Below are 55,813 nucleotides of genomic sequence, written 5' to 3' on the forward strand. Positions count from 1 at the left end.
GCCGGTGTTCGGCCCCTGGTCGCCATCGAAGACGCGCTTGTGGTCCTGGGCGGTGCCGACGGGGAGGGCGCTGGTGCCATCGGTCAGGATGAAGAAAGAGGCCTCTTCGCCCCCCATGAACTCCTCGATGACGACTTCCGCCCCTGCCGCGCCGAGGGAGCCGCCGAACATGTCGTCGATGGCGGCCAGGGCTTCGCCCAAGGTCATGGCCACGACGACACCCTTGCCCGCCGCCAGCCCATCGGCCTTGATCACGATGGGCGCGCCCTGCGCCGTGACATAGGCGCGGGCCGGGGCGGCCTCGGTGAAGCGGGCCCAGGCGGCGGTGGGCGCGCCGCAGGCGTCGCAGACCTCCTTGGTGAAGGCCTTGGAGGCCTCGAGCTGGGCCGCGGCCTGCGAGGGGCCGAAGGTCAGGATGCCAGCGGCCCTTGCCGCATCGGCGACGCCAGCGGCCAGGGGCGCCTCGGGGCCGATCACCAGGAAGTCGATGGCATTGCCCTCGCAGAACTCCACGACCGAAGCGCCATCGAGGATGTCGATATCGGCGACCTCGGCCAGGCCCGCGATCCCCGCATTGCCCGGAGCCACGATGAGCCGGTCGGTCTTGGGGTTCTGCTTGATGGCCCAGGCCAGCGCATGTTCCCGCCCGCCGCTGCCGAGGATGAGGATGTTCATGGGGGATTTCCTCTGTTCAATGGGGTTGGGGCCTCTTAGGCTGGCGGGGCGGTTTGGGCAAGGGGATTGGGCATGGGTCCTGCCGACTGCCAGGCCTGCGACGGACCCCGGGCCTGGGCCCCGCCGACTGGGGGCTTCGGGGCGGCGGAGGGCGGGGACAGGGACGGGGGATCGGATGCAGAGGTTCAAGAGATTTCGGCTCTGGCTGATCATAGGCCTTGGGGTCATCCCCTTCACCGGCCTGCCCATGGCGGTGCAGGTGGGCCTGGCCGTGGGGGTGGTGGTGCTTTTGATGGCGCTCTCCGCCTGGGCGCGGAACCCCGGGACCTTGGGCGAGGACGGCGATGGCTTTCCGACCGGGTCGGGCTTCTTGCCAGCCGGGCCCTGGAGCGGGTCGGGGGAGGATGCGGCTTCGGGTGCGCAGTCCGGAGATCATGCGACCGGTCCTGGCGGCCACCATCACGGCGGATATGGCGGCGGAGCGGCCGACTCGGGCCAGGCGGCGGCTGCGGCGGATGGTGGTGGCGGGGGAGACGGAGGGGGTGGGGGAGGAGGCGGCGGTGACTGACCCCGATCTCTGGGCCCGCATCGAAGCCCAGCCCCTGCGGACCGCCGAGGGCCAGGACCTCGCCGCCGCCCTGGCCGTCGAAAGCTCCCTCCTGCCGGACCAGATTGCGCCCACCCTCGCAGAGTACCGGCGCTGGCGTTACCTGCGCAGCCTGGACCCAGGCCTCGTGTCGCCACCGATCATGCCCTGGATCTAGGCCTGGGCCGAAGAGGCCAGCCCCTCGCCCTGGGTCAAACCGGCTCTCCCCTGGCCCCAAGGCACCGGGCCCTCCTTGGGCAGCGGTCACCCTGGCGAAGCGCGGTGGAGGCGTTGGACGGACTCGGGTCGGCTTGACGAGGTGAAAGCCCGGGTCCTCGATGCGGGACGCCGCGACAATGCCGCCACCCTGGCGGCCTACCGCGCCGAATTCGGGACGGAGCCGCCTCCCTGGCTCTGGCCCTCCACGGCGGAGCTTGCCGAGGAGGACGGGTTCCGGCTTCGCCTTGTGGGGCTGGGCTTCGCCTGTTTCGGTGCCATTTGGCTTTTCGCGGAATTTCTCCCCCCTCTCTTGGCCTTCGGCCTTGCCAGCTTCGGCTTGTTCGGCCCCCTCGTGATCTGGCTGCACGGCCACGCGGACATCTGGACCTGCAACCTGAAGCTGCCGGACTGAACGCCGAATTGACCCCGACTCCTGGTCCCGCATCACGACGCAGCCCTCGGCCATGCAGGATGTCACCCGCTGGAACGGGTCCCAAGTATCGCGACCGCGCCCCGTTGCCTTTCCCCTTGCCCCGAGGCACAAATCCCCCATGCTCTTCGAAGACGACCCCCCCCCGCGCCCCGGCAACAGCCCCGAATACACCGTCTCGGAGCTTTCCGGCGCGGTCAAACGCGTGATCGAGGGGGAGTTCGGCCTGATCCGGGTGCGCGGAGAGATCGGGCGCGTCTCGCGGCCCGCCTCGGGGCATCTGTATTTCGACCTCAAGGATGACCGCAATGTCATCGCGGCCATCTCCTGGAAGGGCCAGGTCGCCCGCATGGCCATCCGCCCCGAAGAGGGGATGGAGGTCGTGGCAACCGGCAAGATGACCACCTTCCCGGGGCAGTCCAAGTATCAGCTGATCGTCGACGACATGGTTCCGGCAGGCGCGGGCGCGCTCATGGCCATGCTGGAGAAGCGCAAGGCGCAACTGGCCTCGGAGGGCCTCTTCGACCCCGCCCGCAAGAAGCCCATCCCCTATTTGCCCAGGGTCATCGGCGTGGTCACCTCGCCCTCGGGCGCCGTGATCCGCGACATCCTGCACAGGCTCTCGGACCGCTTCCCCCGCCATGTCCTGGTCTGGCCCGTCGCTGTCCAGGGCGAGAAATGCCCCGCCGAGGTCGCAGCCGCCATCCGTGGCTTCAACGCGCTGGAGCCCGGGGGCAAGATCCCCCGCCCCGACCTGATCATCGTGGCGCGCGGCGGCGGCTCGATGGAGGACCTCTGGGGCTTCAACGAGGAAGTGGTGGTCCGCGCCGCCGCCGCCTCGAATATCCCACTGATCTCGGCCGTGGGCCATGAGACCGATACGACGCTGATTGACCATGCCTCCGACCGCCGGGCGCCCACGCCCACCGCCGCCGCCGAGATGGCTGTGCCGGTCCGCGCCGATCTGCTGGCGGGCTTGGCCGATCTGAACGCAAGGCTCGCGCGGAGCCAGCGCAGCCTGATGGACCGCCGCAGCCAGCGCCTCAGCGACCTCTCCCGCGCGCTGCCCCGTCTCGATGCGCTCCTGGCGACCCCGCGCCAGAGGCTGGATGCCGCGACCCAGCGCCTTGGAAGCGCCCTGTCGCTCGCCGCCCAGAAGAAGCGGGGGCTCTTTGCGGCGCTGGCCAGCCGCCACCGCCCGCTGGCGCTTCTGACCCTGACCGCCCGCAAGGCCGAGACGCTGAAGGCCCGCGCCGCCACGCTGGACGACCGCGCGACCCGCCGCCTGGAACGCGCCACCGCCCGGCTCGAGCTTTTCGCGAGCCGCCTCGCCCCGGCCCTGACCCGGCTGAAGGGCGCCGCCAGCCGCGACATTGCCCGCGACCGCGCTCGCCTGGCCCAGGCCGCCGACCGGCTCGAGGCCTTCCCCAAGACCCTGGCCAGCCTGACCCTGAAGCTCGAGGCCCTGGACCGCACCCGCCAGACGCTCGGACATGCCGAGACCCTGGCCCGCGGCTTCGCCATCCTGCGGGCGGATGGCCAGGTCGTCACCTCGGCCAAAGAGGCCGCCAAGGCGCAAAGCCTGGAGATCGAGCTGCACGATGGCAGTTTCACCGCCATCCCCTCTGCCGCCCCCGCCAAGAAGCCCAGGCCCGCGAAACCGGCGGACAAACCCGGCCAGGGCTCGCTTTTCTGAGATCCAAACCCGGCGCCTCCACAACCCTGAACCATGGGGAAGCCTGCGCCCGGAAACGGCTGCGGCAGCCCTTATGGGCGCTCCGAAAACCCAGGCCACATGCCCCTGTCAGGCAGCCCGCGCTCAAGGGCAAAGCGCCGCCCTCTTTCCCTTTCATACTTGGCACAAATATCCTCGGGGAGGTCTGGAGGGGCAGACAGCCCCTCCAGCGCTGTCCGAAAGAGCCACCCTCAGGCGCCGACCATCGGCCCCGGGCACTGCATCGGCTGATCCGTCTGCGCCAGCTCCGACAAGGGCGCGCCGCCCTCCATGAATTGCGCCACCAACCCTTCCGCCCCCCGGAAGAACTGCCAGCAATTCATGTCGCCCGGCTCGTCCTCGTAGGTGAAGCACAGCATCGGCCCGGCGCCGGGCAGTTGCACCTCGGTCCAAGAGCCATATTGGCAAGGCGCATCCTTGAAGGCCCAGATCACCTGGTGGCCCGGCAGGTATTGCTCTTGCCCCCAAAGCGCCCCGCCGTCGGAATAGGTCAGGGTCTTTCCGGTGGCATAGGCCTCGAACTCGGCCCCCGTCAGGGGCGCTCCAAGATCGGCAGGACGCGACAAGGGCGGCGGATCGGCCAGGGCCGAAAGGGGAAGGCTGATCAGGGCAAGGGTCAAGAGGCGCATGGGCCCATAGTGCCAAGAGCCCGGATCAAAAGCCAGTCACGCCTTGGTCAACGCCAGGGCCTGTGCCATCCGTCGCCGCCACAGCGGCGGATAAAGCGCCACGACACAGGCCAAGGGCAGGGGCCAGGGCAGGATCGGCGCTCCCTCGGGCAGGCGCAAGGCGGAATAGGGTCTCGAGGGATGGGCATGGTGATCGGAATGGCGCGGCGCATTCAGCATCAGGGCCGAAGAGAACCATTGCGGCGCGTTCCAGCTGTGCCCCGTGGCCACGGGGGTGCCGGGGGCACGCCGCAGCCCATAGTGCTGGACGTAATCCGACAGCAGCACCTGGGCCCCGAAGTGCAGACCGATCCCGGCCCAGATGGCCAGACCCGTCCCCCCGCCCAAGGCAAAGCCGCAGGCCAGCCCCGCCAGCGCGCCCAGGCCATAGACCCAGTAGGGCCCCGCATGGCCGCGCAAGCGCCGCTCTGCCGCCAGGCCCGCCCGGATCGACCCCGGCCAGGCCCGCAAGAGGAAACGGTAATAGCCCTCTCCGGCGCGGGCGGAATTGGGGTCATCGCCGGTGGCGACATGCCGGTGATGCACCAGCCGATGCGCCGAGGCATGATGGCCGAAGAGCAAGACCGCATAGACCGCGACCCCCAGGCGGAACAGTCCGCCGCCGCGGTGGATCAGCTCATGCGCCGCCGGATGGCCGACCTGGCCGAACCAGAGCCCCGCCGCCAGCGCCAGCCCGAGGCCCTGGGGCCAGCCCTGCACCACGGCCGCCCGCACGACCAGCGGCAAGGCCACCAGCACCCCGACGCCCAGGGCCATCAGCAAGAGATCGGAGCCCGGGAACTCTGCCTCGCTCTCGCCCGCGGCCCAGGGCAGGACAAGGTCGATGGCCACGGCCGAAAGCGCCATCCACCCCAGCGCGATCCAGACCCAGGGCCCGCCCCAGAGGCAGGCAAGCAGGATCAGTCCAAGCGGGCTCAGCGCGGCAAGGGCAAAGGCGATCAGCGGCAGGGCAGGTCTCATGGGCCAAACCTACACAAGCCCCGCACTGCGCAAAAGCCCCTCCCGGTTGCAACCCGGCGCAATCCAGCCTTGGACGGCGGGCAGCCGTGATCGGGCCAGTCAGGCTTCGGGCAGCGCACGGATGGGCAGGGCACGGATGGGGGGGGCGCCCCGATCCGGTTTGGGCAGGGTCTCTCGCATGGCCCCCGCCGACCTCGGGCGCCAAAGGCCGCCCGAGGTCGGCGGGGGCCGAGGTCTCTCATTGCAAAGCTTGGGCGCGGCCCGGCTCGGTCCTGGCCAAGAGCCTGATTCGAAACGTCCATGTCAGCGCCAACGTCGCCCATGCGGCCCAGTGGCCCTGCCACATCCGCCTCATCGTGGCGCTCCGGCAGGTCTCGGCCGCCATGGCGCCGGGAACTCCGCCCGACGCCACGACATGTCCGCCAAACCGATCCGGCCCGGAATTTGGGGCGAGGAATGGAGCTCCTTCAGCCAAGGGCCTCCGCAAACGAACGCTGGACGGTCCGGCCGATCTGCCAAGGATACCAGGGCGCCTGAACCGCGGCGCCCCTGCGCTTCGCCAACCGCCCGTGTGGCGTCCCGCCCGGGCTGTCGCCGAAAGCCGGGCCAAGACCTGCTGGCCCGGGAAGAGCTCCCGCAGGTCTTGGCCCATCGCCCCAAGGGGCCGGTTTTCGGCCTCGATGACGGCAAGACCCAGCGCCCGGGCAGCCGTCTCTTGCAATGGAACTCCATGAGGCTTGAGGCGCCGCACCCTTGGCATGGTGCCACAGAGATCGAAGCCCCGGGACGCCTGCGCGGGCACATGAGACGGGTGACGAGAACCCTGGAGGTTCAAGCCATCCCGGCCCTGCGCAGGCTGTCGCCCTTGGTCGGCCTGAAATTCCCAGCGCCCAACATGCGCCAAAGTGGACCCAGAGGTCCAGGTTCATGGGTGATCAAGGGAAATGGCGGACAGAGAGGGATTCGAACCCTCGAGACGGTTCCCCGCCTACACACTTTCCAGGCGTGCGCCTTCGACCACTCGGCCACCTGTCCGTTGGCGGCGGTTTACACGCAGCCGGGACGAAGTTGCAAGGGGTCCCGAAGCGGCGCGCGTGAAAAACTCGGGCCCCCGGGGGAAGCGACCAGCCCGGCAGTCGGCAGAGCGACGGTGGCGGATGGGGCGATCCCGGCGCAGTCGGCAGGGCTACTTCGTCAGGATCAGCTTGCCCATCCGCGTGATGCGCAAAGTGTAGACCTGGCCCTCGAGGTCGATTTCGGCCAGGTTCCCCCCAGCCGTCAAGGCGCTGGCCAGGTGGCGGGGCGGCCTTGTCTCGGTCATCTTTGGGCTGTGTTCGCTCGCTTTGTCCATCATGGGCCTGCATCATCCTGTTCGCATCCCTTATTTCCGACAAAAACACTCAACTGTAAAGCCTCTTTCCGCCAGGCCCGCAATCGCGGTTAATGGAACGCCCAAGCCGGAGCTGCACGTGACCGAGATCGAACCCAGACCGAAAAGCGACCGGGGCACCGCCCCTCCCCAGCCTCGGGCGCCCGGGGCGGTCTTGCCGGAGGCCGCCAGTCCCAACCGCCAGAACCTCGCGCTCCTGGTGCGGTTGCGCTGGGCGGCCATCGGGGGGCAGGCGGTGACGATCCTCGTGGCCGAGACCGTTCTGGGCATCGTTCTGCCGCTGGTCGCCATGCTGGCGGTGATCCTCGCGCTGATCCTGGTCAACCTGGCAGCGGGCTGGCGCAGCCGCCGGCCGGGCGAGGTCACGGTCCGCCGCCTCGTGGCCGAGGTCTGGGCCGATGTCCTGGCCCTGGCCTTGCTGCTTTACCTCTCGGGCGGGGCGGCCAATCCTTTTCTCGGGCTCTTCGTCCTGCAAGACATCGTGGCGCTTTTGATCCTGCCGGTCCGGGCGGCGGCGGCGACCTTTGTCCTGACCCTTGTCGCGGGGGTCGTCCTTCTGGGCTTTGGCGAGCCCCTGGCCCTGCCGGGCTGGGCCGAGGGCGTGCCGGGCTATGGCAATCCCTATCTCGTGGCCAGTTACCTGTCGTTTGCCATCTCGGGGGGGCTGACGCTCTGGTTCATGCTGGGGGTGCGGCGCAACCTCGCGCGGCGCGATGCCCAGCTCGCCGCCGCCCGCCAGCAGATCGACGAGGAGACGCTGCTGATCCGCATGGGTCTCATGGCCTCGACCGCCGCCCATGATCTTGGGACGCCGCTCACCAACCTGGCCGTGATCCTCGACGATTGGGAGGACCTGGGCCTGCCGGAAGAGGAAGAGCTCTCGCGCCAGGTCAACCTGATGCAAGAGGCGGTGGCGACCTGCCGCGAGACGATCTCGGGGCTTTTGCGCCAGGCGGGCCAAGCGCGGCTGGAGGAGGGGCGGGGCGAGGATGCCCTGGCCTTCGTCACCGAGGTGGCGCGGGGATGGGAGCGGCGCAACCGGGGCTGCGTGATCTCTCTCGAGGACAAGCGGACCAGGGCGAGCCGGCTTCTGGCCGATGTGCTTTTGGCGCGGGCCCTGGTGAACCTGATGGACAATGCGGCCGAGGCGGGGGCGGGTCAGATCACCCTGACCGTGTCAGGCCATCCGGCGCGGGTGGTGCTGGTGATCAGCGACGACGGGCCGGGCTTTCCCGAGGCGCTCTTGGCCGGGGGGCCGGTGGCGGGGCAGTCGGGCAACCCGGAGCCCGGGCGGGGCCTGGGGCTGATCCTGGTGCAATCGGTGGTGCGGCGCCTGGGCGGGACCGTGCGCTTCGGCCGGGCCGAGGGCGGCGGGGCGCGGGTGGAGATCGACCTTCCGGCCTTGATCCGGGGGTAAGGGGGATGGTGGGTTGACACCCACCCTACGCTTCGGCGACGGCCGCGCCCGGGTGGTGGCGACCTGTCCGCAAGGGTAGGGTGGGTGCCAACCCACCGCTTCTATTTCATCGGCTGCTTCACCAGCTTGCGCGCCAGGGTCCGGCGGTGCATGCCCAGCCGCCTTGCCGCCTCGGAGATGTTGAACTCGGTATCGGCCAGGGTCCGCTGGATCGTCTCCCATTCCTGGGTGCGCAAGGCGCTGACGCGGGGGGCGGCGATGTCGGGCATCTCGCGGCCCGCCTCATGGTCGAAGGCCGCCTCGATCTCGCGCGCCGAGGCGGGTTTGGCCAGGTATTGCGTGGCGCCGAGCTTGATCGCCTCGACCGTCGTGGCGATGGAGGCGAAGCCCGTCAGGACCACGATGCGCGGGGCGGGCTCCAGCGCGGCCAAAAGCGCCACGACCTCCAGCCCCGAGCCCTCGGCCAGTTTCAGGTCGACGATGGCGCGGGCGGGGGTAAAACCCGTGATGGCCTCGCGCGCGGCCTCGACGCTGGCGGCGCGGGTCACGGCATAGCCCCGCGCGGTGAAGGACCGCGCCAGGGTCTCGGCCAGGCGCGGGTCGTCCTCGACGATCAAGAGGCTGATGCCGCCCGGGGGGGCGGTAGGCGCGGGATCGGGGGGCAAGGCTGGGGGCATGGGGTCTCTCCTGCCCCTCAACCTAGTCCGTTTCGGCCCGGGGTCCAAGGTTCCACCAGGCGCCGCCCGCCAAAAGCAGGGCCAGCGCGAACCAGGTCACGGCATAGATCAGGTGGCTGTTGCGGAACTCGACCACGGTGAGGCCGGGAACGGGCAGGGGGCCGCCGGTCTCGGCATCGAGGAACCAGCCCACCGCCTGCACGCCCGAGGCCGCGCTCATCGCCGCCACATCGCGGGAGAACCAGCGGTCAGCCGTGGGGTCATTGGCGCGCAGGAAACCGCCGCCGGGCTGGCTGTCGCGGGCGAGCCCCGTGACCTCGGCCTGCGCCGGGGGCGGGGGCAGGGTCTCTCCATCGGGGAGGAAGCCGCGGTTGACCCACAGCGTCCAGCCCTGGTCGGTGGTCAGGGGCGTCATGACCCAGTCGCCCTGGCCCTCTTCGGTCACCGCCTTGACCAGGATCTGCCGCGCCAGGTAGCGGCCCTTGACCGTCAGCCTTGTATATTCCGGCGCCCCCGCCTCGGTGGCGGGGACGGCGGCACTGGCGAGCCGCATATCGACCTCGGCAATGAGCGCGGTCTTCCAGGCCAGCCTTTGCACCTGCCAGACCCCAAGCGCGAGGAAGAGCGCCACCCCCAGGACCGAAAGCACGACCAGGAAGCGGCGCATGGGCTTACTCCATCTGCATCTGGGGCATCATGTTGGCATTCATGTGATACATGACCCAGAGCGAGCCGGCCAGCATGATGACCACGACGACGACGGTGAAGATGGTGGCCAGAAGCGTCCAGCCCGCCTCGGACTTGGCCGTCATGTGCAGGAAATAGACCATGTGGACCAGGATCTGCACGACGGCAAAGCCCAGGACGACCAGGGCCGTGACGACCGGAGAGCCAAGCCCCCCCTGCATGACGATGGCAAAGGGGATGGCGGTCAGGATGACCGAGAGGACGAAGCCCGTGACATAGGAGCGGACCGAGCCGTGATCCTGGTGGGAGTGATGTTCCATGCTGATGCCCCTCAGATCATCTTGATGAGATAGACGAAGGTGAAGACGCCGATCCAGACGACATCCAGGAAGTGCCAGAACATCGACAGGCAGGTCATCCGCCGCAGGTTGGCCGGGATCAGCCCCTTCTGCGCGATCTGCACCGCCAGCACGATCAGCCAGAGCGAGCCGAAGGCCACGTGCAGGCCGTGCGTGCCAACGAGCGCGAAGAAGGAGGACAGGAAGGCCGACCGCCAGGGCCCGGCGCCCAGCTCGATCAGGTGGTGGAACTCGTAGAGCTCGACCGCGAGGAAGGCGAGGCCAAAGCCCAGCGTCACCCAAAGCCAGCGCAAAGTTCCCGCCTTGTTGCCCTTCTGCGCCGCCAGCATGGCAAAGCCGAAGGTGATCGAGGAGAAGAGCAGAAGCCCAGTGTTGATCGCGACAAGCTCGAGGTCGAAGAGGTCCTTCGGCCCCGGACCCGCCGCATAGGAATTGCCCAAAACGCCATAGACGGCGAAGAGGACGGCGAACATCAGGCAGTCGCTCATCAGGTAGATCCAGAAGCCGAGGCCGGTGGAGGCCCCCTCTGGGTGATGATGCGGCTCAAGGTCGTAGTATTTCGCGGTAAGGCTCGTCATCTCACGCCTCCAGCTGACGGGTGCGGGCGTCTTCCACGCGGGTGACCTCTTCGGCCGGGATGTGGTAATCGCGGTTGTAGTTGAAGGTATGGGCTATGGCCGCGCCGATCAGGGCGAGGAAGGAGGCCGCAGCCAGCCACCAGACATACCAGATCAGCGCCATCCCCACGATCGTGGCCAGCCCCGCCAGCACGACCCCCGCCCCGGTGTTCTTCGGCATATGGATGGGCAGGAAGCCCGAGGTGGGACGCGGCACGGCCTTCTCCTTCATCTCGGTCCAGGGGTCGAGGTCGTGGATCACAGGCGTGAAGGCGAAGTTATAGGCGGGGGGCGGCGAAGAGGTCGCCCATTCCAGCGTCCGCCCGTCCCAGGGGTCGCCCGTGACATCGCGGTTCTCGTTGCGCTTCCAGATCGAGACGGCGAACTGGATGAACATGGCCAGGATCCCGCCCGCGATCAGCACGGCGCCAAAGGCCGCGATGGCGAACCAGATTTGCAGGTCGGGGTCATCGAAGACCCGCATCCGCCGCGTGACGCCCATCAGGCCCAGGACGTAAAGCGGCGCAAAGGCCACCCAGAAGCCCACGACCCAAAGCCAGAAGGACACTTTCCCCCAGAAGACATCCAGCGTGAAGCCGAAGGCCTTGGGCCACCAGTAGGTGATGGCGGCGAAGGTGCCGAAGACCACGCCTCCGATGATCACGTTGTGGAAGTGGGCGATCAGGAAGAGCGAGTTGTGCAGCACGAAGTCGGCAGGCGGCACGGCAAGAAGGACGCCCGTCATGCCACCGATGACGAAGGTCAGCATGAAGGCCAGGGTCCACATCATGGGCAGGTCGAACCGCACTCTTCCGCGATACATGGTGAAGAGCCAGTTGAAGATCTTGGCCCCGGTCGGGATCGAGATGACCATGGTGGTGATGCCGAAGAAGGCGTTCACCGAGGCGCCCGAGCCCATGGTGAAGAAGTGGTGCAGCCAGACGACATAGGACAGGACGGTGATGCAGACCGTGGCATAGACCATCGAGGAATAGCCGAAGAGCCTCTTGCCCGAGAAGGTTGCCGTGATCTCGGAATAGACGCCGAAGAGCGGCAGGATCAGGATATAGACCTCCGGGTGGCCCCAGATCCAGATCAGGTTCACATACATCATGGCATTGCCGCCAAGATCGGCCGTGAAGAAGTTGGTGCCGACATAGCGATCGAGCGTCAGCAGGATCAGCGTCATGGTCAGGACCGGGAAAGAGGCCACGATCAGGACGTTGGTGCAAAGCGCGGTCCAGGTGAAGACCGGCATCTTCATGATCGTCATGCCCGGCGCGCGCATCTTGATGATCGTGACCAAAAGGTTGATCCCCGAGAGCGTCGTGCCCACACCCGCGACCTGAAGCCCCCAGATGTAGTAATCCACCCCGACATAGGGGCTTTCCGTGATGCCCGAGAGCGGCGGGAAGGCCAGCCAGCCGGTCTGCGCGAACTCCCCAAGGAAGAGCGAGGCCATGATGATGACCGCGCCACCCACCGTCATCCAGAAGGAGAAGTTGTTCAGGAAGGGGAAGGAGACGTCGCGCGCCCCGATCTGAAGGGGGACGATATAATTCATCAACCCGGTGACGAAGGGCATGGCCACGAAGAAGATCATGATCACGCCATGGGCGGTGAAGACCTGGTCATAGTGATGCGAATTCAGGTAACCCTCGGAGCCGCCGAAGGCCAGGACCTGTTGCAGCCGCATCATCACCGCATCGGCAAAGCCGCGCACGAACATGACAAGGCCAAGGATCATGTACATGATCCCGATCTTCTTGTGGTCGACGGAGGTAAACCACTCGGTCCACAGATAGCCCCAGAGCCGGTACCAGGTCAAAAGCGCGAAGAGAGCGCCACCGCCGAGCGCCACGACGGCAAAGGTCGCCAGCACGATCGGGTCGGTCGGGATCGCATCCCAGGTCAGCCTTCCGAACAGAAGGCTGGTCTCGATTGGGCCAGTCACAGCCATGATTGCCTCACAGGTCGGAAGGAGAAAGGGGAAGCGTCGCCAAGGGGTTGGGCGCGCCGGGCAGGGTCAGGCCGTGGCCCAGCAGGGGCTCGGTCCTTGGGATCGGCGCCCGTTCCGGGAGGCTCGCGGCCAAAAGCTCCTCGACCGTGCAGACCCCGGTGACGAAGCCCGCCTGGGCCAGGGCCGGGTTCCGCCCGGGCAAGCTGGCCAGGGGCGTCGCCACCCCGGTCCCGCCCTTCATGTCCAAGGCCATCATCTCGGCCTGGCACATCTTGCCCTCGATGACGCAAAGGTTGACCGCGCGGGCGAAGAGCCCCTCTTCGACCTGGCCGTAATAAGCGACCGGGTTCTTCTCGGACTTCTCGGCCAGGGCCAGGTAGGTGGCGCTGTCCAGGACCGCGCCCTGCTTGGCCTTGGCGACCCAATCGGCAAAGCCCTTGTCATCCAGCGCATGGACCTTGAACTTCATCCCCGAAAAGCCCGCGCCCGAGTAATGCGAGGCCGTGCCCTGGAAGGTGCCTGCGTGGTCAAAAAGCCCGTTGAGCTCGGTCTGCATGCCGGGCATGGCATAGATCATCCCCGCCATGGCCGGGATGTAAAACGCATTCATCACGCTGTCCGAGGTCAGGTGGAACTCGACCGGGCGACCCACGGGCACGGCCAGCTCGTTGACCGAGGCCACACCCTCTTCGGGCAGGATGAAGAGCCATTTCCAGTCCAGCGCCACGACCTGGACATTCAGGGGCTCGACCCCTTCCAGGCTTTGGCCCTTGCCATCCTCGGCGAGCGGCCGGTAGGGGTCGGTCATATGGGTGCCGACCCAGGTCAGGGCGCCGAGAGAGATGATGATGAAGAGGGGCGCGGCCCAGATCACCAGTTCCAGCTTGGTGGAGTGGTCCCAGTTGGGCCGGTAGTCGGCTGCCTTGTTGCCCGCCCGGTAGACCCATGCGAACCAGACCGTCAGCACCATCACCGGGATGATGATGATCAGCATCAGCAGGGTGGAAGAGATCAAGAGGTCCCGCTGCTCGAGGGCAACGGGGCCTGCGGGATCCAGCACTTCGGACTTGCAGCCCATCAGCACCAGCGTCAGGGCGGATAGCCCCAACCACCTCAATTTGAATGGCATTTTCGGTTCCTGGTCAGTCGGTTCGTTCGCGGAGTATGCTAGGACATAGAGGTGAACGCTTTCCCCCGGCATTGGACAATTTGCCCAATCCCGCTGCGCTGCGGCAAAGGGCAAAACCGGGCGGCGAACAGGTGAAGGACGGGAAGATGACCGATATTGCCCCTCATGCGGCCGCCCATGACGTGCGGCCCTCGGATATCGCGGTGGGGGTGATCCTTGGCCGCTCTTCCGAATTCTTCGACTTTTTCGTCTTTGCCATCGCCTCGGTCATCGTCTTTCCGGGGCTTCTGTTCCCCTATATGACGCCGCTCGACGGCACGCTGTGGAGTTTCGCGATCTTCGCCCTGGCCTTCGTGGCGCGGCCCTTCGGCACGGTGATCTTCACCGAGATCGACCGCGCCTTCGGCAAGAACGTCAAGCTGGTCGTCGCGCTCTTCCTCCTGGGGTCCTCCACCGTGGCCATGGGGCTTCTGCCTGGATACCAGGAGATCGGCCACTGGGCGGCGGTGCTTCTGTGCATCCTGCGGATCGGGCAGGGGATCGCGCTGGGCGGGTCCTGGGACGGGCTGCCCTCGCTCTTGAACATCCATGCGCCCGAGGGTCGCAAGGGCTTTTACGCCATGGTGCCGCAGCTCGGCGCTCCGGTGGGGCTGATCGTCGCGGCGCTGCTCTTTGCCTATCTCATCGCGGCCCTGCCTGCGGCGGATTTCCTGGACTGGGGCTGGCGTTACCCCTTCTTCGTGGCCTTTGCCATCAACGTCGTGGCGCTTTTTGCGCGGCTGCGCATCGTGGTCTCGCCGGAATACCAGGCCATGTATGAAAGCCGCGACCTGGAGCCGACGCCCGTCGTGGCCACCCTGCGCTCCGAGGGGCGGGGGATCGTGCTGGGCGCCTTCGCGCCGCTCGCAAGCTTTGCGCTGTTCCACATCGTCACGGTCTTCCCGCTGTCCTGGGTCTTCCTTTACACCAGCGAAAGCCCGGTCCGCTTCCTGATGCTGGAGGCCCTGGGCGCGGTCGTGGGCCTGGGCGCCATCGTGGCCTCGGCCTGGCTGGCCGACCGCTTCGGGCGCCGCAGCCTGTTGTTCTGGGGCGGGGCGGGGATCGCGGTCTTCTCTCTGCTGGCGCCGGTGCTGCTGAACGCGGGTGCGGTGGGCGAGACGATCTTCCTCCTTTACGGCTTTGCGCTTTTGGGCCTGAACTTCGGGCAGAGCTCGGGCGCCATCGCCTCGCTCTTCGCTCCCGGCCGGCGCTATACGGCCTCGGCCCTGGTCTCGGACCTGGCCTGGCTCTTCGGCGCGGGCTTTGCGCCCCTGGCCGCGCTGATGCTCTCGGCCGCCTTCGGGCTGTTCGCCTCGGGCTTCTACCTCTTGTCGGGCGCGGTCTGCACCATGCTGGCCCTGCACTTCGCCCGCCTGCTGGAGGCGCGGCGCGACTGACCGCCCCACTCTCCCTGCGGTAATCCAAGTTCGGACTCGATTCGCGCTAAAGGCTAGGCTAGACTTCAAGGGTAAACCTTGAAGTTTTCAGATGATAAATCGCTGGCCCCCGTCTGCGGATGCAAGGCCCTCCCCGCCCCGCCGGGTCGAGGATGGGACGGTTTGGGTTCTGCATGCGGTCACGGGGCAAGAGCCTAGCCTGGCCATCGGCTCGGCCGAGGCGCTTCCCTTGCCTGACAGCCTGGACTGGTGGTCGCCGGACGAGCGACCGCAGGCCGAAGCCTGGTTCCGCGGGCTCTTGCTCCCTCCGCCCGAGCGGGTCCCGGGGCACGATCCCCCCCTGCGGGTCCCCGTCCTGATGCTGCGCGCCGTCCGGGGCCCGCTTGCGGGGTCCTACCTGCGGTTCGAGGCCGATCCCCCCCTGGGCAAGACGGGTGAGGCCCGTGGCAGTTGCTCGGATTTCATGAGCCATCTTGGGCCTTTGCGCCGCGCACTTGATTTCATCGACTATTCTCACCTGGGCACCTGGATGCTGGATGTTCCCAGCGGAGCGCTGGATATCGACGCCACCTGGGCCCGGGCCCTGGGCTACAGCCTGGCAGATCTGTCGCCATTCAACCACAGCGACTGGGCCGCCATGACCCATCCCGACGATGTCGCGGGCTTCGAGGCGCAAGAGATCCGCGACCGCCTCGCCCGGGGCGAGGTCGTGCATTTCGTCTCGCGCACGCGTCATGCCAAGGGGCATTGGGTCTGGCTCTTGACCTGCTGCCGGGCGGCGCTGTGGGACGGGCAGGGCGCGGTCCTGCGGGTCATCGGCTATGACATCGACATCACCGAACACCGCAGCCTCCTGGCCAAGGCCGAGGATCAGCGACAGTTGATGATGCGAATCCTCGACGTCATCCCCTCCGGTCAGCTGGTGGTCGATGACGAGGGGCTGATCACCTTCTGCAACCCGGTGGCGGCCGAACTGATCGGCACCGCGCCCGAGCGCGCCGTGGGCCAGGCGCTGACGGCTGTCCTGCCGCTGGAGGAGGGCCCGGACCGCCTGCGCCAGGTGCTGGCAGAGCAGGGCGACCAGCGCGGCATGACGCTGGTCCTGCGCCCCTCGCCCGAACGCGACCTGGACGAGGCCATCCGCGAGCAGCTTTTCGACAGCGACACCGCCGAGGCCCCCGCCCAGGCCAGGCGCTATCTCTCGGCCGAATTCACCCGCGTGTCCGAAGTGGGGCGGACCTTCGTCACCCTCTCGGACAACACCGCCCAAGAGGCGCAGCGCCGCAGCCTGGAACGCGCCGTCGAACAGGCGCGCTTCATCGCCACCCATGACCTGATGACGGGCCTGCCCGACCGTTATGACTTTCTGCATCGCCTGACCGAGACCCTGGGCCAGTCCGGCCCCCTGGGGACTCCGGTCGCGGTGATGCTGATCGACCTGGACAACTTCAAGATGGTCAACGACGGGATGGGGCATGAGAAGGGCGACCAGGTGATCAAGGCCGCCGCCGCCCGGCTGGAGCGCGGCCTTCCCGACCGCGCGCGGCTTGCCCGCTTTGGCGGTGACGAATTCGTGGTGATGATCCCCGATTGCCCCCCGGCCGAGGCGGCGCTTCTGGCCGAGGACCTGCGCGACCGCTTTGCCGTCCCGCTGACCTTCTCGCTGCGCCATGTCCTGATCTCGTGTTCGATCGGCATCGGGGTCTTTCCCCAGGATGCCGGGACGGCCGACGAGCTGATCCGCTGCGCCGACCTGGCGATGTACGAGGCCAAGGCGCTGGGGCGCGGCCAGATCCGCCGCTTTACCCCTGACCTGCGGCGGCGCAACGAAAGGCGCAGCGCCGTGCTTCAGGCCGTCCAGCGCGCCCTGTCGGAAAGCAGCTTCCACATCGTCCTGCAACCGAAGTTCCGCCTGTCGCGTCTGGGCCAGCCGATCGGGGCCGAGGTCCTCTTGCGGCTGCGCGACACCGAGATCGGGCAGCTCTCTCCGGCCGAGTTCATCCCCATCGCCGAGGCCCAGGGCCTGATCCCCGCCATCGACCGCGAGGTCGTGCGGCTGGTGGGCGAGTTGCGGGCCCGTGGCTTCGCGCTGCCCCTGTCGATCAACCTGTCGGCCCTGACCCTGTCGGGGCCCGGTTTCGGTGACCTGCTCGAGGCGCTGCCGGCCCTGGCCCGCAAGGGCGGGCTGATGGTCGAGGTGACGGAGACCTCTTTCATGGGCCGCCTTGGTGCCGTGCGTGACACGTTGCACATGCTGCGCCGGTCGGGCGTCGGCGTGGCGGTGGATGATTTCGGCATCGGCCATTCTTCGCTGGCCTATCTGCAATCCCTGCCCGTGCAAGAGCTCAAGATCGACCGGTCCTTCGTCGCAAGCCTCGGCCACGAGCCTGGCCCCTCCCATGCCATCGTCCGCGCCATCCTGGCCATGGCCGAGGCGCTGGGCCTGACCACGGTGGCCGAGGGGGTCGAGACGCCCGAACAGGCGGATTGGCTGATGGCGCACGGCTGCGAGCTCGCCCAGGGCTTCCTTTTGGGCCGCCCCGTCGATCCGCAGGAGTTCCAGCGCTTCTACCTGTCCCCGCAAGAGGAAAACCTCCCCTCTGACCTCGGAGCGAGCCGATGAACCCCCCGACACCGACGCATCACCCCGACAGTCTCGAAGCCCGCGTGATCTGGCTGCACGATGTCGGCGGCCTGGCCGCGCGCGAGATCGCCTGGCGCCTCGGCGTGCCCGAAGTGCGGGTCGAAAAGATCCTGGCCGCGCCTCGCATCGGCCTGGCCGCCTCTGTCGCCCCGGAAAGCGAGACGCGCAACCTGGCCGAGGTCTCGCGCCGCCTGGCCGCGCGCCATGGCCTGGCCGCCGTCCATCTTGGCGCCCGTCTCCTGCCCTCGGAAAGCGCGATGGAAACCGTGTCGCGCGCCGGGGCCGCCTTCCTGGCCGAAGAGCTGCGCCAGGCCGGGGCAGGGCCCGGGGGGCGCCTGATCGCGCTCAGCCACGGCCGCACCATCGCGGGCGCCGCCGCCGCCTTGCCGCGGGTGCGGGCCAGCCATGTCCGCTTCGTCTCGCTCTTGGGCGACCTGACCGCGCGGCGCTCGGCCTATCCGCACGAAGTCATGTATACGCTCGCCCGCCGCCTTGGGGCCGAGGCCTTCATCATGCCTGCCCCCCTTTACCTCTCTTCCCCCGCCGAATGCCTGGCGCTGGAGCAGATCTCGTTCATCCGCGATATCCTGCGGCTTCAGGCCGAGGCGGATACGCTGATCCTGGGGATCGGTCAGGCCGATACCGAAAGCCAGCTTCTGTCGATGGGCATGATGGAGCGGGTGGCGCTGGAGATGCTGATGGAAGCGGGCGCCGCGGGCGAGATCATGGGGCGCTTCATCGACAAGGAGGGGCGCGAGATCCCCTCCGACCTCGCCCGCCGCACCGTCTCTCCCCCGATCGAGTCGTTGCGCGGGCGGCGTGTCGTGGGCATCGCGGGGGGCATGTCCAAGGTCCGGGCGATCCGGGCCGTGCTGGCCTCGGGCATCCTGGTCGAGCTGATCACCGACCTGGCCACGGCCGAGGCGCTCTTGATTTGAGATCGGCGCTGTTGCATCCTTGTTCAACAAGGGGGCCGCAATGATCGTCGAAGAGCCTGTCTTCATCACCCTGCGGGATGGCACGCTTCTGGCGGCCAAGCTCTGGCGGCCCGATGGCCCCCCGGTGCCAGCGGTCCTGGAATACCTGCCCTACCGCTTCCGCGACGGCACACGGGGGCGCGATCAGGCGATGCATGGCTGGATCGCGGAGCAGGGTTATGCCTGCCTGCGGGTCGATATCCGGGGGATGGGCGAAAGCCAGGGGCTTTTGCACGACGAATATTCGGCGCAAGAGCTGGCCGATGGCGTCGAGGTGATAGCCTGGATCGCAGCCCAGGACTGGTGCGATGGCCAGGTGGCGATGATGGGGATTTCCTGGTCGGGCTTCAACGCCTTGCAGATCGCGGCGCTGCGGCCCCCGGCCTTGAAGACCGTGATCCCGGTGGGTTTCACCGATGACCGCTATGCCACCGATGTGCATTACATCGGCGGCTTGATCTCCAAGGACAATTTCGACTGGTCGGCCACGATGCTGGCGCAAAACGACCTGCCGCCCGACCCCGCGACCTTCGGCCCGGGCTGGCGGGCGGAATGGCTGAAGCGCGCCGAGGCCAATGTCCCCTGGGCGCATCACTGGTTCGCCCATCAGCGCCGCGATGCCTATTGGCAGCACGGCTCGGTCTGCCAGGATTACGCTGCCATCCAGGTCCCGGTCTATGCCGTCTCGGGCTGGGCCGACAATTACGCCGAGGCCGTGCCGCGATTGCTTGCGGGCCTCAAGGTCCCCGCGCGGGGCCTGATCGGCCCCTGGGCGCATTCCTATCCCCATGACGTGACGGTGGGCCCCGCCATCGGCTGGCTGCAAGAGGTCATCCGCTGGCTGGACCACTGGCTGAAAGGCCGCGACACCGGGATCATGGAGGAGCCCTTCCTGCGGGTCTGGATGCAAGAGCCCCTGCCGCCCGCGACCTGCTACACCCATCGCCCGGGCCGATGGGTGGGCGAGGACCACTGGCCCTCCCCGCATATCCGCGACCTGACCTTCGCGCTGGAGGGCGAAAGCCTCCGCCCCCTGCCTGCCGAAGAGACAGCGCCGCCCCTGGCCGGGGGCGCCGCCGCCCCCCTCTCTCCCCCCGCCGCCCCTGCGAATGCGGGGGCCTCGACCCCCGGCCCGACCGGGTCGGCCCCTTCTTCCCCCTCTGCAGCCCAACCCCGCTCCATCCTCTCCCCCCTCTGGGTCGGCCTCACCGCCGGAGAGATCGGCCGCTACGGCGAGGATGCCGATTGGCCGCCCGATCAGCGCATGGATGACGGAGGCTCGCTGGTCTGGCTCTCGCCGCCGCTGACGGAACGGCTGGAGATCATGGGCGCGCCGAAGGTCACCCTGCACCTCTCCGCCGACAAGCCCCAGGCCCAGGTCTGCCTCCGGCTCAACGACGTCTCCCCGGATGGCCCAAGGGCGCGGGTGACGGTCGGCCTTCTGAACCTGACCCACCGCAACAGCCACGAGACCCCCGAACCCCTCACCCCCGGCCAGGTCTACGCGGTGACCGTCGAGCTCGACGACATCGCCCAGGCCTTCCCGGAAGGCCACCGGATCGGCCTTTCGCTCTCGACCTCTTACTACCCCATCGCCCATCCCGGCCCCGAGCCTGCCCGCGTCACGATCCATGGCGGCACCCTGCACCTGCCAGAGCGCCCCCCTCGCCCCCAGACCCTGCGCGACTTCGACGCCCCCGTCTCTGCCCCCCGCACCCCCGAGCGCCACGAAGAGGTCCCCACCGTGCCGCGCCGCGTCACCCTGGACCTGCTCTCGGGCCGCTATGCCGTCGACTTCCCGCGCTGGACCTACCGGCTGGTGATGGAGGATATCGCCACCACCGTCACCTCCGAAGGCCATGTCCGCCACGAGATCACCGAGGGCGATCCGCTCTCGGCCCTGACCACGACCGAATACCGCGTCACCATCGACCGCCATGGCATCCTGGCGGGCCATCACTCCAAGGGGCGGCTTTCCTGCGACGCCACCCATTTCCGGCTGGAAACGCAATTGACCGTGACGGAAAACGGGCAGACGATCTTCGAACGCCAATGGGACGAGAGGTTCGCGCGTGACTTCCAGTAGCGAGATCATCGAGCTGCCCGCCGACAGTCCCGGGCGTCGCTTGCATGTGATGCTGCACCGCTTCGGCACTGCGAAATCCCGCCCGAAGGTCTATCTGCAAGCCGGCCTCCATGCCGACGAGATGCCGGGGCCCCTGATCCTGCACCACCTGAAGAGCCTTCTGGAAGATGCGGAGATAATTGGCGAAATCCTGATCGTCCCCCTGGCCAACCCCATCGGTTTCGCTGAATGGCTGCACGACAAGCCCCAGGGGCGCCGCCACCTGGCCTCGGGGCAGAACTTCAACCGTGGCTTCCCCGATGCCCCAACCGACACACCGGACGAAAACGCCGCCCTGCGCAGCCTGCTGCTGAGCCTTTCGCAGGATGCCGACCATGTCCTTGACCTGCATTGCGACCATTTCGCCGTGCCGCATCTTTACACGACGCCAAGACACCCCGAGCGGACCGACCTCCTGGCCTCTTGCATGGGCGCGCGGCTGGCGCTGATCGCCGAGGTCTCGGGCGGCCATGCCTTCGACGAGGCCAATCCCGGCGGCTTTGCGGCAACCTTGGAATATCGCGGGCAGTTCGACGTCAGCGACGCCCTCGCGCAGGCTGATGCCTTGGGCCTGATGACCTATCTCGGCGCCGTCGGCGCCATCGCCCCGCAGGGCGCCCCCCTGCACGCCCCCGCCCCCCATCTTCCCCTTGCCGGTGCGCTCGAAGCCCTTGCCCCCCAGGGCGGCATCGTCACCTGGGAGGCCGCTCCGGGCGACGAGGTCCACAAGGGCCAGCCCATCGCCCAAGTGACCGATCCCATGACCGGGCTGCGGCTGCCCGTGCCCGCCCCCTGCGACGGGCTCCTCTTCCGGCAAGAGCTGTGGCGCCTGTGCCTGCGCGGCCAAAGCCTCGCCCATGTCGCGGGGCGCGAGCCTGCCCGCAGCGGCGACCTTCTGTCCGATTGAAACCAAAAGACCAGGGAGACCAAGATGCGCCTTTCGACATGCCTGACCGCCCTCGCGCTGTGCCTTGCCTTGCCCGCCTTTGCCGATGATGTGCTGGACCGGGGCGTGGGGTCGGAATGGTCCTCGCTGGACCCGCAGGTCAATTTCGACGCGGCGGCGGGCTGGATCCAGATGGATGCCTATGAGGGGCTGGTGACCTTCGGCACCGATGGCAGCTTGCGGCCGGGCGCGGCGGAGCGCTGGGATGTCTCGCCCGACGGTCTGACCTATACCTTCCACCTGCGGCCCGGGCTGAAATGGTCGAATGGCGAACCCCTGGTCGCGCAGGACTTCGTCAACGGGGTCCTCAGGACTCTGAACCCCGAGACCGCCTCGGACAAGGGCTATTACTTCTACTCGGTCGTCAAGGTGAAGGGCGCCGAGGCGCTCGCCAATGGTGAGACCAAGGATGCCGCGACCCTGGGCGTCACCGCCCCCGATCCGCAGACCGTGGTCTTTCAGCTTTTGACCCCCGCGCCGCATCTCTTGCAGATCATGGGCGGCTTCCAGATGGCGCCCTTGTATTCCCCCACCTTCGCCGAGAAGGGCGCGGCCTCTTTCATCGACGCGGGCAACGTGGTCTCGAACGGGGCCTATACGATCACCGAGATCGTGCCGCAGTCCCATGTTCTCCTGACGAAAAACCCCAATTACTGGGATGCCGCCAATGTCGCCATCCCCCAGGTGAAATACCACGTGACCGAGGATTCCTCGACCGAGCTCAAGCGCTACCAGGCGGGCGAGTTGGACATCACCTATGACATCCCGCTCGCCCAGATGGAGACGCTGAAGGCCGAGATCCCCGACCAGGTGAAAATCGCGCCCTCGACCGAGGTGGTCTATTACTCCTTCAACCTGACCAAGGAGGCGACCGCCAACCCCGACCTGCGCCGCGCCCTGTCGCTGGCCATCGACCGCGAGACGCTGGAGGGCAAGATCGTGAAGTCCGGCGCCATCCCGGACTATTCCTATGCCGGCGGCTTCGACCCGGCCTATCAGGGACCCCAGATCGCCGAGGCCGCGATGTCCCAAGCCGAACGCGAGGCGCTGGCGAAAGAGCTTTTCGCCAAGGCGGGCTACGGGCCGGACAAGCCCCTCAAGCTCACCATCGTCTGCACGGTCGCCGAGGAAAGCAAGAAGCGCGCCCAGGGCGTGGCGCTCATGTGGAAAAAGACGCTGGGCATCGAGGTCGAGGTCCAGGCCATGGAGCGCAAGGCCTGGCTCGACGCTTTCTACGCCATGGGCTGGGATGTCTTTGCCGACAACCTGGTGGGCGATTTCGCGGGGCCCGAGACCTTCCTCGCCTATATGCGCCCCTCGGCCGAGCCCGGCTATCAATGGGTGAAGCCCGAATATGACGCGGCCATGGATGCGGCGGCGGCCCTGGCCGACCCGGCCCAGCGGTATGAGGCGCTGGCCAAGGCCGAGAAGATCCTGCTCGACGACGCCATCTTCGCCCCCATGGCGATCACGCCGACGCGGATGCTGGTCTCTCCGGCGGTCAAAGGTTGGGGAGAAAGCCCGGCCGGTTACTGGAACAGCCAGTTCCTGACGCTGGAGTAAGGCCTGGTGGGCAGGGGCAATCAGCGACCCGCAGCAGGAGAACGGAGGGCATGATCTCCTTCGTGGCCAAAAGGCTCTGGTCGGGGCTCTGGACCCTTGCGGCGCTGATCACGCTGACCTTTTTCGTGATGCGGCTGGTGCCGGGAGGGCCGTTTTCGAAGAACCGCAAGATCTCCCCCGAGGTTCAGGCCAATATCGAGGCGGCCTTTCACCTCGATGAGCCCGTCTGGCGCCAGTTCCTGCGCTACCTGGGGGGGCTCGTGCAGGGCGACCTTGGGCCCTCCTTGCGGTTTCGCGATTACTCGGTGAATGACCTGATCGGCTCGGGCCTGCCCTATTCGCTGACCTTGGGCTTCTGGGCGATCCTGGTGGCGGCCGCCCTCGGGATCAGCCTCGGCATGGCCGGGGCCCTGCGCCGAAATGGCCCGGTGGACTGGGCGACCGGGGCCTTCGGCGTCATGGGGATCGCGGTGCCGATCTTTATCCTCGGGCCGCTCGCGCAACTGTATTTCTCCTTGCACCTCGGGCTTCTCCCGGTCTCGGGCTGGAACGACGGCATCCGGTCGCTGATCCTGCCGGTCCTGATCCTGGCCCTGCCAAACGTCGCCTATATCTCGCGCCTGACGCGGTCCTCGCTGATCGAATCCCTGCGCGAGCCCCATATCCGCACCGCGCGCGCCAAGGGCATCGGACCATGGCGCGTGTTGCGGGCCCATGCGCTGAACGGAGCGCTTTTGCCCGTGGTCGCCTATCTCGGCCCGGCCACGGCGGGGCTGATCACCGGGTCGATCCTGATCGAGACGATCTTCGCGCTGCCGGGCGTGGGGCGGCATTTCGTCGATGCGGCGCTCAACCGCGATTACCCGCTGGTCATGGGCATCACGCTCCTTTACGGCGGTTTCCTCATCCTGTTCAACATCCTGACCGACATCACCCGCGCCTGGATGGACCCGAGGCTGCGTCATGGCTAGGTCCCCCTTCCGCCTCGCCCTCGCGCGCTTCCTGAAGAACCGCATGGCCGTGGCCTGCACCCTCCTTCTGGCCCTGATCGTGGCGCTCTGTTTCCTCGGCCCGCTCTTCTTCCCCTTCACCGGAGAGGACAGCGATTTCGACAATATCTCCGCCCCGATCGACCTGTTCTCCGCCCACCCTTTCGGCACCGACGACTTCGGCCGCGACCTGCTGGTCCGGGTGATGGAGGGCGGCCAGGTCTCCTTGACCATCGGCTTCCTCGGCGCGCTGGCCGCAGGCGTCATCGGCACGCTTTACGGCGCGGTGGCGGGCTTTGCGGGCGGCAGGCTTGACCGGCTGATGATGGCCGCGGTCGAGGTGCTTTACGGCTTTCCTTACGTCATCCTCGTGGTCCTTCTGTCGATGCTCCTCGGCGGCGGCAATATCGCGCTCTTTGCCGCCATCGTCTTCACCCTCTGGCTCACCCCCGCCACCATCGTCCGCGCCCAGGCGCAATCCCTCGCCCGCCGCGAGTTCATCGAGGCCGCGCGGGCCGGCGGCATGACCAACACCGCCATCGTCCTGCAACATATCGTCCCCAACACCATGGTTCTGGTCCTGGTCTATGGCTCGCTTCTGGTCCCCGAAGTGATCCTCTCGGAAAGCTTCCTCTCCTTCCTCGGCATCGGCATCAAGGAGCCCCAGGCCTCCTGGGGCAACCTGATCGAGGCGGGGACCGCGCAGATGGAGACCGACCTGCGCCTCCTTGCCCTGCCGGGAGGGCTTTTGGCCCTGGTGCTCTTCAGCCTGAACTTCATCGCCGATGGGCTGCGAGATGCCTTCGACCCCAAGGAGCGGCTTTAGATGCTGGAGATCAAGGGCTTGACGGTCGATTTCCGGGTCGAGGGCCGCATGGTCCGGGCGGTGGATGGGGTCAGCCTGTCTATCGCCAAGGGGCAGGTCATGGGGCTGGTGGGCGAAAGCGGCTCGGGGAAATCCCAGGTGCTTTACGCGCTGATGGGGCTCTTGGCCGAGAACGGGCGGGCAGGGGGGCAGGCTTTGTTCCAGGGGCAGGACCTGTTGACGATGGCGCCGCGCGCTTTGGACCTGCTGCGCGGCAAGCGGATCGCGATGATCTTCCAGGACCCGATGACCGCCCTCAACCCCTATCAGCGCGTCGGCGACCAGTTGGCCGAGGTCCTGTTCCACCTGCCGAAGGCGCAGGCCTGGGAGCGCGCGGTGGCCATGCTTGAGCGGGTGAAAATCCCCGATGCCGCCGCCCGGGCGCGCCGCTATCCGCATGAATTCTCGGGCGGGATGCGCCAAAGGGTGATGATCGCCATGGCGCTTTTGGCCGAACCCGACCTCCTCCTAGCCGATGAGCCCACGACCGCGCTGGATGTCACGATCCAGGCGCAGATCCTTGATCTCCTGGGCGAACTCGCCGCCGAGACCCAGACCGCCATCCTGATCGTCACCCATGACCTCGGCGTCGTGGCCCGCCTTTGCGACCGCGTCACCGTCCTTTACGGAGGCCGGGTGATGGAGGAAGCCGGGGCCGAGGCGCTCTTCGAAGCCCCCCGCCATCCCTATTCCCAAGGCCTCCTCGCGGCCACGCCCCGGATGGAGGCCCCCCTCGCCCCCCGCATGACCACGATCCCCGGCACCCCCCGCGCGGGCGCCGCAAGCCTGCCCGGCTGCCCCTTCGCCCCGCGCTGCGCCCTTGTCACCGACCGCTGCCGCAAGGAAACCCCGCAACTCATCGAGGGCATCGCCTGCCGCGAGGTGACCCGATGATCCTCGAGGCGCGCAACCTCTCCGTGGCCTATCCCCTCCCGCGCGGGTTGATCTCGCGGCCCGCGCCCCTGACCGTGGTGCATGACGTCTCCTTCCGGCTGGAACGCGGCAAGACGCTGGGTATCGTCGGCGAAAGTGGTTGCGGGAAATCGACCCTGGGGCGGGCGCTGTTGCACCTTCTCCCCGCCGCCAAGGGAGAGGTCCTTTGGGCGGGCGAGAACCCGGCGCAGATGGCGCCCGAGACGCTGCGGAAGGCCCGTGCGAAACGGCAGATCATCTTCCAGGACCCGATCGCGGCCTTGGACCCCCGGATGACGGTGCTGAAAAGCCTGACCCGTCCCCTGGCGACCTTTGAACCGGGCATCACCCGCGCCGAGTCCCGCGACCGCGCCGCCGAGGTCCTGCAACGCACTGGCCTCTCAGCCGATTACCTGGCCCGCTATCCGCACGAACTCTCCGGCGGCCAGGCGCAACGGGTGGGCATCGCCCGGGCGCTCATTGCCAGGCCCGAGGTGATCATCTGCGACGAACCGGTCAGCGCGCTCGATGTCTCGATCCAGGCCCAGGTGGTGAACCTGCTTCTGGACCTGCAAGAGGACCTGGGCCTGGCGCTGGTCTTCATCAGCCACAACCTCGCCGTGGTGCGGCAGATGGCCGATGAGGTCATGGTCATGTGCCTGGGCCGCGTCGTCGAACAGGCCCCGGCGGAGGCCTTCCACCTCTCCCCCCAGCACCCCTATTCGCAGGCCCTGCGCCAGGCCGTGCCAGAGCCCGACCCCTTGGCCGAAAGATCAAGGCGTGGCAAGGCTTTGCAGGGCGAACTTCCCTCGGTCCATGCCCCGCCGCCGGGCTGCGTCTTCGCCAGCCGCTGCGACCGCGCAAGGCCCGAGTGCCGGACCACCCGTCCGGAACTCGCCCCGCGCGGAGCGGCCCTCGTGGCCTGCCCTTACTAGAGCTTTTCCCCGCACGTTCTTTGCGCAAAACCGGTTCCCCGTTTTGCGCGACCTGCTTCAGGCCTTGTACTTCGCGTCGATGGCGTTCATCGCCGCGACATTGCCCGCCGACTTGCCCGCCTTGTCGAAGTTCAGCGTCTCGGCCAGCCAGGCTTCGGCGATGGCTTTGGCGAGTTCCGACCCGATGACCCGCGCCCCCATGGTAATGATCTGCGCGTCGTTGGAAAGCGCCGCGCGGGTGGCCGAATAAGTGTCATGTGTCAGCGCGGCGCGGATGCCCGGAACCTTGTTGGCGCTGATGCAGACGCCGATCCCCGTGCCGCAAACGAGGATCGCGCGGTCATAGGTCCCGTCCAGCACGCCCGAGGCCACCCGCTCCGAGAGATTGGCATAGAAGGGATCGGCCTGGCCCTCCTGGCGCGAAATCTCATGGACCTCATGCGCGCCCTTCAGGTGATCGGCCAGGAGTTTCGCCAGACCCTCTCCGGCGCTGTCGCCTGCGATGGCAAGTTTCATGGGGTATCCTTTCCAAGTTGGTCCGAGACGCGGGCCAGGATGTCGAGGTAACCCGCGACATCCCAGGCCGAGCGCCCGATGAAGAGCCCGTCCACATGGGGGCAGGCGATGAGTTCCGCGCAATTGCCGGGGTTGACCGAGCCGCCATAAAGGCAGGGAATGCGCCGCCCGGTGACCTCATGGGCCACCGCGATGATCTCGGCCTGGCGGGCATCGGCGTAACCGGCCGAGGCGGGGATGCCGCCCGCGCCGATGGCCCAGACCGGCTCATAGGCCAGAAGCACCGGGGCCGCGCCCACATCCGCCAGGGCCATGCGGGTCTGATGGGCCAGGACCTCCGCCGCCCGGCCCGCCTCGCGCTCCTCCAGCGTCTCGCCGATGCAGATCAGCGGGATCAGCCCGTGACGCACGGCGGCGGCGGCTTTCAGGCCCACCGCCTCATCCGTCTCGCCGAAATGCGCGCGGCGTTCGGAATGGCCAAGCTCCACGAGGTCGAGCCCGCAATCCTTCAGCATCAAAGGGCTGATTTCCCCGGTCCAGGCGCCCTGATCCTCCCAATGCATGTTCTGCGCACCGACCTTGACGGAGGTCGCCGCCAGCATCGCCTTGACCTCGCGGACGGCGGTAAAGGGCGGGATGACGAAGCGCTGCAGGCGGGGGTCGCGGCTGGCCTCGGTGGCCAGAAGCCCCTCGGCGAAGGCCCGCGCCTCGGCCAGGGTCTTGTTCATCTTCCAGCTGGTGCCGATCCAGAATGTCATGTTCGTCTTCCAGAGAGTGGGGGTCCTGAGAAACAGGTCATGTCGGGGGCGCCAGAAGGGCGCGGGCCGTGGTCTCGTCGGTGATCAGCCCCATGAGCCGCCCGCTGGAGAGGATCGCCCTCAGCGCCCCCGTCTTGCCGGGGCCGCCGGCGATGGCGACGATGCGGCTTTGGCGCGGGGCATCGAGCGTGGTGGCGAGCGTGCGCCGGGTAAGGGCCGTGGTCAGCACATGGCCGTGCTCGTCGAAGAAATGGCCCAGCATCTCGGCCACGCCGCCCTCGGCCCGGATCGCAGCCAGCTCTCCGGCGCCGATCATCCCCGAGGTCACCAGCTGCGCATCGCGTTCCACCGTGCCCACGCCCACCAGTTTCAGGCTCGCTTCCTCGGTCAGGGCGAAGAGGTCGGCGACCCCGGGTTGGCTCAGGAGGACCGCGCGGTCCTCGACCGAATTGGCATAGAAGGGCACGGGCAGGATATGGGCCTGGGCGCCGCAGGTCTCGGCGATCCGGTACATGACGTCATGCGGGTTGGCGGCATAGGACCGCGTGAGCCCGCCCAGCAGCGAGACGAAGCGCAGCCCCGGCGCCTCGGTGCGCGGCAGTTGGCGGACAGCGGCCAGGAGCGTGCGGCCGTGGGAGAGGCCGATGACCTGGTGGGCGCCCGATTCGATGGCGCGGCGCAGGTAATCCGCCCCGGCCTGGCCCAAAGCCCGCAGCGGCAGGTCGGTTTCGCCAAGGTCGGGGGCCACTTCGCAGGTCGTCAGGCCAAAGCGGGCGCAAAGCGCCGCCTCCAGGCTCGCGCAATCCGCAGCCTTGCCGGTGATCGAGACCCGGACCACGCCCTCGGCCACGGCGCGGGCGATCAGGCGATGGGCCTTGACCGAGGGCACTTGCAGGCGCCTTGCGACCTCGGCCTGGGTCAGGCCGCCGACGTAATGCAGCCAGGCGGCGCGGATCGAGAGGTCCTGTTCGGGGTCGGGACGCTGGGCCATCAGCGCGCGCCCTCCATCAGGGCAAGCAGGTCCTCACGCGACAGCGCCACGGGGTTGGCCTTCATCGAGGAGGAGGTCGCGGCCATCTCCGCCGCCATCTCCCGCATCTCCTCCGTGATGCCAAGCGCATCGAGGCCCCGAAGCCCCTGGGCCCGCGCCCAGGCATCCAGCCCGCCGGGGTGGCAGCTTGCGATCATGGCCTTGACCTGCGTCAGCCGGTCGGTCGCGGCCCTTGCGGCGTTCATCGCAAGCCCCGGCACCAGAAGCGCCCCGCAGATCGCGCCATGCGCCGCGCCCGAGAGGCCCCCAAGTGGCCCCGCCAGCCCATGGACCACCCCCAGCCCGGCATTGGCCAGGGCCAGCCCGCCACAGAGCGAGACAAAGGCCATCTCGTCGCGGGCCCCAGGGTCCTCGGCCTCCATCAGCCGTCGCAGCGCCAAAAGACCGCGCGGGATGGCGTCACGGCAAAGCGCATCGGTCAGGGGATTGGCGCGGGTGGAAACGAAGGGCTCGATGACCTGCGTGATCGCATCGAGGCCCGAGGCGAGCGTCACCCCCCTGGGACAGCCATCCGTCAAGCCCGGATCCACCACGGCCAGCCGCGGCAGCATCCGCGCATCGCGAAGCGAGACCTTGCGCCGCGCCGAGGCCACCTGGATCACCGCATTGCGCGTCACCTCCCCCGTGCCCGCCGTGGTGGGGATGGCGGCAAAGGGCAGGGGAGCGGCCTCCAGCGGGCGGCCCTCGCCTACGACCTCCAGGTGGCGCAGGGCGCCCGAGGGCGCGGGGATCAGGGCAGCCAGCGCTTTTCCAGCATCGATCACCGCCCCGCCACCGATGGCCACCACCGCCTCGATCCCGGCCTCCCGGGCCCGCGCGACCCAGGCCTCGATCACCGCCAGCTCCGGCTCTTCCGATATGGCGACCGGCAGCGCGGGGCGCAGGGCCTCGATGGCCCGAGCCACGCTTCCCCCCCGCGCCAAGGCCCCGGCGCCATGCACGACCATCAGCCGCCCCCAGGAGGCCAGCTCCGGCACGGCGCGCAAAGCCTCGCCCCGGCCAAAGCGGATCTCGGTGGACGTGGCGAAGGCAAAGGGCATCATATCTTCAAGTCCCTCGCGCCTGTGTCGATGAAGGGCGCCCAGAAGGCAATGCTTTCGGCGATCTGGGGGATGACCTGGCGGTCATTGGGCTCGCGCTCCTTGAACGAGAGCTCGAGGCAGATCTCGTTGTCCTGCGCCCCCCCCTCGGCCAGGGCCTGCAACAGAGGCTCGGGCTGCACCCGCCCCTTGGCGTTGAACTCCGCCGTAAAGGGCCGGTGACCGCCCTTGTCCAACAGGCTCTGCTTGATATGGATGATCGGAGAGACCTTCGGCACCGCCCGCGCCCAGGCATAGGGGTCGAGGTCCTCCGGATTGGGGCTCGTCACATCGCCATGGTCGATATCGGCCATCATCCACATCGGGATGGCCATATCGGCGGAGGTCAGCCGCGCCTGCAGGGCCAGGGCGGCCGCAATCGTCTCGCCGAACTCACGGCCGATGCTCATCGGCTCCCAGAAGACATGGGTAAGCCCCGCCGCGCGACCATGTTCCGCCACCTCCGCCCAGGCGTCGATGGCGATGCGGACCAGGTCTTCCCGGCGCGCGGCGTCGTCGTAATCGCGGTAGGTCAGAATCGCGAATTGCGTGCCGACCGAGGTGCCGCCCAACTCGCCGATGATATCGGCAAAGGTCTTGAACCAGTCGATATAATACCGCCGCACCTCCGGGTCCGGGTGGCCGAAATGGTTGAGCCGCCCGTAAGGCCCCGTCATCCCGCTTGTCACCCTGACCCCGGTGCGCCCCAGCGCCGCCCCCATCTGCCGCGTCAGCCGCCGGATCACCGGGGCGGGCCAAGAGGGGTTGATGAACTCATGGGTCAGCTGCAGGTCGCGCAGGCGCAGGTCGCGCGCCACAGTCTCGACCAGGTCATCCGGGTCGGCAAAGCGGTTCACCAGGGGATTGGTGTTCAAGGACAGGGTCAGGGCCATCAGGCGACCTCTTGGAAGGTTTGGGCGAACCAGTCCGAGAAAGCGACCTTTTCGGCCTCGGTCAAGTGCAGGTAATGCTTGGTGCGGCGCGTCAGGACATCCTCGGCCGTCATGGCCCATTCGCGGGCCACAAGGTAGCGCGCCTCGGCCTCGTAGAGCTGGCCGCCGAAGTGACGGCCCAGGGGCGCCCCCAGGATCTCCCGCGTCCTGGTGCCATAGCGCCGCGCCAGGTGCAGGATCAGCGCGCGGTCGACCTTGGGAAACTCGTCGCGCAAGGTGTTGATGAAGCTCTCGAAATCCGCCCCCGGCATCTCGCCGCCGGGCAGGGGGGCCCTGGCCGTCCAATCCGGCCCCATCTGGGGAAAGACCCCCTTCAACCGGTGAAGCCCCCGTTCGGCCAGCTCCCGGAAGGTGGTGATCTTGCCGCCGAAGACATTCAGCATCGGCACGCCGCCGGTCTCGTCGAGGTCGAAGACATAGTCCCGCGTCACCGCCGAGGGATTGCCCTTGCCGTCGTCGAAGAGCGGCCGGACCCCCGAGAAGCTGTGCAGCACATCCGAGGGCCGCAGCTTTTCCTTGAAATAGCGGTTTACCGCCTTCAGCAGGTAATCGACCTCGGTCTCGGCGATGGCCACGTCCTCGGCCCGGCCCTCCCAGGGGATATCGGTCGTGCCGATCAGGGCCATGTCGCCCTCATAGGGGTTGATGAAGATCACGCGCTTGTCGTGGTTCTGCACGAGGTAAGCATTCTGCCCCTCCCACCACTTCTTGACGATGATATGCGAGCCCTTGACCAAGCGGACACCCCGCGAGGAGTTCGACCCCGCCACCCGCCCGATGATATCCGAAACCCAGGGCCCCGCTGCATTGACGATGCATTTGGCGCGGTGGGTCCGCTCGCCATGGGGACCCTTGGTCACGATGGTCCAGGCGCCATCCTCGCGCCGGGCCGAAGTGACCGCCGACCGGGTCAGCACCTCGGCGCCCTTTTCCGCCGCCCCAAGCGCGTTCAGCACCACGAGCCGGGCGTCATCCACCCAGCAGTCGGAGTATTCGAAACCCTTGGTATAGGCGGGCAGCACCGCCGCCCCCTCGGGGGCGCGGCGCAGGTCAAGGGTCCGCGTCCCGGGCAGCTTCTTGCGGCCGCCCAGGTGGTCATAGAGAAACAGCCCCAGCCGCACGAGCCAGGCCGGCCGGTCCTGCGGCGAATGCGGCAGGACAAAGCGCATGGGCCAGATGATATGGGGGGCGGCGGCGAGAAGGATTTCCCGCTCGATCAGGGCCTCACGCACCAGCCGGAATTCGTAATATTCCAGGTAGCGCAGCCCGCCATGGACCAGCTTCCCCGAACGGGAAGAGGTGCCCTGTGCAAGGTCGTCCTTCTCGGCCAGGGCGACCTTGAGCCCCCGCCCCGCGGCGTCCCGGGCGATCCCCGCGCCATTGATCCCGCCACCGATGACGAACAGGTCCAGCATCGCTTACTCCCTTGCGCTCAGCGCGTCCCAGGCGGGCACGAGCCCCCGGCGCGCGGCGCCATAGGCCTTGAAGAGCCCATCATAGGTTGAAATCAGCCCCGCATCCGGCGCCTCGGGCGCGCCCAGAAGCGGCGTCACCCAGTCGGCGATGCAGGCCTCCATCGAGGGATAGGCCCCGATCGCCACGGCGGCCATCATCGCAGCCCCCGCCGCGCCAGCCTCCTCGCGGGCCGAGACCCGGACCGGCGCATGGGCGCAGGCCGACAGCACCGCCCGCAAGCCCCGGGACCGTGCCGCGCCGCCTGTCAGGCGCAGCTCGGAAGGCAGGGGGCCCATGGCGGCATAGCAATCGCGCAGCGCCATCCCCAGCCCCTCGACCACCGCCCGCACCAGGTCGGGGTAGCCGTGGCTCTGCGTCAGTCCCACGAAGCCCGCCCGCGCCTTGGCCGAAACGAAAGGCCCGCGCTCTCCGGCCTCGGAGATATAGGGCAGGTAAACGATCTGCCCCGGCTCCGTCGCCGCCAGCCACCTCTCGATATGGCCCACGAGGTCACGGTGGCTGGCGGGATGGCCCATGTCCGTCAGAAGCCCGGCCCCCATGTTCAGAACCCAATCGAGGTTCAGCGTGGCGGCCATGTTCGTCTGGACCTGGGTGACGATGCCGGGAATGGGCAGGGCGATGACATAGCCCGTGCCCTCGGCGTTCAGGTGGACATCCTCGGCCCGGACCGCGCGCATATGGACGCCGGTGGACCCCACGGTCGAGCAGGCGACATTCTCGCCTCCGCCGTAGACCCCGGCGCCCAAGGCCGTCATCGCCATGTCGACATAGGCCAAGGAGACGGGCGTGCCCGGGCGCAGGCCCGTGAGGGCGGCGGCCTCGGGCGTCATTGGATGGGTTTCCTGGCTGCCGTCCAGGATCGGCGGCAGGAGGGCGCGGCGATGCGAAAGCCCAAGCGCCGCGATGACGCCGTCGTCATAGGCCCTGGTGCGGAAATCGGCAAAGGTGAAGCCCGCCTCGGAGGGGTCGGTGGCGCGCACCCCGGTCAGGTTCAGATAAAGCCAGTCCTTGCAATGCAAGGCGACCTCGGCCCGGTTCAGGAGGTCGGGGTGAAAGCGGTCCATATGGGCCATCTGCGCGCCCATCTGGCAGGTGTTGAGCCCGGTGCCCGTGGTCTCGAAGCGCCTGCGGTTCCCCGACAGGCGATCCACCGTCGGCGCGGCGCGGGCGTCGAGCCAGAGCCAGGCCGGGGCCACGGGCCCATCGCGGCCCACAAGCCAGGTCCCGTCGCCCTGCGCCGTCACCGACAGGGCGGCCGTGCGGGCGGCGAGCCCCGGAACCTGCGCGCCAAGCGCCCGCAGCGCCGCGGCGCAATCCTCCCAGGTGCGGACCATGTCCTGCGTGACGGCGCCCCCCGCGCCCACGTCATAGCGGTTGGGAATCGCGGAGACCGCGACTTGGTTGCCCGCAAGGTCGAAGGCCACGGCCTTCAGGACCGAGGTCCCGGCGTCGATGCCGATCACCAACTCTGTCTCTGCCATGGCTCCCCCCTTGGTCTCGTGCCTTTTATCACCACAAAGATAACATGAGAAATGAAATTCTTTACGGACATCGCGATTTATTTCAGCTAAACTCGACAAGGTCAATCCCGGTGAGGGGTCTTGCCCCGGCGCGCCGGGGGCTTGCCCCCTTTGGGTCGCGCCTTGCCCGCCTTGGCGGCTCTCGGGCGGAAATCTCAGGTTTTGCAGGTCTTTCTCGTCGGAATCGCCCGTCTTTCGGGAGTTTTTCCAGCGGCGTCCCGGCTTTTGCTTCGTGCGCGGGGCGGGGGTCCTGGGACGACTCGCCCAGAAGTCTTTGCGGGGCGTCCACTGGAATCTCGGCGCAAAATATAACTCACTTGACTTTACAGATAACACGAAGATACCACTGTCTCGTCCAGACCGGAGGAGGAACCGGGCGGGCAGGGGGGAATCGGGGAAGCGGGCCTTGGGCCTGACGCCGTCTTCTGCGCGCCAAGGCCTCGTGAATGCGGGAGCCGCCCATGACCACGTCGCCTCAACCCAAGACCCGTCGCCGCCTTCTCGTGGCAGGCGTCGTCGTGGCGGTGCTGGCGGGGATCGCGCTGGATACGACCGTGGTCGAGACGGGGTCGGAACATGACACCCGCGTCCAGGCATTCAACCCCGACGCTTACGGCACCGAGACCTTCCCCGCGATCCGCGAGGCGATCCTGGCCAAGGCGGTCCCCGCGACCGAACTGGCCCCCGCCGTCCTGGCCGATCCCAAGGCGGCGGTGGCGAAATACGGGACCGCTTCGACCACCGGGGCGATCTTTGCGGTTAGCTTCACGGCCACAGTGGGCAACGGCAAATCCGGCATCTATGGCCTGACGGTGGAGGGCCTGCCCGCCGATATCAAGCTGCGCATCCAGACCGGGCCTGCGATCAACGACACGGTCCTGCGCGATGCGCCCGGCACCATCGAATTCGGCGCCTTCAAGAACCAGATCGAGTATCAGGACGCGGGCGCCGCCATCAACCGGGCGATGAAGGCCGCCGTGCTGGACGGGATCGATACGGCCAACCTGACCGGCAAGACCATCGAAGTCACCGGCGCCTTCCGCATGGGCGGCAATCCGAAGAACTGGTTCATCACCCCCGCCGCCCTGGTGGTGAAATGACCCAAGACGTCGTCCTCGCCGCCCGCAACGTCGCCAAGTCCTATGGCGCGGTCAACGCGCTGAAAGGGGTGAATTTCGACATTCACCGGGGGCAGGTGACCACGCTCTTCGGCGAGAATGGCGCGGGGAAATCCACGCTGATGAAGATCCTCTCGGGCGTCATCCAGCCGACCTCTGGCGAGATCATTCTGGACGGCCAAGCCATCACCTTCGACAACGCCAGCCATGCGCGGGCGCGGGGCATCTCGATCATCCACCAGGAGCTGAGCCTCGCCCCCAATCTCTCCGTCCGCGACAATATCTTCATGGGCCGCGAGATCCGCGGCCCCATGGGCGTCGATTTCGCCGAGGAGACCCGGCAGGCCCAAGCGCTGATGGCGGAGCTGGAGCAGGACATCGACCCCGCCACCCCCGTGGGCGCTTTGCGGCTTGGCCAGCAGCAGATCGTGGAGATCGCACGCGCCCTCTCGGTCGACAGCCGCATCCTGATCATGGACGAGCCCACCTCTGCGCTTTCGGCCTCGGAGGTCGAGGTTCTCTTCAAGGTGATCCGCGACCTGACGGCCAAAGGCGTCTCCATCGTCTATATCTCGCATCACCTGGAGGAAGCGCTGCAGATCACCCATCACGCGGTGGTCCTGCGCGATGGCACGATGACGGCCTATGCGCCGCGCGCCGAGATAGACCTGAACTGGATCGTCCGCAACATGGTGGGCGAGAATTATGACCTCGGGAGCCCGCCGGAGGTGACCTTCGGGGCAGAGGCCCTGACGGTGGAGGGGCTGACGCTCCCGGGCGCGGGCTTCAACCTGGTCGATAACCTGTCGCTTTCGGTGCGCAAGGGCGAGATCGTCTGCATCTATGGGCTGATGGGGGCGGGGCGGACGGAACTGCTTGAAACCATCGCCGGGCGGCTTCGCCCCTCGGCGGGGCGGATCCTGCTTGAGGGCGCCGAGATGGGCGCGCTCTCCATTGCGGAACGCATCGAGACCGGCCTGGCCCTGGTGCCCGAAGACCGTCAGCGCGATGGGCTCGTGCAGACCATGTCGGTGGGGCAGAACCTGTCGCTGGCCTCGATCCTGAGCTTCACGCGGGGGCTTTTCACCTCGCGCAGGGCCGAGGCTGCGATCATCGACAGCTCGATCAAGCGGGTGACGGTCAAGACATCGGGCCCGGCCGCGCCCATCGGGTCGCTGTCGGGCGGCAACCAGCAAAAGGTGGTCATCGGCAAGATGATGGCGACCAACCCCCGAGTGCTGCTGCTGGACGAACCAAGTCGCGGCATCGACATCGGCGCCAAGGCCGAGGTCTTCCGGCTTCTGGCCGAGGGCGCGCGGCAGGGGCTGGCCGTGGTCTATTCGACCTCCGAGGTCGGGGAATGCCTCTCCATCGCCCATCGCATCATCGTCATGCGCAAGGGCCGCATCGTGGCCGAGTTCGGCCCCGAGACCACGAAAGAAGAGATCATGGCCGCATCTGGCGAAGCCAAGGCCGCGTGAGGGAAGACATGTCGCAGAAATCCAATTCCGTCGCCCGGCTGCTTCTGGAGGCCCGCGCCTTCCTCGCGCTGATCGTCATCGTGGCGGTGTTTTCCTGGCTCTCGCCCAATTACTTCACCGTCTCGAACTTCCTGGTGATGGCCTCCCATGTGGCGATCTATGGCATCCTCGCCATCGGGATGCTTCTGGTGATCCTGACCGGCGGGATCGACCTCTCGGTGGGCTCGGTCCTCGCTTTCTGCGGGGTCATGGCGGGGGCCATGATGCAGGGGATCGAGCTCGGGACCTCGGTCTATTACATGCCGGTCTGGGGCGTCGTGGTCCTGACCTTGGCCATCGGAGGCCTGATCGGCGCGGTCAATGGCGTCTTGGTGGCCTTCTTCCGGGTGCCGGCCTTCGTGGCCACCCTGGGCGTCATGTATGTGGCGCGGGGCCTGGGGCTCTTGCAGACCAACGGGCTGACCTACAACAACCTGGCGGGCAAGCCCGAGCTCGGGAACACCGGTTTCGACTGGCTGGGCTTCAACCGGGTCGAGGGCGTGCCGATCTCGGTCGTGGTCCTCGTCGTCCTGGCGGTGATCTTTGCCGTGACGCTCGCGCGGTCGGCCTTTGGGCGCTGGCTTTATGCGACGGGTGGCAATGCGCGGGCGGCCGACCTTTCGGGCGTGCCGGTGACCTTCGTGCTGCTGACCGTCTACACGCTCTCGGGCATCCTGGCGGCGGTGGCGGGGCTGGTTCTGTCCAGCCAGCTGACCTCGGCGGGCCCCACGGCGGGGAACTCTTATGAACTGACCGCCATCGCGGCGGTGGTCGTCGGCGGCGCGGCCCTTTCGGGCGGGCGCGGCACGGTGCAGGGCACGATGCTCGGCGCCTTCGTCATCGGCTTTCTGGCCGATGGCTTGGTGATCGTCGGCGTCTCGCCCTATTGGCAGACGGTCTTCACCGGGGCGGTCATCGTCCTGGCCGTCTTGATGAATTCGCTGGGCAATGGCTCGGCGCGTGGGCGGTGATCCCGTCCGAATACCCGAAGAAACTCAACATCCAACGGAGGAATGACATGTTGAAGACCACCAAGATGCTGCTTGCAGCCGCTGCCACGACCGCGCTCATGGCGGGCGCTTCCTGGGCCGAGGGGCTCATCACCATCATCGTGACCGACCCCGCCAACCCCTATTGGCTGACCGAGGGCAATGTCGCCAAGGCCACCGCCGAGTCCATGGGCTATACCGCCAATCTCTCGGCCCACAAGGGCGATACCAACGTCGAATCCCAGATGATCGACACCGCCATCACCAACAAGTCGGTGGCCATCATCCTCGACCCGGCCAATGCGGATGGGTCCATCGGTGCGGTCAAGAAGGCCGTCGATGCGGGCATCCCGGTCTTCCTGGTGAATGCCGAAATCAACCAGGAGGGCCTGGCCAAGGCGCAGCTCGTGTCGAACAACGCCCAAGGTGCGGCGCTGGGTGCCGAGGCCTGGGTGGCGGCGATGGGCGAGAAGGGCTCTTATGTCGAGCTCTTCGGCAACCCGGCCGACAACAATGCCGCGACCCGCTCGAACGGCTATACGACCGTCATCGGCCAGTATCCGGACCTGGTCCAGGCCGGCAAGGAAGTCGCGAACTGGGACCGCACCCAGGGCTACCAGAAGATGCAGTCGCTTCTGCAGGCCAACCCCGATATCACCGGCGTGATCTCGGGCAATGACGAGATGGCCCTGGGCGCCATTGCCGCGCTGAAGGAAGCGGGCAAGCTCGGCAATGTGAAGGTCGGCGGCTTCGACGGTTCGCCCGATGCGGTGGCCGCGGTTGCCGCGGGCGAGATGGAATACACCGTCCTGCAGCCCGTCGCGGTCTTTGCCGCCGAAGCCGTCAAGCAGGCCGACAGCTTCATCAAGACCGGCTCGACCGGGGCTGCGAGCGAAAAGCAGCTCTTCGACTGCAAGCTGATCACCAAGGACAACGTGGACAAGTATACCGCGCCCTTCACGCTGTCGGAATAAGCGGCACCCGTTCGAAAAAGGCTCTGAGGGGGCGCGCTCCCCGCCCCCCCTTGCCAATCCTGTTCCCCGGGCCATCATGGTCCGGGGAAGAGTGAGGAAACCATGAACGACATAAGATCCGAAGAGGACCTGCCCTCGGACAGCCGATCCGCCCGCCAGCAGGCGCGCCGCCAGCTGATGGCCGAGGCGGTGATGGCCGAAGGCGCCATGCGGATCGAGGACCTGGTCGAACGTTTCGGGATTTCCCTGATGACCGCGCATCGCGACCTGGACGAGCTGGTCTCGCGCGGGGTTCTGCGCAAGACGCGGGGGATCGTCTCGGCCGCGCCGACCTCGCTGATCGAGGCCTCCGACGTCTACCGATCCACCCGCCAGGCGGCGGAGAAGCGCGCGATTGCGGCCCATGCCGCGCAATATGTCGAACCGGGGCAGGCGGTGTTTTTCGACGACAGCACGACCGTGTTGCAGATGGTGCCCTGGTTGCCCGCAAGGGTGCCTTTGACCGCGATCACCAACAGTTTGATCCTGATGGGAGAGCTGAAGTCGGTGACCGATGTGACGATCCTGGGGCTTGGCGGGCAGTTCCACAATTGGTGCAACGCTTTCATGGGGCCTATGACCACGGCCGAGATCCGGCGTCTGCGCGCCGACAGGGTCTTCCTGTCGATGTCGGCGATTGCCGATGACATGGTCTTTCACCAAAGCCCCGAGATGGCCGAGACGAAAAGGGCGATGTTCGACAGCGCGTCGATGCGGATCCTTTTGGCCGACCATTCGAAATTCGACCGCAGGGCTTTGTATTCCATGGGCCATCTGCGCGAATTCGACCTGGTCATCGTGGATGACGCGCTGCCTGCCTCCCGCGTCGAGGACATGCGCGCGCGCGGCATCAAGGTCGAGGTCGCCCGGAGCCCGAAAACCAGCCCGTGACCCGGGTTTCGCAGAGCCAGGGTCCCTCCTTCTCCCCGCCGCCCCGGGCTTGACCCGGGGCCTCGACCCGAAAATGCCACGGAAGCCAGAATGCCCCTGATCATCGGTATCGACTGCGGATTGACCGTCACCAAGGCGGTGGTCTTCGACGAGCGCGGTCGGGTGCTGGCCACGGCGCGGCGCCCCTCGCAGCAGTTGAAACCCCAGGCGCGGCATGTCGAACGCGACATGGACCAGCTTTGGCAGGCCTGTGCGGGGGTAATCTCCGAGTCCTTGGCGGCCTCTGGCCACCCGGCCTCGGAGGTGGCTGCGGTCGCAGCCACGGCGCATGGCGACGGGGTCTATCTTTTGGACCGCGCGGGGCGGCCCAATGGCCCGGGGATCCTCTCGCTGGACAGCCGCGCGGTGGAGGTGGTCGAGGGATGGGAGGCGGATGGGACGTCGGAAGCCGCGCTGCATCTGACCGGTCAAAAGCCCCATGCCTCCGCCCCCTCGGCGCTTCTGGCCTGGATGGCGCGCCACCAGCCGGAGCGGCTCGCGGCGACGGGCCATGTCCTGACCTGCAAGGACTGGCTGACTTTTTGCCTGACGGGCCGGATCGGCACCGACCGGACCGAGGCCTCGACCTCTTTCACCGATGTGAAGACCCAGGGCTATAACCCCGATATCCAAAGGCTTTTCGGCCTGGACCTGGACTTGCCCGAGATCGCCCCCTGCGAGGCGGTGGTGGGCGATGTCACGCCTCAGGCCGCGCGGATGACGGGGCTTTTGCCCGGCACCCCGGTCGTGGCGGGGCTGCATGACGTGACGGCCAGCGCCCTGGGGATCGGCGGCCATGCCCAGGGCGTGATTGCCGTCGTCGCGGGCACCTATTCGATCAACGAGACGGTCACCTCCACCCCGCGCACCGATGCCCGCTGGTTCTGCCGCAACGCGATCCGGCCCGGAGAATGGCATCCCATGGCGATCTCCCCGGCCTCGGCGGCCAATTACGACTGGTTCCTCGACCATTTCACCCTGCGCGGCCCCGATATCCATGCCACGCTCGCCCCCGAAATCGCGGCGGCCCTTGCCCGGCCGTCCTCCGCCTTCTTCCACCCCTATCTCTTCGGCTCGCCCCATGGCGGCCGGGCCTCGGCCGGGTTCTTCGGGCTCCACGGCTGGCACGACCGGGGCGACATGTTGCGTGCCGTGCTGGAGGGCATCGCCTTCAACCACCGGCTTCATGTCGAGGCGCTGCAAGAGGCCTTTCCCTCGCGCGAGATCCGCCTGACCGGGGGGATTTCCCGCAACCCCAGGATCGCCCAGCTCTTCGCCGATGCCCTGGGGCTCCCCGTGACGGTGACCGAGACCGAGGAGGCCGCCGCCTGGGGGGCCGCCCTTTGCGCGGGGGCGGGGGCTGGCCTCTGGCCCACGCCTTTCGACGACCCGCGCGACCTGGGCGGCAAGACCTACCGCCCGGAGCAGGACCTGACCCGTCGCTATCGCCTGCACGCGGACCTCGTGCAGGCCCTGGCGCCCCTCTGGCCGCGATTGGAGGCCGAGGATGTCTGACCATTTCGACGTCATCATCATCGGGGCGGGCGTCAACGGCGCGGGGCTTTTCCGCGACCTCTGCGAGCAGGGGGTGAAATGCCTGATCCTGGACAAGGGGGACTGGGGTTCGGGGACCTCTGCGGCGCCCTCAAGGCTGATCCATGGCGGGATCAAATACCTCGAGACCGGCGAATTCCGCCTCGTCGCCCAATCGACGCTGGAGCGGAACCTGCTTCTGAAGAACGCCCCCCATGCGGTGCTGCCCCTGCCCACCGTCATCCCGATCTTCAGCTGGCTCAAGGGGATAGGGGCCGCCCTGCGCACGCTGATGGGGTCCACCACGGCGCCGCGCCAAAGGGGCGCCGTGCTGATGAAGATTGGCCTCTGGCTCTATGACTTTTACGGCGCGCGCGAGCGCATCATGCCGCGCCACCAGATGTGGAGCCGCGCCCGGGCCCTGCGCGAGCTGCCCCTGACCCCGCGCATCAAGGCGGCGGGGCTCTACTATGACGCCCGCATCGCCATGCCCGAGCGGCTGGTCTGGGAGCTGGTCGCCGACGGTTTGCGCGCCAATCCGACCTCGCGGGCGCTGTCCCATGCCAGTTTCCGGCGCGAGGGGCCGGGCCTGCGGGTCTGGAACGAGGAGACGAACCAGGATGTGGCCTCTTGCCTGATGGTCAATGCGGCCGGGCCCTGGATCGACCAGGTGAACCGCGCGCTTGGCATCGAGGGGCGGCTCATTGGCGGCACCAAGGGGGCGCATCTTCTGTTGGATCATCCCGCTCTGGTCAAGGCGCTGGCGGGCCGCATGGTCTATTTCGAGGCCGATGACGGACGGATTTGCCTGGTTTATGAACATCTTGGCCGGGTCATGTTGGGCTCGACCGATATCCGCGCCGATGACCCCGATGCGCTGACGGTCTCGGATGCCGAGGCCGATTACCTCCTGGGCGCCGTGGCCAGCCTTTTCCCGGACCTCGGCCCGGGCCGCGTGGTCCATGCCTATTCCGGCCTGCGCCCCTTGCCCTATTCCGAGGGCACCCAGGCCGGGCTGATCTCGCGCGATCATTCCGCGCCGGTGGCCGAACCGCAAGGCGACCGCGCCTTTCCGGTGATCTCGCTCGTGGGCGGCAAATGGACGACCTTCCGCGGCTTTGCCGAGGAGGTGGCGGACCTGGTCCTGAAGCGGCTGGGGATGAACCGGCGGATCTCGACGCGGGCCATGGCGATTGGAGGCGGGCGGGACTTTCCGGCGGATGCGGGGGCTTGGGCCGCGGCCCAGCCCGTGGCGCGGGAGCGGGCGCTGGAGCTTTTGGCGCGCTATGGCGCGACCGGCGCCCAGGTGGCCGAGGCCGAGGCCAGGGGCGCGCGGGGGATCGTCGATGCGCCGGACTTCACCGATGCAGAGATCGCCTGGATCACGGCGCATGAACGCGTCCTGCGGCTGGAGGATATCGTCCTGCGCCGCACGCCCCTGGCCATCACGGGCCGGGTGACCGAGGCCATGCTGGCAGACCTCGCGCGCGTTGCGGGCGGGGTCAGGTTCTGGTCCCCGGAGCGGCAGGCCGAAGAGGTCGCGGCGGTGAAGGAGACCCTCACCCGCCGCCACCGCTGGAGCTTCTAGGCGCGGGCCTTGCGCAGGGCGCCTGCCCAAAGCGCGCGGTCCGGGCCTGGGTCTCGCGCGGGGGAGAAGGTCTGGCCCTCTCCGCCCAGGGGGAGCGTCACGCCAAAATGGGTAAAGGCCATGGCGGCGGCGCCCAGGGCACCCACCTCCTCCACCGCGCTTTGCGTGACGGGGCGGGCGAGGAAATCGGCCTGCCTTTGCATGAGGAACCCATTCCCCGAGGCGCCGCCATCGGCACGGAGGCCTTCGAGCCTGCCGCCATCGGCCTCCATCGCGGCGAAGACATCGGCGATCTGATGGGCCACGGCCTCGATCGCCGCGCGGGCCAAGTGGGCGCGGGTCGTGCCATGGGTCATCCCCGTGATGGTGCCCCGCGCCTGATCATCCCAATGCGGCGCGCCAAGCCCCGCAAGCGCCGGGACAAAGACCACGCCGCCGGTATCGGGCACGGTCTCGGCCAGGGTGGAGACTTCGGCCGCCGAGCCCAGGCCCAGGATGCCGCCCATGAAGGAGACCGCCTGGGCCGAGACGGTGATATTGCCCTCCAAGGCATGGGCGGTGCCGTGCCGACCCGTCCAGGCAATGGTGCCGGAAAGCCCATGGGAGGAGGCCACACGCCCTGGCGTCAGGGTCATCAGCGAAGACCCCGTGCCATAGGTCGCCTTCACGGTCCCCGGCGCCCGGACCCCATGGCCGTAAAGTGCTGCATGGCTGTCGCCCATCATGGCCAGCACGGGGATCCCCTCGGGCGTCTGGCCAAAGCGGCTGTCCGAGGGGCGGGGCTCGGGCAGGCAGGCAGTGGAGGCGCCGAAGAGGGCGGCGAGGTCGTCGGAGAAGGTCAGGCTGCGCGTGTCGAAAAGCTGCGTGCGCGAGGCGTTGGAATGGTCGGTCGCAAAGGCTCCGGTCAGGTTGAAGAGGAGCCAGGCGTCGACCGTCCCCGCGCAAAGGCGGCCCTGGGAGAGGAGGGGCTTCGCCTCGGGGATGTTCTCCAGCACCCAGGCGAGTTTTCCGGCGGGGAAGAGCGGGTTGATGCCAAGGCCGGTGGCCGCGATGACCTTTGCGTCATGGCCATCGGCGATCAGCCATGCCGAGGCCTCGGCCGTGCGGCGGCATTGCCAGATGGGCGCGGGGCAGAGGGGGGTGCCGGTCTTGCGGTCCCAGACCACCAGGGTCTCGCGCTGGTTGGCGATGGCGATGCCATCTGGGCGGCCATGGGGGGCGAGGTCGGCGATGACCTTTTGCACCGAGGCCCAGATGGCTTGGGCCGATTGCTCGGCCCAACCGGGATGCGGGTATTCGGTCGTCAGGGGGGCGGAGGCGCGGGCGAGGATCGCCCCCGTCTCATCCACCAGGATGGCCTTGGTGTTGGTCGTGCCCTGGTCGATGGCGAGGATGCGGGTCATTTCCGCGCCACCGCACGGCGGGCCGCCGCCTTGATGCCCGCGACCGTCAGGCCGGAACGCGCGAACAGATGCGCCAGGTCGCCCGTGGGTTGGAAGCCGTCGAAGCCCAGGCGCTCGACCGGGACGGGTTTGTGAGAGGCGGTGAACTCCGCCACCGCACCGCCAAGACCACCGCGCAGATGCGCCTCTTCGACGGTGACGATGGCCCCGGTTTTCGAGGCTTCGTGCAGCGCCGCCTCATCAAGCGGGTTGATCGTGTGCATGTTCAGGACCCTTGCCGAGAGGCCCTCGGAGGCAAGCTCCTCCGCCGCCGTCATGGCCAGGTGAACCACCGTGCCGCAGGCGATGAGCGTGACGTCGCTGCCCTGCCGGGCGAGGGTCGCGCGGCCGGGGGTGAAGACGCGGCCAGGGATCTCCAGCGCGGGAACCGGCATGCGGGAGAGGCGGATATAGACGGGCCCCTCATGGGCGGCGGCCCAGCGGATGGCCTGTTCGACCTCCCAAGGATCGGCGGGGACGATGAGGGTGATGTTCTTCAAGGGCCGGAGCCAAGCGAAGTCCTCGATGGAATGGTGGGTCGGCCCAAGCTCGGCATAGGCCACGCCGGAGCTTTGGCCCACCAGCTTGACGTTGAACCCCGCGTAAGAGACATCGGCCTTGACCTGCTCCAGCGCGCGCCCCGTCAGGAAACACGAGGCCGCCGAGACGAAGGGGACCTGGCCTCCGTTTGCCAGGCCCGCGCCGACGCCGACCATGACCTGTTCGGCGATGCCGACATTGATCAGCCTTTCGGGATAGGCCTTCTGGAAAGCGCCGAGTTTTGACGACCCCACCGAGTCATTCACCACGGCGCAGATGCGGGGGTCTTGGGCCGCGAGGTCGCAAAGCGTCTTCACCCAGGCATCGCGGCAGTCGTAAAGGCCCGCTTTTTCAACAGCATGCGACATCAGACCAACTCCGCCATGGCTTGCGCAAATTCCGCGTCATTCGGCACGCCATGGTGCCATTTCGCGACATTCTCCATGAAGGAGACGCCCTTGCCCTTGACCGTATTGGCGATGATGCAGCGGGGGCGGTCCCCCTTCGCGGTCAGCGCGCCCAGAAGCGCCGAGACGTCATGGCCATCGACCATCTGGACCTCAAACCCAAAGGCCTCATACTTCTTGTCCAAGGGGTCCAGCCCCGAGGTCTCCTCCGTCCCCGCGCCCTGCTGAAGCCGGTTGCGGTCGATGATCAGCGTCAGGTTGGCCAGCCGCCGGTGGCCCGCCACCATCGCGGCCTCCCAGTTGGAGCCCTCTTGCTGCTCGCCATCGCCGGTCAGGACATAGGTGCGGTAGTCGCGGCCCGTGATCTGGCCCGCAATGGCGATCCCCAAAGCCACGGGGAAGCCGTGACCCAGGGGCCCGGTGTTGGTCTCGACCCCCGGGACATAGTTGCGGTTGGGGTGGCCGTTCAGCGGGCTGCCGTTTTGCATATAGCTGGGCAGCCAATCCTCGGGGAAGTAGCCCGCCGCACACAGCGCGGTATAGATCGCCCCCGTCGCATGGCCCTTGGACATGATGAAACGGTCGCGATCCTCCCAAGCTGGCCGCGCGGGATCATGGCGCATCACGCCGAAGTACAGCGTCGCCAGGATGTCGGTGGCCGAGAAATCGCCGCCCGGATGGCCCAGTTGGGCGCGGTGGACCATGGTGAAGGCGGTGCGCCGCATCCAGAGCGCGCGCGCCCGGATCAGCGGGATGGGGTCGTTTTGCATCATGACTTCCTTTGGCGACGTTGCGCCGGGGGGGCCTTTGGCCCCCCGGTTCCGGGATCAAAGGCGGAAAAGCTGGGGTTCCGGCTCGCCGCCATGGTGATAGATCGGCCAGCCGAGATAGCGGATCACCGCCTCTTCGACGACCTGGGCATGCTGGCCGCGCACCATGGCGACATGGTGCTCGAAGCCGTTTTGCGTCACGAACTTCATCAGCTTGCGCAGGCCAGCGACCCGCGTTGTGGCAATGCCGCCATCCATGGGGAAGGGGTGGTCGGTGAACTCTCCCTCGCCGAGGTAGCATTTCAGCGTGCCCTTGGAATCATCCGAGGACAGGCGGAAATAGGTCATCTCGCCGGGCTTCACCTTGCCCTTGACCGCGCCGAAGCATTTCGACCGCCCGATGGTTTCGCCCAGAACATCGAGCTCGCCAATCTCGGGCGTGTCGCCGATGAAGGACTTGGGGAAGTTGCCGCAATGGGTGGCGACGCAGAGGTCCTTTTCATAGGCGTAGTTGTTGTTCCAATCGAGAAGCGCAGGCGGCGCGCCCGAGGCGAGCGCCAGGGCATACATCGAGACCGCGCCCATGATGTCGACCTCGCAGGCCGAGGGCGAAAGCTCTTCGCCCAGCATCGACATGGTGACGCAGGTGGCGCAGCCGAAATTGTCCTGCAGGCTCCGCCAGCACTGGATGGCCGAGGCGTCGCAGCCGTTCTCCTCGATCCAGCGGTTGACGGCGAGTGTCCACTTGGCCTGGGTCGCAATCTGTTTTTCGGTGATATGGGCGGGAATCGCGCCATAGGCCCGGATCCGCGCCATCTTGGCCAGAAGTGCGGGCTCGTCGTCGCGGATCGCCCCCGCCGCCCCCATCATCTCGGAGAGGTCGACCGTCACCACCGTCATCCCCGAGGCCTGGAGGAGCTTCTCGCTGTAGCGCATGGTCTGGAAAGCCCCGGTCCTGGCCCCGATCGAGCCCAGCCTTGCGGTGCGCAAGCCCTTGACCGTGCGGCAGATCCGGCCAAAGCGGTCGAGATCGGCGCGGAACTCCTCCCCCCAGACATCGGAGGTATGCGAGGTCGTCTCGGTGAAGGGCACGCCATATTGGTAGAAGTTGTTCGACACCGAAATCTTGCCGCAAAAGGCATCGCGGCGGGATTTCACATCCACCCGCGTCGGGCTGTCGTTCGAGGCCTGCAAGAGGATCGGCACGTTCAGCTTCGCGCGGTTGACCAGTTCGACCACCGCGATCTCGTCGCCGAAATTGGGCAGGCAGATGACCAGGCCGTCGATCTCGTCGGCGTGACGGCGGAAGAGGGCGGCATATTGCTCGGCATCGGCGAGGCTTTGCACCGCGCCATTGGCGGTCGCCTCATAGGGCAGGATCACCGATTTGATCCCCAGCCCCTCCAGCTGGGCCAGCACCTGGATGCGCGCATCCTTGCAGGGCGTGGGGCTGAAAAAAGCCCGGCTGCCGATCACCACGCCCAAGGTCGTCGGGCGGAACATCCGACCTGTCATTCTGGTCCTCCTCCTTACGAAAGCTTTCGTATGCTTTCGATTGGCTGCGATTGTAGGCATCCATCTGCCGCATTGCAAGCCATCTTGCGCGGCGCTTCCCCCGGGGTCTTACCCTGTCTTTCTTAATCTTTTCTTCTTGGCGGCCCTGGGCAAGCGCTTTTCGCAGCCTTCCGTCAAATCGGAATCATTTGACGAAATCCGAAAGTAAGTGATAGCAAAAATGACGGCGAACGAAACGATTCGCTGTCAATCGCTAGGGAGGATATGCGAATGAACCTGAAGCGCCGGCTTCTTCTGACTGTCATGGCGGGGGCCTTGGCCCTGCCGTCCTTTGCCCAGGCCGCCGATACCATCGCCATCATCACGCCGAGCCCGGACAATCCCTTCTTCAAGGCCGAGGCCGATGGCGCTGCCGCCAAGGCCAAGGAACTGGGCTACGAGGTCATGGTCCTGGTCCATGACGACGACGCCAACAAGCAAAACGAACTGATCGACAGCGCCATCGCGGCGGGGGTCAAGGCCATCATCCTCGACAACGCCGGCGCCGATGCCTCGGTGGCGGCGGTGCAGAAGGCCAAGGATGCGGGCATCCCCTCTTTCCTGATCGACCGCGAGATCACGGCTTCGGGCGTGGCGGTCTCCCAGATCGTGTCGAACAACTACCAGGGCGCTCAGTTGGGTGCCGAGGAGTTCGTGCGCCTGATGGGCGAGACGGGCGAATATGCCGAGCTGACCGGCAAGGAAAGCGACACCAATGCGGGCATCCGGTCCAAGGGCTATCACGATGTGATCGACCAGTATCCGGACATGAAGATGGTGGCGCAACAGACCGCCAACTGGTCGCAGACCGAAGGCTACGCGGTCATGGAATCGATGCTGCAGGCCAATCCGGGCATCAAGGGCGTGATCGCGGGCAATGACACGATGGCCATGGGCGCCTGGGCGGCTTTGGAGGCTGCGGGGCGGACCGATGTCGTGGTCATGGGCTTTGACGGGTCCAACGACGTGCGGGATTCGATCCTGAAGGGCGGCATCAAGGGCACGGTCCTGCAACCGGCCTATGCCCAGGCGCAGATGGCGGTCGAACAGGCCGACAAGTTCCTGAAAACCGGCTCCACCGGGGTCGAGGAAAAGCAGCTGATGGATTGCGTCCTGATCACGGCCGAAAACGCCGCGCAGCTGGAAACCTTCGCGCTGAAGTGACAACGGCACGGCCCGGGGGAGACCCTGGGCCGGACCCAAGGGGGGGCAAGCATGAAACATCTGTCACGGGGCCTGGCCTGCGGGCTGGCCCTTTTGGCGCTTGGCGGCTGCAAGATCGTCAAGACGGAAAAGGCCACGGGCATCGACCCGGATGTGGCCTTGATCGCGGGCATCGTGGAGGAGAGCTTCGGCTCCAAGCTGGTGCCCCTGGTCTCGGAACAGGCGGTCGAGGCCAAGGGCGTCTTGCCGCTGGGGGACCTGGGCGCCACGGGGGCCAAGAAGGGCGCGGGCGAGGGGGGCTCCTGGACCTTGGCCATCAAGGGCGCGGGGGTCGTGGTGTCCGAGGACCGCAAGTCGCGGGCGGGCAAGGTGAACCTGGACGTGACGGGCGATGGGGTGGCGGATCTGACGCTGCAGCTGGGGCCCGTGGTCAAAGGCACGGCGTTGCGCGACATCGCGCCGTTTTATGACTTCACCGCCTTCCGCGACCAGATCCAGTTTGCGGCGCTCGGCCGGGCCTTGAACGACCGCGCGGTGGGGGCTCTGACCCTGCCCGAGGTTCTGGTGGGCAAGACCCTGGCCTTCGAGGGCGTCTTCCAGGTGCAAAAGCCCAAGGACCCGGTGCTGGTCGTCCCCCTGAAGGCGGAGGTCCAATGATCGGTCTTTCCATCCGCGGCGGGGTCAAGGTCTATCCCGGCACCCGCGCCTTGAAGGGCGTCGATTTCGACTTGCATATGGGCGCGGTCAATGTCCTGGTCGGCGAAAACGGCGCCGGGAAATCCACGCTGATGAAGGTCATCGCGGGGGTCGAAAGCCTCACCGAGGGCCGGATCGAGATGGGCGGAAAGCCCGTCGTCTTCCGCTCGAAAGAGGACGCGGTCAAGGCGGGCATCGGCATCGTCTTCCAGGAGCTGAACCTCTTTCCCAACCTGACGGTCGCCGAGAATATCTTCATCGGCCGCGAACCGAGGCGGCTTGGTCTCGACATCGACGCGGGCGCCCAGATTGCCGCCACCCGTGCCCTGATGGCGCGGCTCGAGCAAAAGATCGACCCCGAGACGCCCTTGGAAAACCTCAAGGTCGGCCAGCAGCAGATCGTCGAGATCGCCAAGGCGCTCGCCCAGGACGCCAGGATCCTCATCCTGGACGAGCCGACCTCGGCCCTGTCGGGCGCCGAGGTCGAGGTGCTCTTCCGCCTCATCGACGACCTGAAGGCGCAAGGGGTGGGCATCGTCTATATCTCGCATAGGCTGGACGAGCTGATCCGGGTGGGCGATTACATCACCGTCCTGCGCGACGGAGAGATCACCGGGGCGCGGGGCATGGAGGGGGTGGATATCCCCTGGATCGTGCGCGCCATGATCGGCGACAAGACCCGCGAATTCCCCCGCACCTCCAAGGCCGCCTTTGGCCCGGAGGTCTTTCGCGCCGAATCCATCCGCATGGCGCGGGCGGGCGGCTTTGCGGTGGACGGGGTCTCCTTCAGCCTGAAAAAGGGCGAGATCCTGGGGCTTTACGGGCTGATGGGGGCAGGGCGGACAGAGCTTGTCGAGTGCATCATGGCCCAGCACCCCCACACGGGCCGCTTCTTCATCGAGGGCCAGCCCCTGACCGGCGATGTCGCCACCCGCATCGCCAAGGGCGTCGCCCTGATCCCCGAGGACCGCAAGCGCGACGGCCTCGTCCAGATCATGGCCATCCGCGAGAACCTGACGCTCTCCGCCCTGAAAAGCTTCGCGCGCGGCTTTCACCTCAGCCTGCGGGCCGAGGCCGCAAAGGCGGCCGACTTCATCAAGCGCCTGACCGTCAAGGTGGCGAGCCCCGAGAACCCCGTCTCCTCCCTGTCGGGCGGCAACCAGCAAAAGGTCGTCATCGGCAAGGCCCTGATGACCGGGCCCAAGGTGCTGTTGATGGACGAACCCTCGCGCGGGATCGACATCGGCGCCAAGGCCGAGGTCTTCCGCACCATGCGCGACCTCGCCGCCCAGGGCCTCGCCATCCTTTTCGTCACCTCCGACCTCGACGAGGTCATGGCGCTGTCGGACCGCATCCTGGTGATGACCGAGGGCCGCATCGCCGGGGAGTTCCCCGGCACCGCCCCGGCAGCCCGGATCATCGCCGCAGCCAGCCCCAAACATCCGGAGATATCATGAGCCTCGCCATGACCCGCCCCAATGGCGGCCAGACCGCCCTTCTGACCCTCTTGCGCGCAAGGACCTTCGTCGCGCTGATCCTGGTCTTCGGCTTTTTCGCGGTGCAGGCGCCGAATTTCCTGACGCCCGAGAACATGGTCATCATCACCAAACACGTCGCGCTGAACGCATTCCTCGCCATCGGCATGACCTTCGTCATCATCACCGGGGGGATCGACCTCTCGGTGGGCTCGACCGTGGGGCTTTCGGCCATGGTGGCGGGGGGGCTGGTGCTTTACGGCATCGACCCCGGCTTCGGCCTGATGGATTTGGGTTGGTCGATCCAGTTCAACACACTGGAGATCGCGGGGCTTACCTGCCTCGTGGGCATCTTCATCGGCGCGGTCAATGGCTGGCTGATCACCCGGGCGGGCGTCGCGCCCTTCATCGCCACGCTCGGCACCATGTATATCGCAAGGGGAGCGGCGCTTTTGTCCTCGGAGGGGCGAACCTTTCCGAACCTTTCCGGCAATGTGGACTATGGCTCGCAGAGCTTCGCCTGGATCGGCTCGGGCGCGATCCTGGGGGTGCCCTTTCCGATCTGGGCGCTGGCCGTGGTGGCGGCTCTGGCGGCCTATGCCTCGCGCCGCACGACGCTGGGGCGCTATATCTATGCGGTGGGCGGCAATGAGCGGGGGGCGGCGCTCTCGGGCGTCAGGGTCAACCGGGTCAAGATGGCGGTCTATGTCTTTTCGGGCCTTTGCGCCTCGATCGTCGGGCTGATCATCGCGAGCCAGCTTCAGGCCTCTCACCCCGCGACCGGGGAGAGCTTCGAGATGAACGCCATCGCCGCGGCGGTCCTGGGCGGGACCTCGATGTCGGGCGGGCGGGGCAGGGTGGGCGGCACGCTGATCGGCGCCTTCGTCATCGGCATCCTGTCGGATGGGCTGATCATGATGGGCGTCTCGGCCTTTTGGCAGACCGTGATCAAGGGCGTGGTCATCATCGCCGCCGTGGTGGTCGACCAGGCGCAAAGCCGTCTTCAGGCGCGGGTGGCGCTGGCGCAAGAGGCGCAAGCCGGGCGGTAAGGCTGGACGGCGCAGGCCAATCGCCCTAGACAGAAGGCAACGAAAGGAGGGCATGATGGCGATGGAACGTGGCGAGACATCCTTCGTGGGCCTCCTCTCCGAGCCCCGGCGGCGGCGCATCCTGGATTGGATCCAGGAAGAGGGCGCGGCGCGGGTGCGCGACCTCGCCCAGGCCTTTCAAGTGTCCGAGGCGACGATCCGCCAGGACCTGGAGCGGCTGGAGGCGGAAGGCCATATCACCCGCGAACACGGCGGGGCCTTTTTGAACTCGGTGCCCGCGCAGGTCCATGCCATGGCCCTGCAACATCAAGAGAACATGGAGAAAAAGCGCAAGATCGGGGCTTTGGCGGCTTCGCTGGTCGCCGATGGCGAGACCTTGATCCTGGACGCAGGGTCGACCACGACCGAGATCGGGACAAGGCTGACGACCAAGCGCGACCTGACCGTGATCACCAATGCGCTGAACATCGCGCTGACCTTGGGCGCCGTGCCGGGCTTTGCCGTCCATATGCCGGGCGGCCAGTTCAAGGCGCCGACCCTGTCGCTGTCCGGTGACAAGGCGGTCGAATATTTCCGCAACATCTTCGCGGGCAAGCTTTTCCTGGCCACCGCTGGCGTGGCTTTGGATGCCGGGCTCACCTATCCCTCTTTCGCGGACCTTCAGCTGAAAGAGGCGATGATCAAGGCCGCTGCCCATGTGATCCTGGTGGCCGACAGCTCCAAGATCAACAAATCCAGCTTCACGCGGCTCGGCGCCCTGGAGGTCATCCAGACCTTCATCACCGACGACGGAATCTCCGACACCGACGCCCAAGCCTTCGAACGGCGCGGCGTCAAGCTCTTGGTCGCCGTCTGAGCGCGGCGCGCTTGTGAGTCTTGGCCGCCACAGTCCCCCACTATATTTAGTAGGCACGCGCCGCAGTCTTCCCCAGGGCCGTGGCTTGCCCCTATGATTGGCGGCAACGACGGGGGCGAACCCCGCGACTTGAGGCAGGTTACATATAAGGGGAAGGCCATGCGCTGCCCGTTCTGCGGCAATATCGACACGCAAGTGAAGGACTCCCGTCCGGCCGAGGATCACGTCTCGATCCGGCGGAGGCGCTTCTGCCAGGCCTGCGGGGGCCGCTTCACCACCTATGAACGCGTGCAACTGCGCGACCTGGTGGTGATCAAATCCTCCGGCAAGCGCGAGGATTTCGACCGGACCAAGCTGGAGCGGTCCATCCGCATCGCCATGCAGAAACGCCCGATCGAGCCCGAACGCATCGACCAGATGATCAGCGGCATCGTGCGGCGGCTGGAGTCCCTGGGCGATACCGATATCCCCTCCAAGCAGATCGGTGAGATCGTCATGGAGAGCCTGGCGCGGATCGACACGGTGGCCTATGTGCGCTTCGCCAGCGTTTACAAGAACTTCCAGGCGGCGGACGACTTCGACCGCTTCGTCAGCGAGCTGCGCCCGCCGCAGGCGCCGGAAGAGTAAACGGGGGGACTGCCGTCCCCCCGTGCCCCCCCAGCCCGGAGGGGCCCTCGGGCCCCTCCGGACCTCCCCGTGACGGGGCAGGACCGGGGGCTGCGCGTCAGCCGCGCTTGCCGCCTGCGCCACCATGGGCCCCTTTCCTCCCCCGATCGGCTCTGCCATTCTCCCCCCAAAGGGAGACCCATATGAAAATCCTCATCCTTGGCGCGGCGGGCATGATCGGCCGCCGCTTGGCCCAGGCCCTCTCGGCCCATGACCTGACGCTGGTCGACATGATCCAGCCCGACCAGCCCGGCGCCATCTGCATGGCCCGCGACCTGACCGCCGATCCCGCGCCTCTGCTGGCGGGCCGCCCCGAGGCGATCATCCACCTGGCCGCCGTGGTCTCGGGCGAGGCCGAGGCCGATTTCGCCAAGGGCTATGCGATCAACCTCGACGCCTCCCGCGCGCTCCTGGAGGCGATCCGGGCGATCCCGGGATACAGGCCGAAGCTCCTCTTCGCCTCCTCCATCGCGGTCTTCGGCACGCCTTTCCCCGACCAGATCCCCGACGATTTCCACCTGACGCCCCGCACCTCCTATGGCACGCAAAAGGCCATGACCGAGCTTTTGATCAGCGACTACACCAGGCGCGGCTTCATCGACGGGCTGTCGCTGCGGCTGCCCACGATCTGCATAAGACCCGGAGCGCCCAACAAGGCCGCTTCGGGCTTCTTCTCCAACATCCTGCGCGAGCCCTTGGTGGGCCTGCCCGCCGTCCTGCCGGTGGAGGACAGCACGCGCCACTGGTTCGCCTCCCCCGCCTCGGCGGTGGGCTTCTTCACCCATGCTCTGGGGCTGGACCTGGGCCAGTTCGGCGCGGCCAGGGCGCTGAACATGCCCGGGCTCTCGGCCACGGTGGCCGAAGAGATCGAGGCTTTGCGCCGGGTGGCGGGCCAAAAGGCCGTCGACCTGATCGAGGTCAAGCGCGACGAAACCATCGCCGCCATCGTCGCGGGCTGGCCCTGCGACTTCACCGCGACACGGGCAAGGGCGGCGGGTTTCGTGGCAGAGACCTCCTTCGACCAGATCATCGCGGCGCATCTGACATGAGGCCGCTGCATCCGACGGCCCTGGTGACCGGCGGCAATCGGGGCCTGGGACGCGCCATCGCCAAGGGCCTGATCGAGCGGGGCGTGCGCGTGACCATCGGCGCGCGGGAGGCAGCCCTTGGCGCCGAGGCCGCCCGGGCGCTTGGCTGCGACCATGTCCATCTCGATCTCACCGAGGCCGATACCTGGTTCGAGGCCTTTGCCCGGAAGGGCGGCTGGGACATCCTGGTGAACAACGCGGGGCTTTACCGCCAGGGCTCGCTTCTGGAGCCGGGATCGGATTTCACCGAGGCCATGGAGGTCATGGTGGCAGCGCCCCTCGACCTGATCCGAATGAACATGGGCCATTGGCGGCAGAGGGGCTGGGGGCGGATCGTCAATGTCTCCTCGGGCCTGGGGTCCTTTGCGCGGGGATTGGGCGGACCCGGCGCCTATTCCATCGCCAAGGCCAGCCTGAACGCCCTGACCCGCGTCCTGCCGCGCGATCTTCCGGATGGCGTCAAGGTCAATGCCTGTGACCCGGGGTGGTTGCGCACCCGGATGGGGGGAGATGGGGCTCCTCTCTCGGCCGAAGAAGGGGCAGATACCCCGGTATGGCTGGCGCTTCTGCCCGAGGATGGGCCGACGGGCGGCTTCTTTCGGGGCAGGCAGCCGGCGGAGTGGTAGGGCAGTCGTTGGCCTGGGGCTCGACCGACTGGAAGGGCGGTCTTTGGCTTTGGCCTGGGGCTCTGCCGACTGCGGGCGGGGCTCTGCCGACTGGACCCTTGCCCTGCACCTTCTCCCCAAGTCCCGCCGACTGGGCCTTCAGTGTCCGTGGCCACCCGCCCCGTCCCCACAGTCGGCAGGGCCAGTGTCCCCGTTGCAGGACCCGGCGTCAGTCGGCGGAGCCCCCTAGCCGCCGAAATGCCCCAGGACCCGGGCGAGGAAGGCCGCCCGCAGCTCGGGGCGCTCCATCAAGATCTCGTGCCGCCCGCCCTCGGCCACATGCAAGACCCCGCCCGGCCAGCGTGCCATCCGCGCGGGGATCGGGCGGGGATCGACCACGCGCTCATCCGTTCCCATCCCGGTCAGGCAGGGCACCGGGGGAGAGGGCAGGGTCTCCAGCGCCGCGCACTCCCGCAAGGCCGCGCCCGCAAAGGCGATCGATGGCCCGCCCAGGGCGAACTCGGGGCGCGAGCGG

Annotated in this window: 52 protein-coding genes and 1 tRNA gene (2 of these 53 only partly in view); 30 read left to right on the plus strand and 23 right to left on the minus strand. The window is 67.5% G+C overall.

All coding sequences use genetic code 11. The features are described 5' to 3' along the window. Positions 1–675, minus strand: the 5' portion of a protein-coding gene (gene purD, locus GV832_RS09145) for a phosphoribosylamine--glycine ligase (protein WP_168774547.1). It extends 594 nt beyond the left edge of the window; only the first 675 of its 1,269 coding nucleotides appear in the window; the start codon lies at positions 673–675; the stop codon falls past the left edge of the window. A gap of 175 nt (positions 676–850) precedes the next feature. Here purD and GV832_RS09150 point away from each other — a divergent pair, with 175 nt between their 5' ends. The 4 genes from GV832_RS09150 (at position 851) to xseA (ending at position 3,606) form a co-directional block, all read left to right on the plus strand. Then, the gene (locus GV832_RS09150; RefSeq protein ID WP_168774548.1) at positions 851–1,243 is read left to right on the plus strand and encodes a hypothetical protein; all 393 of its coding nucleotides are present in this window, start codon (positions 851–853) and stop codon (positions 1,241–1,243) included. Next, on the plus strand, positions 1,236–1,439 hold the full coding sequence (locus GV832_RS09155) for a hypothetical protein (protein WP_168774549.1): 204 nt from the start codon (positions 1,236–1,238) through the stop codon (positions 1,437–1,439). The genes GV832_RS09150 and GV832_RS09155 overlap by 8 nt, the downstream gene beginning before the upstream one ends. 141 nt (positions 1,440–1,580) lie before the next feature. After that, the gene (locus GV832_RS09160; RefSeq protein WP_168774550.1) at positions 1,581–1,892 is read left to right on the plus strand and encodes a hypothetical protein; all 312 of its coding nucleotides are present in this window, start codon (positions 1,581–1,583) and stop codon (positions 1,890–1,892) included. Positions 1,893–2,031: 139 nt separating this feature from the next. Next, complete coding sequence (gene xseA / locus GV832_RS09165) at positions 2,032–3,606, plus strand: exodeoxyribonuclease VII large subunit (protein ID WP_168774551.1); 1,575 nt, start codon at positions 2,032–2,034, stop codon at positions 3,604–3,606. A 230-nt stretch (positions 3,607–3,836) separates the two neighbouring features. Here xseA and GV832_RS09170 read toward each other — a convergent pair whose 3' ends face one another. The 4 genes from GV832_RS09170 to hemP form a co-directional block, all read right to left on the minus strand. Then, complete coding sequence (locus tag GV832_RS09170; RefSeq protein WP_168774552.1) at positions 3,837–4,274, minus strand: hypothetical protein; 438 nt, start codon at positions 4,272–4,274, stop codon at positions 3,837–3,839. Between the two features lie 36 nt (positions 4,275–4,310). Then, the gene (locus tag GV832_RS09175) at positions 4,311–5,294 is read right to left on the minus strand and encodes an alkane 1-monooxygenase (protein WP_168774553.1); all 984 of its coding nucleotides are present in this window, start codon (positions 5,292–5,294) and stop codon (positions 4,311–4,313) included. A gap of 945 nt (positions 5,295–6,239) precedes the next feature. After that, positions 6,240–6,329 (minus strand) — tRNA-Ser (locus GV832_RS09180). 151 nt (positions 6,330–6,480) lie between these two features. Beyond that, on the minus strand, positions 6,481–6,615 hold the full coding sequence (gene hemP, locus GV832_RS09185) for a hemin uptake protein HemP (RefSeq protein WP_227754326.1): 135 nt from the start codon (positions 6,613–6,615) through the stop codon (positions 6,481–6,483). A 148-nt stretch (positions 6,616–6,763) separates the two neighbouring features. On the opposite strand from hemP, the gene GV832_RS22505 reads away from it, so the two are divergent. Beyond that, entirely contained in the window at positions 6,764–8,101 is a 1,338-nt protein-coding gene (locus GV832_RS22505; RefSeq protein ID WP_168774555.1) for an ATP-binding protein, read from the plus strand. Positions 8,102–8,202: 101 nt separating this feature from the next. Here the strand turns inward: GV832_RS22505 and GV832_RS09195 are convergent, their stop codons facing one another. Genes GV832_RS09195 through cyoA form a run of 6 tightly spaced genes read right to left on the minus strand, consistent with a single transcriptional unit; the run spans position 8,203 to position 13,530 of the window. Then, the gene (locus GV832_RS09195; RefSeq protein WP_168774556.1) at positions 8,203–8,778 is read right to left on the minus strand and encodes a response regulator transcription factor; all 576 of its coding nucleotides are present in this window, start codon (positions 8,776–8,778) and stop codon (positions 8,203–8,205) included. A 22-nt stretch (positions 8,779–8,800) separates the two neighbouring features. Beyond that, positions 8,801–9,445 carry an SURF1 family protein gene (locus tag GV832_RS09200; RefSeq protein WP_168774557.1) on the minus strand — a complete coding sequence of 215 codons (645 nt, stop codon included), beginning with the start codon at positions 9,443–9,445 and terminating at the stop codon, positions 8,801–8,803. A 4-nt stretch (positions 9,446–9,449) separates the two neighbouring features. After that, a complete protein-coding gene (gene cyoD, locus GV832_RS09205) occupies positions 9,450–9,785 on the minus strand; it encodes a cytochrome o ubiquinol oxidase subunit IV (protein ID WP_168774558.1) in 336 nt (111 codons plus the stop codon). Between the two features lie 11 nt (positions 9,786–9,796). Beyond that, complete coding sequence (gene cyoC / locus GV832_RS09210; protein WP_168774559.1) at positions 9,797–10,402, minus strand: cytochrome o ubiquinol oxidase subunit III; 606 nt, start codon at positions 10,400–10,402, stop codon at positions 9,797–9,799. Between the two features lies 1 nt (position 10,403). Further along, positions 10,404–12,401, minus strand: coding sequence for a cytochrome o ubiquinol oxidase subunit I (cyoB, locus tag GV832_RS09215; RefSeq protein WP_168774560.1), 1,998 nt, complete (start codon positions 12,399–12,401; stop codon positions 10,404–10,406). A 7-nt stretch (positions 12,402–12,408) separates the two neighbouring features. After that, on the minus strand, positions 12,409–13,530 hold the full coding sequence (gene cyoA / locus GV832_RS09220) for a ubiquinol oxidase subunit II (protein WP_168774561.1): 1,122 nt from the start codon (positions 13,528–13,530) through the stop codon (positions 12,409–12,411). 146 nt (positions 13,531–13,676) lie between these two features. On the opposite strand from cyoA, the gene GV832_RS09225 reads away from it, so the two are divergent. The 10 genes from GV832_RS09225 to GV832_RS09270 all read left to right on the plus strand — a co-directional run bounded on the left by GV832_RS09225 (position 13,677) and on the right by GV832_RS09270 (position 26,922). After that, entirely contained in the window at positions 13,677–14,966 is a 1,290-nt protein-coding gene (locus GV832_RS09225) for an MFS transporter (RefSeq protein WP_168774562.1), read from the plus strand. A 91-nt stretch (positions 14,967–15,057) separates the two neighbouring features. Further along, positions 15,058–17,589, plus strand: a complete 2,532-nt coding sequence (locus GV832_RS09230) for a putative bifunctional diguanylate cyclase/phosphodiesterase (protein WP_168774563.1) — start codon at positions 15,058–15,060, stop codon at positions 17,587–17,589. Continuing rightward, the gene (locus GV832_RS09235) at positions 17,586–18,548 is read left to right on the plus strand and encodes a sugar-binding transcriptional regulator (RefSeq protein ID WP_168774564.1); all 963 of its coding nucleotides are present in this window, start codon (positions 17,586–17,588) and stop codon (positions 18,546–18,548) included. Before GV832_RS09230 ends, GV832_RS09235 begins: the two co-directional genes overlap by 4 nt. Positions 18,549–18,588: 40 nt before the next feature. After that, positions 18,589–20,673 (plus strand): CocE/NonD family hydrolase, encoded by a 2,085-nt coding sequence (locus GV832_RS09240; RefSeq protein ID WP_168774565.1) that lies wholly within the window; start codon positions 18,589–18,591, stop codon positions 20,671–20,673. After that, positions 20,660–21,619: a succinylglutamate desuccinylase/aspartoacylase domain-containing protein gene (locus GV832_RS09245; protein ID WP_168774566.1), complete on the plus strand. Its 960-nt coding sequence runs from the start codon at positions 20,660–20,662 to the stop codon at positions 21,617–21,619. The genes GV832_RS09240 and GV832_RS09245 overlap by 14 nt, the downstream gene beginning before the upstream one ends. Before the next feature lie 24 nt (positions 21,620–21,643). Then, positions 21,644–23,221, plus strand: a complete 1,578-nt coding sequence (locus tag GV832_RS09250; protein WP_168774567.1) for a peptide ABC transporter substrate-binding protein — start codon at positions 21,644–21,646, stop codon at positions 23,219–23,221. Positions 23,222–23,271: 50 nt separating this feature from the next. Next, the gene (locus tag GV832_RS09255) at positions 23,272–24,192 is read left to right on the plus strand and encodes an ABC transporter permease (protein WP_168774568.1); all 921 of its coding nucleotides are present in this window, start codon (positions 23,272–23,274) and stop codon (positions 24,190–24,192) included. Beyond that, positions 24,185–25,036 carry an ABC transporter permease gene (locus tag GV832_RS09260; RefSeq protein WP_168774569.1) on the plus strand — a complete coding sequence of 284 codons (852 nt, stop codon included), beginning with the start codon at positions 24,185–24,187 and terminating at the stop codon, positions 25,034–25,036. Before GV832_RS09255 ends, GV832_RS09260 begins: the two co-directional genes overlap by 8 nt. Then, on the plus strand, positions 25,037–25,969 hold the full coding sequence (locus GV832_RS09265) for an ABC transporter ATP-binding protein (protein WP_168774570.1): 933 nt from the start codon (positions 25,037–25,039) through the stop codon (positions 25,967–25,969). Continuing rightward, complete coding sequence (locus tag GV832_RS09270) at positions 25,966–26,922, plus strand: ABC transporter ATP-binding protein (RefSeq protein WP_168774571.1); 957 nt, start codon at positions 25,966–25,968, stop codon at positions 26,920–26,922. The genes GV832_RS09265 and GV832_RS09270 overlap by 4 nt, the downstream gene beginning before the upstream one ends. A gap of 57 nt (positions 26,923–26,979) precedes the next feature. Here GV832_RS09270 and GV832_RS09275 read toward each other — a convergent pair whose 3' ends face one another. The 7 genes from GV832_RS09275 to GV832_RS09305 are packed head-to-tail and all read right to left on the minus strand — an operon-like array spanning position 26,980 to position 34,236. Then, a complete protein-coding gene (locus tag GV832_RS09275; protein ID WP_168774572.1) occupies positions 26,980–27,438 on the minus strand; it encodes an RpiB/LacA/LacB family sugar-phosphate isomerase in 459 nt (152 codons plus the stop codon). Beyond that, entirely contained in the window at positions 27,435–28,196 is a 762-nt protein-coding gene (locus GV832_RS09280; RefSeq protein WP_168774573.1) for a triose-phosphate isomerase, read from the minus strand. The genes GV832_RS09275 and GV832_RS09280 overlap by 4 nt, the downstream gene beginning before the upstream one ends. A gap of 37 nt (positions 28,197–28,233) precedes the next feature. Further along, positions 28,234–29,187 carry a sugar-binding transcriptional regulator gene (locus GV832_RS09285; protein ID WP_168774574.1) on the minus strand — a complete coding sequence of 318 codons (954 nt, stop codon included), beginning with the start codon at positions 29,185–29,187 and terminating at the stop codon, positions 28,234–28,236. Then, the gene (locus GV832_RS09290; RefSeq protein WP_168774575.1) at positions 29,187–30,290 is read right to left on the minus strand and encodes an iron-containing alcohol dehydrogenase; all 1,104 of its coding nucleotides are present in this window, start codon (positions 30,288–30,290) and stop codon (positions 29,187–29,189) included. The genes GV832_RS09285 and GV832_RS09290 overlap by 1 nt, the downstream gene beginning before the upstream one ends. Further along, positions 30,287–31,219, minus strand: coding sequence for a TIM barrel protein (locus GV832_RS09295; protein ID WP_168774576.1), 933 nt, complete (start codon positions 31,217–31,219; stop codon positions 30,287–30,289). The genes GV832_RS09290 and GV832_RS09295 overlap by 4 nt, the downstream gene beginning before the upstream one ends. Further along, positions 31,219–32,694, minus strand: coding sequence for a glycerol-3-phosphate dehydrogenase (locus GV832_RS09300; RefSeq protein ID WP_168774577.1), 1,476 nt, complete (start codon positions 32,692–32,694; stop codon positions 31,219–31,221). Before GV832_RS09300 ends, GV832_RS09295 begins: the two co-directional genes overlap by 1 nt. A gap of 3 nt (positions 32,695–32,697) precedes the next feature. Then, positions 32,698–34,236 carry an FGGY-family carbohydrate kinase gene (locus tag GV832_RS09305; protein ID WP_168774578.1) on the minus strand — a complete coding sequence of 513 codons (1,539 nt, stop codon included), beginning with the start codon at positions 34,234–34,236 and terminating at the stop codon, positions 32,698–32,700. 500 nt (positions 34,237–34,736) lie between these two features. Between GV832_RS09305 and GV832_RS09310 the strand changes: the two genes are divergently transcribed. The 7 genes from GV832_RS09310 to GV832_RS09340 all read left to right on the plus strand — a co-directional run bounded on the left by GV832_RS09310 (position 34,737) and on the right by GV832_RS09340 (position 42,966). Then, entirely contained in the window at positions 34,737–35,375 is a 639-nt protein-coding gene (locus tag GV832_RS09310) for a DUF2291 family protein (RefSeq protein WP_168774579.1), read from the plus strand. Then, positions 35,372–36,874, plus strand: coding sequence for a sugar ABC transporter ATP-binding protein (locus tag GV832_RS09315; RefSeq protein ID WP_168774580.1), 1,503 nt, complete (start codon positions 35,372–35,374; stop codon positions 36,872–36,874). The genes GV832_RS09310 and GV832_RS09315 overlap by 4 nt, the downstream gene beginning before the upstream one ends. 8 nt (positions 36,875–36,882) lie before the next feature. Then, on the plus strand, positions 36,883–37,884 hold the full coding sequence (locus GV832_RS09320) for an ABC transporter permease (RefSeq protein ID WP_168774581.1): 1,002 nt from the start codon (positions 36,883–36,885) through the stop codon (positions 37,882–37,884). Positions 37,885–37,931: 47 nt separating this feature from the next. After that, positions 37,932–38,876 (plus strand): D-ribose ABC transporter substrate-binding protein, encoded by a 945-nt coding sequence (locus tag GV832_RS09325; protein WP_168774582.1) that lies wholly within the window; start codon positions 37,932–37,934, stop codon positions 38,874–38,876. 102 nt (positions 38,877–38,978) lie between these two features. Then, positions 38,979–39,806 (plus strand): DeoR/GlpR family DNA-binding transcription regulator, encoded by an 828-nt coding sequence (locus GV832_RS09330; RefSeq protein ID WP_168774583.1) that lies wholly within the window; start codon positions 38,979–38,981, stop codon positions 39,804–39,806. Between the two features lie 90 nt (positions 39,807–39,896). Next, positions 39,897–41,360, plus strand: coding sequence for an FGGY-family carbohydrate kinase (locus tag GV832_RS09335; RefSeq protein ID WP_168774584.1), 1,464 nt, complete (start codon positions 39,897–39,899; stop codon positions 41,358–41,360). After that, complete coding sequence (locus GV832_RS09340; protein WP_168774585.1) at positions 41,353–42,966, plus strand: glycerol-3-phosphate dehydrogenase/oxidase; 1,614 nt, start codon at positions 41,353–41,355, stop codon at positions 42,964–42,966. Before GV832_RS09335 ends, GV832_RS09340 begins: the two co-directional genes overlap by 8 nt. Here GV832_RS09340 and GV832_RS09345 read toward each other — a convergent pair. The 4 genes from GV832_RS09345 to GV832_RS09360 are packed head-to-tail and all read right to left on the minus strand — an operon-like array spanning position 42,963 to position 47,640. Next, on the minus strand, positions 42,963–44,369 hold the full coding sequence (locus GV832_RS09345) for an FGGY-family carbohydrate kinase (RefSeq protein ID WP_168774586.1): 1,407 nt from the start codon (positions 44,367–44,369) through the stop codon (positions 42,963–42,965). The two genes, GV832_RS09340 and GV832_RS09345, sit on opposite strands and share 4 nt — an antisense overlap. Further along, positions 44,366–45,316, minus strand: coding sequence for a transketolase family protein (locus tag GV832_RS09350; RefSeq protein ID WP_168774587.1), 951 nt, complete (start codon positions 45,314–45,316; stop codon positions 44,366–44,368). Before GV832_RS09350 ends, GV832_RS09345 begins: the two co-directional genes overlap by 4 nt. Next, positions 45,316–46,128, minus strand: coding sequence for a transketolase (locus GV832_RS09355; protein WP_227754327.1), 813 nt, complete (start codon positions 46,126–46,128; stop codon positions 45,316–45,318). Before GV832_RS09355 ends, GV832_RS09350 begins: the two co-directional genes overlap by 1 nt. Before the next feature lie 54 nt (positions 46,129–46,182). Continuing rightward, positions 46,183–47,640, minus strand: coding sequence for an L-fucose/L-arabinose isomerase family protein (locus GV832_RS09360; protein WP_168774588.1), 1,458 nt, complete (start codon positions 47,638–47,640; stop codon positions 46,183–46,185). A gap of 270 nt (positions 47,641–47,910) precedes the next feature. On the opposite strand from GV832_RS09360, the gene GV832_RS09365 reads away from it, so the two are divergent. The 8 genes from GV832_RS09365 (at position 47,911) to GV832_RS09400 (ending at position 55,299) form a co-directional block, all read left to right on the plus strand. Continuing rightward, entirely contained in the window at positions 47,911–48,843 is a 933-nt protein-coding gene (locus GV832_RS09365) for a D-ribose ABC transporter substrate-binding protein (RefSeq protein WP_168774589.1), read from the plus strand. A gap of 51 nt (positions 48,844–48,894) precedes the next feature. Beyond that, complete coding sequence (locus GV832_RS09370) at positions 48,895–49,500, plus strand: DUF2291 family protein (RefSeq protein ID WP_168774590.1); 606 nt, start codon at positions 48,895–48,897, stop codon at positions 49,498–49,500. Further along, on the plus strand, positions 49,497–50,996 hold the full coding sequence (locus tag GV832_RS09375; protein ID WP_168774591.1) for a sugar ABC transporter ATP-binding protein: 1,500 nt from the start codon (positions 49,497–49,499) through the stop codon (positions 50,994–50,996). Before GV832_RS09370 ends, GV832_RS09375 begins: the two co-directional genes overlap by 4 nt. Continuing rightward, positions 50,993–52,063 (plus strand): ABC transporter permease, encoded by a 1,071-nt coding sequence (locus GV832_RS09380; RefSeq protein WP_168774592.1) that lies wholly within the window; start codon positions 50,993–50,995, stop codon positions 52,061–52,063. Before GV832_RS09375 ends, GV832_RS09380 begins: the two co-directional genes overlap by 4 nt. Before the next feature lie 52 nt (positions 52,064–52,115). Beyond that, on the plus strand, positions 52,116–52,919 hold the full coding sequence (locus GV832_RS09385) for a DeoR/GlpR family DNA-binding transcription regulator (protein ID WP_227754328.1): 804 nt from the start codon (positions 52,116–52,118) through the stop codon (positions 52,917–52,919). Positions 52,920–53,078: 159 nt separating this feature from the next. Next, a complete protein-coding gene (gene nrdR / locus GV832_RS09390) occupies positions 53,079–53,546 on the plus strand; it encodes a transcriptional regulator NrdR (protein WP_168774593.1) in 468 nt (155 codons plus the stop codon). Between the two features lie 182 nt (positions 53,547–53,728). After that, the gene (denD, locus tag GV832_RS09395; RefSeq protein WP_168774594.1) at positions 53,729–54,634 is read left to right on the plus strand and encodes a D-erythronate dehydrogenase; all 906 of its coding nucleotides are present in this window, start codon (positions 53,729–53,731) and stop codon (positions 54,632–54,634) included. Next, positions 54,631–55,299 (plus strand): SDR family NAD(P)-dependent oxidoreductase, encoded by a 669-nt coding sequence (locus GV832_RS09400; RefSeq protein WP_168774595.1) that lies wholly within the window; start codon positions 54,631–54,633, stop codon positions 55,297–55,299. The genes denD and GV832_RS09400 overlap by 4 nt, the downstream gene beginning before the upstream one ends. A gap of 225 nt (positions 55,300–55,524) precedes the next feature. On the opposite strand, the gene GV832_RS09405 is transcribed toward GV832_RS09400, so the two are convergent. After that, a protein-coding gene (locus tag GV832_RS09405) for an alpha/beta fold hydrolase (protein WP_168774596.1) crosses the window boundary here: on the minus strand, positions 55,525–55,813 show its final stretch. Its footprint extends 626 nt past the window's final position; 289 of the gene's 915 nt are visible here — the last part of the coding sequence; the start codon falls outside the window, past its right edge; the stop codon is at positions 55,525–55,527.

It is taken from the genome of Stagnihabitans tardus, assembly GCF_009925085.1.
In the GTDB taxonomy this organism is placed as follows: Bacteria; Pseudomonadota; Alphaproteobacteria; order Rhodobacterales; family Rhodobacteraceae; genus Stagnihabitans; species Stagnihabitans tardus.

What these genes read in the sequence shown, in the direction of transcription:
- GV832_RS09150 (WP_168774548.1), top strand. Translation starts at nt 851, where the DNA reads ATGCAGAGGTTCAAGAGATTTCGGCTCTGGCTGATCATAGGCCTTGGG.
- xseA (WP_168774551.1), top strand. Translation starts at nt 2,032, where the DNA reads ATGCTCTTCGAAGACGACCCCCCCCCGCGCCCCGGCAACAGCCCCGAA.
- GV832_RS09170 (WP_168774552.1), bottom strand. Translation starts at nt 4,274, where the DNA reads ATGCGCCTCTTGACCCTTGCCCTGATCAGCCTTCCCCTTTCGGCCCTG.
- GV832_RS09175 (WP_168774553.1), bottom strand. Translation starts at nt 5,294, where the DNA reads ATGAGACCTGCCCTGCCGCTGATCGCCTTTGCCCTTGCCGCGCTGAGC.
- hemP (WP_227754326.1), bottom strand. Translation starts at nt 6,615, where the DNA reads ATGACCGAGACAAGGCCGCCCCGCCACCTGGCCAGCGCCTTGACGGCT.
- GV832_RS09195 (WP_168774556.1), bottom strand. Translation starts at nt 8,778, where the DNA reads ATGCCCCCAGCCTTGCCCCCCGATCCCGCGCCTACCGCCCCCCCGGGC.
- GV832_RS09200 (WP_168774557.1), bottom strand. Translation starts at nt 9,445, where the DNA reads ATGCGCCGCTTCCTGGTCGTGCTTTCGGTCCTGGGGGTGGCGCTCTTC.
- cyoD (WP_168774558.1), bottom strand. Translation starts at nt 9,785, where the DNA reads ATGGAACATCACTCCCACCAGGATCACGGCTCGGTCCGCTCCTATGTC.
- cyoC (WP_168774559.1), bottom strand. Translation starts at nt 10,402, where the DNA reads ATGACGAGCCTTACCGCGAAATACTACGACCTTGAGCCGCATCATCAC.
- cyoB (WP_168774560.1), bottom strand. Translation starts at nt 12,401, where the DNA reads ATGGCTGTGACTGGCCCAATCGAGACCAGCCTTCTGTTCGGAAGGCTG.
- cyoA (WP_168774561.1), bottom strand. Translation starts at nt 13,530, where the DNA reads ATGCCATTCAAATTGAGGTGGTTGGGGCTATCCGCCCTGACGCTGGTG.
- GV832_RS09225 (WP_168774562.1), top strand. Translation starts at nt 13,677, where the DNA reads ATGACCGATATTGCCCCTCATGCGGCCGCCCATGACGTGCGGCCCTCG.
- GV832_RS09230 (WP_168774563.1), top strand. Translation starts at nt 15,058, where the DNA reads ATGATAAATCGCTGGCCCCCGTCTGCGGATGCAAGGCCCTCCCCGCCC.
- GV832_RS09235 (WP_168774564.1), top strand. Translation starts at nt 17,586, where the DNA reads ATGAACCCCCCGACACCGACGCATCACCCCGACAGTCTCGAAGCCCGC.
- GV832_RS09240 (WP_168774565.1), top strand. Translation starts at nt 18,589, where the DNA reads ATGATCGTCGAAGAGCCTGTCTTCATCACCCTGCGGGATGGCACGCTT.
- GV832_RS09250 (WP_168774567.1), top strand. Translation starts at nt 21,644, where the DNA reads ATGCGCCTTTCGACATGCCTGACCGCCCTCGCGCTGTGCCTTGCCTTG.
- GV832_RS09255 (WP_168774568.1), top strand. Translation starts at nt 23,272, where the DNA reads ATGATCTCCTTCGTGGCCAAAAGGCTCTGGTCGGGGCTCTGGACCCTT.
- GV832_RS09260 (WP_168774569.1), top strand. Translation starts at nt 24,185, where the DNA reads ATGGCTAGGTCCCCCTTCCGCCTCGCCCTCGCGCGCTTCCTGAAGAAC.
- GV832_RS09265 (WP_168774570.1), top strand. Translation starts at nt 25,037, where the DNA reads ATGCTGGAGATCAAGGGCTTGACGGTCGATTTCCGGGTCGAGGGCCGC.
- GV832_RS09270 (WP_168774571.1), top strand. Translation starts at nt 25,966, where the DNA reads ATGATCCTCGAGGCGCGCAACCTCTCCGTGGCCTATCCCCTCCCGCGC.
- GV832_RS09275 (WP_168774572.1), bottom strand. Translation starts at nt 27,438, where the DNA reads ATGAAACTTGCCATCGCAGGCGACAGCGCCGGAGAGGGTCTGGCGAAA.
- GV832_RS09280 (WP_168774573.1), bottom strand. Translation starts at nt 28,196, where the DNA reads ATGACATTCTGGATCGGCACCAGCTGGAAGATGAACAAGACCCTGGCC.
- GV832_RS09285 (WP_168774574.1), bottom strand. Translation starts at nt 29,187, where the DNA reads ATGGCCCAGCGTCCCGACCCCGAACAGGACCTCTCGATCCGCGCCGCC.
- GV832_RS09290 (WP_168774575.1), bottom strand. Translation starts at nt 30,290, where the DNA reads ATGATGCCCTTTGCCTTCGCCACGTCCACCGAGATCCGCTTTGGCCGG.
- GV832_RS09295 (WP_168774576.1), bottom strand. Translation starts at nt 31,219, where the DNA reads ATGGCCCTGACCCTGTCCTTGAACACCAATCCCCTGGTGAACCGCTTT.
- GV832_RS09300 (WP_168774577.1), bottom strand. Translation starts at nt 32,694, where the DNA reads ATGCTGGACCTGTTCGTCATCGGTGGCGGGATCAATGGCGCGGGGATC.
- GV832_RS09305 (WP_168774578.1), bottom strand. Translation starts at nt 34,236, where the DNA reads ATGGCAGAGACAGAGTTGGTGATCGGCATCGACGCCGGGACCTCGGTC.
- GV832_RS09310 (WP_168774579.1), top strand. Translation starts at nt 34,737, where the DNA reads ATGACCACGTCGCCTCAACCCAAGACCCGTCGCCGCCTTCTCGTGGCA.
- GV832_RS09315 (WP_168774580.1), top strand. Translation starts at nt 35,372, where the DNA reads ATGACCCAAGACGTCGTCCTCGCCGCCCGCAACGTCGCCAAGTCCTAT.
- GV832_RS09320 (WP_168774581.1), top strand. Translation starts at nt 36,883, where the DNA reads ATGTCGCAGAAATCCAATTCCGTCGCCCGGCTGCTTCTGGAGGCCCGC.
- GV832_RS09325 (WP_168774582.1), top strand. Translation starts at nt 37,932, where the DNA reads ATGTTGAAGACCACCAAGATGCTGCTTGCAGCCGCTGCCACGACCGCG.
- GV832_RS09330 (WP_168774583.1), top strand. Translation starts at nt 38,979, where the DNA reads ATGAACGACATAAGATCCGAAGAGGACCTGCCCTCGGACAGCCGATCC.
- GV832_RS09335 (WP_168774584.1), top strand. Translation starts at nt 39,897, where the DNA reads ATGCCCCTGATCATCGGTATCGACTGCGGATTGACCGTCACCAAGGCG.
- GV832_RS09340 (WP_168774585.1), top strand. Translation starts at nt 41,353, where the DNA reads ATGTCTGACCATTTCGACGTCATCATCATCGGGGCGGGCGTCAACGGC.
- GV832_RS09345 (WP_168774586.1), bottom strand. Translation starts at nt 44,369, where the DNA reads ATGACCCGCATCCTCGCCATCGACCAGGGCACGACCAACACCAAGGCC.
- GV832_RS09350 (WP_168774587.1), bottom strand. Translation starts at nt 45,316, where the DNA reads ATGTCGCATGCTGTTGAAAAAGCGGGCCTTTACGACTGCCGCGATGCC.
- GV832_RS09355 (WP_227754327.1), bottom strand. Translation starts at nt 46,128, where the DNA reads ATGATGCAAAACGACCCCATCCCGCTGATCCGGGCGCGCGCGCTCTGG.
- GV832_RS09360 (WP_168774588.1), bottom strand. Translation starts at nt 47,640, where the DNA reads ATGACAGGTCGGATGTTCCGCCCGACGACCTTGGGCGTGGTGATCGGC.
- GV832_RS09365 (WP_168774589.1), top strand. Translation starts at nt 47,911, where the DNA reads ATGAACCTGAAGCGCCGGCTTCTTCTGACTGTCATGGCGGGGGCCTTG.
- GV832_RS09370 (WP_168774590.1), top strand. Translation starts at nt 48,895, where the DNA reads ATGAAACATCTGTCACGGGGCCTGGCCTGCGGGCTGGCCCTTTTGGCG.
- GV832_RS09375 (WP_168774591.1), top strand. Translation starts at nt 49,497, where the DNA reads ATGATCGGTCTTTCCATCCGCGGCGGGGTCAAGGTCTATCCCGGCACC.
- GV832_RS09380 (WP_168774592.1), top strand. Translation starts at nt 50,993, where the DNA reads ATGAGCCTCGCCATGACCCGCCCCAATGGCGGCCAGACCGCCCTTCTG.
- GV832_RS09385 (WP_227754328.1), top strand. Translation starts at nt 52,116, where the DNA reads ATGATGGCGATGGAACGTGGCGAGACATCCTTCGTGGGCCTCCTCTCC.
- nrdR (WP_168774593.1), top strand. Translation starts at nt 53,079, where the DNA reads ATGCGCTGCCCGTTCTGCGGCAATATCGACACGCAAGTGAAGGACTCC.
- denD (WP_168774594.1), top strand. Translation starts at nt 53,729, where the DNA reads ATGAAAATCCTCATCCTTGGCGCGGCGGGCATGATCGGCCGCCGCTTG.
- GV832_RS09400 (WP_168774595.1), top strand. Translation starts at nt 54,631, where the DNA reads ATGAGGCCGCTGCATCCGACGGCCCTGGTGACCGGCGGCAATCGGGGC.